The sequence below is a fragment of the Aliivibrio sp. S2TY2 genome (genome assembly GCF_028765525.1).
Taxonomy (GTDB): domain Bacteria; phylum Pseudomonadota; class Gammaproteobacteria; order Enterobacterales; family Vibrionaceae; genus Aliivibrio; species Aliivibrio finisterrensis_A.
This window is the reverse complement of sequence record NZ_JARACS010000014.1, coordinates 1-57,076: the sequence shown is the minus strand read 5'-3', so window position 1 is coordinate 57,076 and position 57,076 is coordinate 1. Positions and strand designations below refer to the sequence as shown.

General features: G+C 39.6%; 62 protein-coding genes (1 of these 62 cut by a window edge). 36 read left to right on the top strand and 26 right to left on the bottom strand.

Going from position 1 to position 57,076, the window contains the following annotated elements; translation table 11 throughout:
* The 11 genes from lpxD to PVK63_RS17010 form a co-directional block, all read left to right on the top strand.
* Positions 1-496: the 3' portion of a UDP-3-O-(3-hydroxymyristoyl)glucosamine N-acyltransferase gene (gene lpxD, locus PVK63_RS17060; protein ID WP_130047702.1), read on the top strand. It extends 524 nt beyond the left edge of the window; only the last 496 of its 1,020 coding nucleotides appear in the window; its start codon lies beyond the left edge, outside the window; its stop codon occupies positions 494-496.
* A gap of 127 nt (positions 497-623) precedes the next feature.
* Entirely contained in the window at positions 624-1,076 is a 453-nt protein-coding gene (gene fabZ, locus PVK63_RS17055) for a 3-hydroxyacyl-ACP dehydratase FabZ (RefSeq protein WP_130085983.1), read from the top strand.
* A 2-nt stretch (positions 1,077-1,078) separates the two neighbouring features.
* A complete protein-coding gene (lpxA, locus tag PVK63_RS17050) occupies positions 1,079-1,867 on the top strand; it encodes an acyl-ACP--UDP-N-acetylglucosamine O-acyltransferase (protein ID WP_130044047.1) in 789 nt (262 codons plus the stop codon).
* 72 nt (positions 1,868-1,939) lie between these two features.
* A complete protein-coding gene (gene lpxB, locus PVK63_RS17045; protein ID WP_130047700.1) occupies positions 1,940-3,091 on the top strand; it encodes a lipid-A-disaccharide synthase in 1,152 nt (383 codons plus the stop codon).
* A 4-nt stretch (positions 3,092-3,095) separates the two neighbouring features.
* Positions 3,096-3,719 carry a ribonuclease HII gene (gene rnhB, locus PVK63_RS17040; RefSeq protein ID WP_130047699.1) on the top strand — a complete coding sequence of 208 codons (624 nt, stop codon included), beginning with the start codon at positions 3,096-3,098 and terminating at the stop codon, positions 3,717-3,719.
* Positions 3,719-7,198 (top strand): DNA polymerase III subunit alpha, encoded by a 3,480-nt coding sequence (gene dnaE, locus PVK63_RS17035; protein ID WP_130085984.1) that lies wholly within the window; start codon positions 3,719-3,721, stop codon positions 7,196-7,198. The genes rnhB and dnaE overlap by 1 nt, the downstream gene beginning before the upstream one ends.
* 51 nt (positions 7,199-7,249) lie before the next feature.
* Positions 7,250-8,209: an acetyl-CoA carboxylase carboxyl transferase subunit alpha gene (accA, locus tag PVK63_RS17030; protein WP_130085985.1), complete on the top strand. Its 960-nt coding sequence runs from the start codon at positions 7,250-7,252 to the stop codon at positions 8,207-8,209.
* 73 nt (positions 8,210-8,282) lie between these two features.
* Positions 8,283-9,632 carry a tRNA lysidine(34) synthetase TilS gene (tilS, locus tag PVK63_RS17025; protein ID WP_130085986.1) on the top strand — a complete coding sequence of 450 codons (1,350 nt, stop codon included), beginning with the start codon at positions 8,283-8,285 and terminating at the stop codon, positions 9,630-9,632.
* A gap of 51 nt (positions 9,633-9,683) precedes the next feature.
* The gene (locus PVK63_RS17020; RefSeq protein ID WP_130085987.1) at positions 9,684-9,995 is read left to right on the top strand and encodes a c-type cytochrome; all 312 of its coding nucleotides are present in this window, start codon (positions 9,684-9,686) and stop codon (positions 9,993-9,995) included.
* 240 nt (positions 9,996-10,235) lie between these two features.
* The gene (gene glnB, locus PVK63_RS17015; protein WP_060991646.1) at positions 10,236-10,574 is read left to right on the top strand and encodes a nitrogen regulatory protein P-II; all 339 of its coding nucleotides are present in this window, start codon (positions 10,236-10,238) and stop codon (positions 10,572-10,574) included.
* Between the two features lie 86 nt (positions 10,575-10,660).
* On the top strand, positions 10,661-11,527 hold the full coding sequence (locus PVK63_RS17010) for an endonuclease/exonuclease/phosphatase family protein (protein ID WP_130085988.1): 867 nt from the start codon (positions 10,661-10,663) through the stop codon (positions 11,525-11,527).
* On the opposite strand, the gene PVK63_RS17005 is transcribed toward PVK63_RS17010, so the two are convergent.
* The 3 genes from PVK63_RS17005 to gloB all read right to left on the bottom strand — a co-directional run bounded on the left by PVK63_RS17005 (position 11,508) and on the right by gloB (position 14,632).
* Complete coding sequence (locus PVK63_RS17005; RefSeq protein ID WP_130047693.1) at positions 11,508-12,200, bottom strand: YIP1 family protein; 693 nt, start codon at positions 12,198-12,200, stop codon at positions 11,508-11,510. The two genes, PVK63_RS17010 and PVK63_RS17005, sit on opposite strands and share 20 nt — an antisense overlap.
* Complete coding sequence (locus PVK63_RS17000) at positions 12,197-13,762, bottom strand: LysM peptidoglycan-binding domain-containing protein (protein ID WP_130085989.1); 1,566 nt, start codon at positions 13,760-13,762, stop codon at positions 12,197-12,199. Before PVK63_RS17000 ends, PVK63_RS17005 begins: the two co-directional genes overlap by 4 nt.
* Positions 13,763-13,873: 111 nt before the next feature.
* Positions 13,874-14,632, bottom strand: a complete 759-nt coding sequence (gene gloB, locus PVK63_RS16995; RefSeq protein ID WP_130044057.1) for a hydroxyacylglutathione hydrolase — start codon at positions 14,630-14,632, stop codon at positions 13,874-13,876.
* 51 nt (positions 14,633-14,683) lie between these two features.
* On the opposite strand from gloB, the gene PVK63_RS16990 reads away from it, so the two are divergent.
* Positions 14,684-15,424, top strand: coding sequence for a methyltransferase domain-containing protein (locus PVK63_RS16990; RefSeq protein WP_207215640.1), 741 nt, complete (start codon positions 14,684-14,686; stop codon positions 15,422-15,424).
* Here PVK63_RS16990 and rnhA read toward each other — a convergent pair.
* On the bottom strand, positions 15,421-15,894 hold the full coding sequence (gene rnhA / locus PVK63_RS16985; protein WP_130085990.1) for a ribonuclease HI: 474 nt from the start codon (positions 15,892-15,894) through the stop codon (positions 15,421-15,423). The two genes, PVK63_RS16990 and rnhA, sit on opposite strands and share 4 nt — an antisense overlap.
* A gap of 37 nt (positions 15,895-15,931) precedes the next feature.
* Between rnhA and dnaQ the strand changes: the two genes are divergently transcribed.
* From dnaQ to PVK63_RS16970, 3 genes are all read left to right on the top strand, one after another.
* Positions 15,932-16,660, top strand: coding sequence for a DNA polymerase III subunit epsilon (gene dnaQ, locus PVK63_RS16980; RefSeq protein ID WP_130044060.1), 729 nt, complete (start codon positions 15,932-15,934; stop codon positions 16,658-16,660).
* Positions 16,661-16,669: 9 nt separating this feature from the next.
* Positions 16,670-17,932 carry a TIGR03503 family protein gene (locus tag PVK63_RS16975; RefSeq protein ID WP_130085991.1) on the top strand — a complete coding sequence of 421 codons (1,263 nt, stop codon included), beginning with the start codon at positions 16,670-16,672 and terminating at the stop codon, positions 17,930-17,932.
* A gap of 174 nt (positions 17,933-18,106) precedes the next feature.
* The gene (locus PVK63_RS16970) at positions 18,107-18,298 is read left to right on the top strand and encodes a hypothetical protein (RefSeq protein WP_242504764.1); all 192 of its coding nucleotides are present in this window, start codon (positions 18,107-18,109) and stop codon (positions 18,296-18,298) included.
* 72 nt (positions 18,299-18,370) lie between these two features.
* Here the strand turns inward: PVK63_RS16970 and fadE are convergent, their stop codons facing one another.
* Complete coding sequence (fadE, locus tag PVK63_RS16965; RefSeq protein ID WP_130047687.1) at positions 18,371-20,818, bottom strand: acyl-CoA dehydrogenase FadE; 2,448 nt, start codon at positions 20,816-20,818, stop codon at positions 18,371-18,373.
* Positions 20,819-21,171: 353 nt separating this feature from the next.
* On the opposite strand from fadE, the gene lpcA reads away from it, so the two are divergent.
* Both lpcA and PVK63_RS16955 read left to right on the top strand, forming a co-directional pair.
* Positions 21,172-21,753: a D-sedoheptulose 7-phosphate isomerase gene (lpcA, locus tag PVK63_RS16960; protein WP_045102705.1), complete on the top strand. Its 582-nt coding sequence runs from the start codon at positions 21,172-21,174 to the stop codon at positions 21,751-21,753.
* A 73-nt stretch (positions 21,754-21,826) separates the two neighbouring features.
* Entirely contained in the window at positions 21,827-22,654 is an 828-nt protein-coding gene (locus PVK63_RS16955) for a class II glutamine amidotransferase (protein WP_130044064.1), read from the top strand.
* A 51-nt stretch (positions 22,655-22,705) separates the two neighbouring features.
* Here PVK63_RS16955 and purN read toward each other — a convergent pair whose 3' ends face one another.
* Positions 22,706-23,344 (bottom strand): phosphoribosylglycinamide formyltransferase, encoded by a 639-nt coding sequence (purN, locus tag PVK63_RS16950; protein WP_207215637.1) that lies wholly within the window; start codon positions 23,342-23,344, stop codon positions 22,706-22,708.
* A gap of 133 nt (positions 23,345-23,477) precedes the next feature.
* A complete protein-coding gene (gene purM, locus PVK63_RS16945; RefSeq protein ID WP_130044065.1) occupies positions 23,478-24,518 on the bottom strand; it encodes a phosphoribosylformylglycinamidine cyclo-ligase in 1,041 nt (346 codons plus the stop codon).
* A gap of 231 nt (positions 24,519-24,749) precedes the next feature.
* Here purM and upp point away from each other — a divergent pair, with 231 nt between their 5' ends.
* Entirely contained in the window at positions 24,750-25,376 is a 627-nt protein-coding gene (upp, locus tag PVK63_RS16940) for a uracil phosphoribosyltransferase (RefSeq protein WP_005420493.1), read from the top strand.
* 118 nt (positions 25,377-25,494) lie between these two features.
* Here the strand turns inward: upp and PVK63_RS16935 are convergent, their stop codons facing one another.
* Positions 25,495-26,745 (bottom strand): uracil-xanthine permease family protein, encoded by a 1,251-nt coding sequence (locus tag PVK63_RS16935; protein ID WP_130047686.1) that lies wholly within the window; start codon positions 26,743-26,745, stop codon positions 25,495-25,497.
* Positions 26,746-26,951: 206 nt separating this feature from the next.
* On the opposite strand from PVK63_RS16935, the gene PVK63_RS16930 reads away from it, so the two are divergent.
* Positions 26,952-28,121 (top strand): DUF2066 domain-containing protein, encoded by a 1,170-nt coding sequence (locus tag PVK63_RS16930; protein WP_130085992.1) that lies wholly within the window; start codon positions 26,952-26,954, stop codon positions 28,119-28,121.
* A 78-nt stretch (positions 28,122-28,199) separates the two neighbouring features.
* Here PVK63_RS16930 and PVK63_RS16925 read toward each other — a convergent pair whose 3' ends face one another.
* The 3 genes from PVK63_RS16925 to PVK63_RS16915 are packed head-to-tail and all read right to left on the bottom strand — an operon-like array spanning position 28,200 to position 30,472.
* Positions 28,200-28,631, bottom strand: a complete 432-nt coding sequence (locus PVK63_RS16925; RefSeq protein WP_130085993.1) for a DUF2069 domain-containing protein — start codon at positions 28,629-28,631, stop codon at positions 28,200-28,202.
* A gap of 19 nt (positions 28,632-28,650) precedes the next feature.
* A complete protein-coding gene (gene arsC / locus PVK63_RS16920) occupies positions 28,651-29,001 on the bottom strand; it encodes an arsenate reductase (glutaredoxin) (RefSeq protein WP_130085994.1) in 351 nt (116 codons plus the stop codon).
* Between the two features lie 16 nt (positions 29,002-29,017).
* Positions 29,018-30,472: a beta-barrel assembly-enhancing protease gene (locus PVK63_RS16915; RefSeq protein ID WP_130047683.1), complete on the bottom strand. Its 1,455-nt coding sequence runs from the start codon at positions 30,470-30,472 to the stop codon at positions 29,018-29,020.
* A gap of 163 nt (positions 30,473-30,635) precedes the next feature.
* Between PVK63_RS16915 and PVK63_RS16910 the strand changes: the two genes are divergently transcribed.
* Both PVK63_RS16910 and PVK63_RS16905 read left to right on the top strand, forming a co-directional pair.
* Positions 30,636-30,857, top strand: coding sequence for a sulfurtransferase TusA family protein (locus tag PVK63_RS16910; protein WP_130085995.1), 222 nt, complete (start codon positions 30,636-30,638; stop codon positions 30,855-30,857).
* A gap of 8 nt (positions 30,858-30,865) precedes the next feature.
* The gene (locus tag PVK63_RS16905) at positions 30,866-31,936 is read left to right on the top strand and encodes an AI-2E family transporter (RefSeq protein ID WP_130047681.1); all 1,071 of its coding nucleotides are present in this window, start codon (positions 30,866-30,868) and stop codon (positions 31,934-31,936) included.
* Between the two features lie 193 nt (positions 31,937-32,129).
* Here the strand turns inward: PVK63_RS16905 and bcp are convergent, their stop codons facing one another.
* Positions 32,130-32,597, bottom strand: coding sequence for a thioredoxin-dependent thiol peroxidase (gene bcp / locus PVK63_RS16900; RefSeq protein ID WP_165371147.1), 468 nt, complete (start codon positions 32,595-32,597; stop codon positions 32,130-32,132).
* Between the two features lie 28 nt (positions 32,598-32,625).
* A complete protein-coding gene (locus tag PVK63_RS16895) occupies positions 32,626-33,156 on the bottom strand; it encodes a glycine cleavage system protein R (RefSeq protein WP_130044074.1) in 531 nt (176 codons plus the stop codon).
* Between the two features lie 275 nt (positions 33,157-33,431).
* On the opposite strand from PVK63_RS16895, the gene dapA reads away from it, so the two are divergent.
* On the top strand, positions 33,432-34,313 hold the full coding sequence (gene dapA / locus PVK63_RS16890; protein WP_130044075.1) for a 4-hydroxy-tetrahydrodipicolinate synthase: 882 nt from the start codon (positions 33,432-33,434) through the stop codon (positions 34,311-34,313).
* A gap of 11 nt (positions 34,314-34,324) precedes the next feature.
* Entirely contained in the window at positions 34,325-35,377 is a 1,053-nt protein-coding gene (gene bamC / locus PVK63_RS16885) for an outer membrane protein assembly factor BamC (RefSeq protein WP_130085997.1), read from the top strand.
* A 36-nt stretch (positions 35,378-35,413) separates the two neighbouring features.
* Here the strand turns inward: bamC and PVK63_RS16880 are convergent, their stop codons facing one another.
* From PVK63_RS16880 to PVK63_RS16865, 4 genes are read right to left on the bottom strand one after another with little or no spacing between them, the layout of a single operon-like run.
* Entirely contained in the window at positions 35,414-35,614 is a 201-nt protein-coding gene (locus PVK63_RS16880) for a DUF2897 family protein (RefSeq protein ID WP_130085998.1), read from the bottom strand.
* Positions 35,615-35,616: 2 nt separating this feature from the next.
* Positions 35,617-36,285 carry a M15 family metallopeptidase gene (locus tag PVK63_RS16875; protein WP_130085999.1) on the bottom strand — a complete coding sequence of 223 codons (669 nt, stop codon included), beginning with the start codon at positions 36,283-36,285 and terminating at the stop codon, positions 35,617-35,619.
* Positions 36,286-36,341: 56 nt separating this feature from the next.
* Positions 36,342-37,475: a succinyl-diaminopimelate desuccinylase gene (gene dapE, locus PVK63_RS16870; protein ID WP_130086000.1), complete on the bottom strand. Its 1,134-nt coding sequence runs from the start codon at positions 37,473-37,475 to the stop codon at positions 36,342-36,344.
* Between the two features lie 50 nt (positions 37,476-37,525).
* A complete protein-coding gene (locus PVK63_RS16865) occupies positions 37,526-37,873 on the bottom strand; it encodes an ArsC family reductase (protein WP_165366830.1) in 348 nt (115 codons plus the stop codon).
* 188 nt (positions 37,874-38,061) lie between these two features.
* Between PVK63_RS16865 and PVK63_RS16860 the strand changes: the two genes are divergently transcribed.
* Positions 38,062-38,346: a type VI secretion system PAAR protein gene (locus tag PVK63_RS16860; protein WP_130086162.1), complete on the top strand. Its 285-nt coding sequence runs from the start codon at positions 38,062-38,064 to the stop codon at positions 38,344-38,346.
* Positions 38,347-38,511: 165 nt separating this feature from the next.
* Complete coding sequence (locus PVK63_RS16855) at positions 38,512-38,793, top strand: winged helix-turn-helix domain-containing protein (protein WP_130044082.1); 282 nt, start codon at positions 38,512-38,514, stop codon at positions 38,791-38,793.
* 113 nt (positions 38,794-38,906) lie between these two features.
* On the opposite strand, the gene PVK63_RS16850 is transcribed toward PVK63_RS16855, so the two are convergent.
* From PVK63_RS16850 to narQ, 3 genes are read right to left on the bottom strand one after another with little or no spacing between them, the layout of a single operon-like run.
* Positions 38,907-39,242: a DUF4156 domain-containing protein gene (locus PVK63_RS16850; protein ID WP_130086001.1), complete on the bottom strand. Its 336-nt coding sequence runs from the start codon at positions 39,240-39,242 to the stop codon at positions 38,907-38,909.
* 1 nt (position 39,243) lies between these two features.
* Positions 39,244-39,855: a response regulator gene (locus PVK63_RS16845; RefSeq protein WP_130086002.1), complete on the bottom strand. Its 612-nt coding sequence runs from the start codon at positions 39,853-39,855 to the stop codon at positions 39,244-39,246.
* Between the two features lie 18 nt (positions 39,856-39,873).
* A complete protein-coding gene (gene narQ, locus PVK63_RS16840; RefSeq protein WP_130086003.1) occupies positions 39,874-41,565 on the bottom strand; it encodes a nitrate/nitrite two-component system sensor histidine kinase NarQ in 1,692 nt (563 codons plus the stop codon).
* 196 nt (positions 41,566-41,761) lie between these two features.
* Between narQ and napF the strand changes: the two genes are divergently transcribed.
* The 6 genes from napF (at position 41,762) to PVK63_RS16810 (ending at position 46,349) form a co-directional block, all read left to right on the top strand.
* Positions 41,762-42,286, top strand: coding sequence for a ferredoxin-type protein NapF (gene napF, locus PVK63_RS16835; protein ID WP_130086004.1), 525 nt, complete (start codon positions 41,762-41,764; stop codon positions 42,284-42,286).
* A complete protein-coding gene (locus tag PVK63_RS16830; RefSeq protein ID WP_130044087.1) occupies positions 42,280-42,564 on the top strand; it encodes a chaperone NapD in 285 nt (94 codons plus the stop codon). Before napF ends, PVK63_RS16830 begins: the two co-directional genes overlap by 7 nt.
* On the top strand, positions 42,561-45,050 hold the full coding sequence (gene napA, locus PVK63_RS16825) for a periplasmic nitrate reductase subunit alpha (protein ID WP_130047669.1): 2,490 nt from the start codon (positions 42,561-42,563) through the stop codon (positions 45,048-45,050). Before PVK63_RS16830 ends, napA begins: the two co-directional genes overlap by 4 nt.
* Before the next feature lie 76 nt (positions 45,051-45,126).
* A complete protein-coding gene (locus PVK63_RS16820) occupies positions 45,127-45,600 on the top strand; it encodes a nitrate reductase cytochrome c-type subunit (RefSeq protein ID WP_130047668.1) in 474 nt (157 codons plus the stop codon).
* Positions 45,601-45,632: 32 nt separating this feature from the next.
* Positions 45,633-46,208 carry a NapC/NirT family cytochrome c gene (locus PVK63_RS16815; protein WP_069593673.1) on the top strand — a complete coding sequence of 192 codons (576 nt, stop codon included), beginning with the start codon at positions 45,633-45,635 and terminating at the stop codon, positions 46,206-46,208.
* Positions 46,209-46,217: 9 nt separating this feature from the next.
* Complete coding sequence (locus tag PVK63_RS16810; RefSeq protein WP_069593672.1) at positions 46,218-46,349, top strand: TIGR02808 family protein; 132 nt, start codon at positions 46,218-46,220, stop codon at positions 46,347-46,349.
* 146 nt (positions 46,350-46,495) lie between these two features.
* Here the strand turns inward: PVK63_RS16810 and PVK63_RS16805 are convergent, their stop codons facing one another.
* Positions 46,496-46,849: a DUF2956 domain-containing protein gene (locus tag PVK63_RS16805; protein WP_069593671.1), complete on the bottom strand. Its 354-nt coding sequence runs from the start codon at positions 46,847-46,849 to the stop codon at positions 46,496-46,498.
* A 224-nt stretch (positions 46,850-47,073) separates the two neighbouring features.
* Between PVK63_RS16805 and PVK63_RS16800 the strand changes: the two genes are divergently transcribed.
* The 3 genes from PVK63_RS16800 to PVK63_RS16790 all read left to right on the top strand — a co-directional run bounded on the left by PVK63_RS16800 (position 47,074) and on the right by PVK63_RS16790 (position 48,920).
* The gene (locus tag PVK63_RS16800; protein WP_130047667.1) at positions 47,074-47,523 is read left to right on the top strand and encodes a DUF2919 domain-containing protein; all 450 of its coding nucleotides are present in this window, start codon (positions 47,074-47,076) and stop codon (positions 47,521-47,523) included.
* 16 nt (positions 47,524-47,539) lie between these two features.
* On the top strand, positions 47,540-47,932 hold the full coding sequence (locus PVK63_RS16795) for a hypothetical protein (protein ID WP_130047666.1): 393 nt from the start codon (positions 47,540-47,542) through the stop codon (positions 47,930-47,932).
* 82 nt (positions 47,933-48,014) lie between these two features.
* Entirely contained in the window at positions 48,015-48,920 is a 906-nt protein-coding gene (locus PVK63_RS16790; RefSeq protein ID WP_130047665.1) for a Dyp-type peroxidase, read from the top strand.
* 78 nt (positions 48,921-48,998) lie between these two features.
* Here the strand turns inward: PVK63_RS16790 and crr are convergent, their stop codons facing one another.
* The 5 genes from crr to cysZ all read right to left on the bottom strand — a co-directional run bounded on the left by crr (position 48,999) and on the right by cysZ (position 53,797).
* Positions 48,999-49,508, bottom strand: a complete 510-nt coding sequence (gene crr, locus PVK63_RS16785; RefSeq protein ID WP_130044093.1) for a PTS glucose transporter subunit IIA — start codon at positions 49,506-49,508, stop codon at positions 48,999-49,001.
* A gap of 74 nt (positions 49,509-49,582) precedes the next feature.
* The gene (gene ptsI / locus PVK63_RS16780; RefSeq protein WP_130044094.1) at positions 49,583-51,307 is read right to left on the bottom strand and encodes a phosphoenolpyruvate-protein phosphotransferase PtsI; all 1,725 of its coding nucleotides are present in this window, start codon (positions 51,305-51,307) and stop codon (positions 49,583-49,585) included.
* Positions 51,308-51,363: 56 nt separating this feature from the next.
* Positions 51,364-51,621, bottom strand: a complete 258-nt coding sequence (gene ptsH / locus PVK63_RS16775; protein WP_005420435.1) for a phosphocarrier protein Hpr — start codon at positions 51,619-51,621, stop codon at positions 51,364-51,366.
* A gap of 319 nt (positions 51,622-51,940) precedes the next feature.
* Positions 51,941-52,909, bottom strand: coding sequence for a cysteine synthase A (cysK, locus tag PVK63_RS16770; RefSeq protein WP_130047663.1), 969 nt, complete (start codon positions 52,907-52,909; stop codon positions 51,941-51,943).
* A 129-nt stretch (positions 52,910-53,038) separates the two neighbouring features.
* The gene (cysZ, locus tag PVK63_RS16765; RefSeq protein WP_130086005.1) at positions 53,039-53,797 is read right to left on the bottom strand and encodes a sulfate transporter CysZ; all 759 of its coding nucleotides are present in this window, start codon (positions 53,795-53,797) and stop codon (positions 53,039-53,041) included.
* A 302-nt stretch (positions 53,798-54,099) separates the two neighbouring features.
* On the opposite strand from cysZ, the gene zipA reads away from it, so the two are divergent.
* Both zipA and PVK63_RS16755 read left to right on the top strand, forming a co-directional pair.
* Complete coding sequence (gene zipA, locus PVK63_RS16760; protein ID WP_130086006.1) at positions 54,100-55,047, top strand: cell division protein ZipA; 948 nt, start codon at positions 54,100-54,102, stop codon at positions 55,045-55,047.
* 288 nt (positions 55,048-55,335) lie between these two features.
* Complete coding sequence (locus tag PVK63_RS16755; protein WP_274440788.1) at positions 55,336-56,901, top strand: DUF4041 domain-containing protein; 1,566 nt, start codon at positions 55,336-55,338, stop codon at positions 56,899-56,901.
* Positions 56,902-57,076 lie beyond the last annotated feature (175 nt).

Here is a 57,076-nt window from a genome sequence, read left to right as displayed (position 1 = left end):
AACCGTGATTGGTTCAGATGGTTTTGGTTATGCGAATGACCGAGGTACTTGGGTTAAAATCCCACAGTTAGGAACCGTGATCATTGGCGACAATGTTGAAATTGGAGCCAACACAGCGATTGACCGTGGTGCGATTGATAACACGGTAATAGAAAGCAATGTAATCATTGATAACCAAATTCAAATTGCGCATAACGTACAAATCGGATCTGGTTCAGCGATGGCTGGTGGTACTATAGTTGCAGGCAGTACTAAAATTGGTAAGCACTGTATTATTGGCGGTGGCTCTGTAATTAATGGTCATATCGAAATTACTGATGGCGTGACTATCACCGGTATGGGTATGGTGATGAGAGGCATTGATGAAAAAGGCATGTATTCATCAGGCATTCCACTGCAAACCAATAAAGAATGGCGTAAAACAGCGACTCGAGTTCATAAAATTGATGAAATGAACAAGCGACTAAAAGCCGTTGAGAAAAAGTTAGTTGATTAATATCAGCTTTACTACATTCTAATTAATAAGTATTGGTCTGCATTTTGCAGACCTTTTTCTATCTATTATTACTCTATTTGAGCTACACTATTGTTCAGATACGATATTGTTTTACAGGAATACTATTTTGACTCGTGAAAATAAAACATTAAATATTACTGAAATCCAAGAGTTACTACCTCATCGTTACCCATTTTTATTGGTTGATCGAGTAACTGATTTCGAAGAAGAGAAGTACTTACACGCGATCAAGAATGTGTCTGTGAATGAACCTCAATTTACAGGTCACTTCCCACAAATGCCTATCTTTCCTGGTGTATTAATTCTTGAAGCGATGGCTCAAGCAACCGGATTATTGGCGTTTAAATCATTCGGTGCTCCTGCTGAGAATGAACTGTATTACTTTGCAAGTATCGATAAAGCAAAATTCCGTAAGCCAGTAGTACCAGGTGACCAATTAGTTCTTGAAGTTGAATTTATTAAAGATCGCCGTGGCATCGCATTATTTAACGGTGTAGCTAAAGTTGACGGTGATATCGTTTGTTCTGCTGAACTTAAGTGTGCAAGACGAGAGTTTTAATTATGATTCATGAAAGCGCTAACATTCATCCATCAGCCGTTATTGAAGGTAATGTAACGATTGAAGCTAATGTATCTATTGGCCCATTTACTTACATTTCAGGCAATGTAACGATTGGTGAAGGCACGGAAGTGATGTCTCATGTTGTTATCAAAGGCGATACAACAATAGGCAAAGAAAACCGAATTTTTGCTTTTGCAATTATTGGTGAAGAAAGCCAAGATAAAAAATACAGTGGCGAACCAACAACGGTTGTCATTGGTGATCGTAACGTTATCCGTGAAAGTGTTCAAATTCATCGTGGTACGGTTCAAGATCGTGGTGTAACAACAATTGGTAGTGATAACCTACTTTGCGTAAATGTCCATATTGCGCATGACTGTATTGTTGGTGACAACATTATCATGGGCAACAATGCGACATTAGCCGGCCATGTAACAATTGAAGATTACGCGATTGTTTCTGCACTATCTCCAGTTCATCAGTTCTGTACTGTTGGTGCTCATAGCTTTATTGGCGGTGCTTCTGTTGTTGTTCAAGACGTACCTCCATTTGTTATGGCACAAGGTAACCACTGTAAGCCGTTTGGTATTAATATCGAAGGCCTAAAGCGTCGTGGTTTTGAGAAGCCAGAAATTCACGCTATTCGCCGAGCTTATAAAGCCCTTTACCGAAATGGTAATACGCTTGAAGAAGCAAAAGTGGAAATAAACAAAGAAATTGAAGCATTTCCAGTACTTCAAGGCTTCTTAGATTTGTTTGAGAAATCAACGCGCGGTATTATTCGTTAATCACGGCGTTTAGAAAAATATAAGCATATTATAAGGCCTATCAATGTAGGCCTTTTTTATTTTGGAGCAAAAATGACCAAACCATTACGAATCGGTATTGTCGCTGGTGAGCTTTCGGGTGATACGCTAGGCGAAGGCTTTATTAAGTCAATTAAAGCACAATACCCAGATGCTGAGTTTGTTGGGATCGGCGGACCAAAAATGATAGCTCAAGGCTGTAATTCTTTATTTGATATGGAAGAGTTAGCCGTAATGGGATTGGTTGAAGTGCTTGGCCGTTTACCTCGTCTATTGAAAGTAAAAGCAGAGTTAGTGCGCTACTTTACTCAAAATCCACCCGATGTATTTATTGGTATTGATGCCCCTGATTTTAACCTTCGTCTTGAAAAAACGCTAAAAGACAACGGAATTAAAACAGTTCATTACGTTAGTCCATCGGTATGGGCGTGGCGTCCAAAGCGTATTTTTAAAATTGATGCGGCAACGGATCTAGTGTTGGCTTTTCTGCCATTTGAAAAAGCATTCTATGATAAATACAATGTGGCTTGTGAATTTATTGGTCATACCCTTGCTGATGCCATTCCAATGCACAGTGACAAAACAGCGGCAAGAGATCTTCTTGGGCTAGAGCAAGATCGCCAATGGCTTGCGGTTTTGCCGGGGAGCCGAGGTGGTGAAGTTGCATTAATTGCCAAACCATTTATTGAAACCTGCCAGCGTATCCATAAACAACACCCTAAAATGGGATTTGTTGTGGCAGCGGTAAATGAAAAACGCCGTGAGCAATTTGAGACAATTTGGAAAGAAACAGCGCCAGAATTAGAATTTACTATTATTCAAGATACGGCTCGTAACGTAATGACTGCAGCAGATGCAGTGTTACTTGCTTCTGGAACGGTTGCTCTTGAATGCATGCTCGTTAAACGCCCAATGGTGGTTGGCTACCAAGTAAATAAACTGACTGGCTGGATCGCGCAAAAGCTGTCGATTACAGAGTTTGTGTCATTACCGAATGTACTCGCAGGTAAAGAGCTAGTTCAGGAATTTATTCAGGAAGAGTGTCATCCTGATTTTCTTTATCCAGCAATGGAAAAAGTATTATGCGGTGATAATCATGAACTGATTGAAAAGTTTACCGAAATGCATCAGTGGATTCAAAAAGATGCCGATAAACAGGCAGCTAATGCTGTTTTACGTTTAATTAATAAAGAAATTACAGAATAACCTCATGACAAAAAAAACAGACTCAAAAGAATTACCACCATTTGAATACCCTGAAGGATACCAGTTATTTGCCGGTGTTGATGAAGTCGGGCGTGGGCCATTAGTTGGTGCTGTTGTTACTGCGGCTGTAATTTTAGACCCGAATAATCCGATAGAAGGGTTAACAGATTCAAAGAAACTGACAGATAAAAAACGAGAACAACTGTTTCCCGAAATTCAAGAAAAAGCCTTAGCATGGTCACTAGGCCGTTGTGAGGCACATGAAATTGATGAGTTGAATATTCTGCAAGCGACAATGGTTGCGATGCAAAGGGCTATTGCTGGGTTAAAGATAACGCCTGATTTTGCCTTAATTGACGGCAATAAAGTCCCTGATTTACCAATGGCAGGTTTAGCGGTTGTTAAAGGCGATTTACGAGTTCAAGAGATCAGTGCTGCATCCATTATTGCAAAAGTAACCCGTGACAGAGAGATGGAGGAGTTAGATAAAGAATTCCCTCAATATGGATTTGCCAAGCACAAAGGTTATCCAACCAAAGCACACTTTGCTGCGATTGAAGAGCATGGTGTGATTGCTGAACATCGCCGCAGCTTTAAACCCGTTAAGCGTGTGTTAGGAATTGAATAATGTCTGAACCTAAATTCGTACACCTCAGAGTACACAGTGATTTCTCACTAGTGGATGGGCTTTCAAAAGTGCCACCATTAGTGAAAAAAGTCGCTGAGTTAGGAATGCCTGCAATGGCATTGACAGATTTCACCAATTTATGTGGCTTAGTTAAGTATTATTTTGCTGCACATGGTGCTGGTGTTAAACCTATTATTGGGGCCGATTTTAAAGTTCAGTCACCAGAGCTTGGTAAGGAACTGTTTAATTTAACCATCTTAGCTAAAAATAATGAAGGGTATAAAAACCTAACATTATTGATCTCCAAAGCGTATTTACGCGGACATGTTCAGCATACACCGGTAATAGATAAAGAGTGGTTAATCGAGCATAAAGAAGGCTTAATACTTCTCTCTGGTGGTAAAAGCGGTGATATTGGAAAAGCCTTATTAAAGGGCAATAAAGATCTCGCTCGTGACTGTGTCGCGTTTTATCAAGAACACTTTTCAGAACATTACTATTTAGAGCTAACGCGAACAGGCCGACCTGACGAAGAGAGTTACTTGCACTTCGCTGTTGAGTTAGCCGAAAATGAAGGCCTACCAGTTGTTGCCACCAATGATGTTCGTTTTATTAAAGCCGATGACTTTGATGCGCATGAAATACGCGTGGCAATTCATGATGGTTTTACTTTAGAAGATCCTCGCCGCCCAAAACTCTACAGTGAACAACAATACCTGCGCTCAGAAGAAGAGATGTGTGAACTCTTTTCTGACATACCAGAAGCACTAGAAAACAGCGTTGAAATAGCAAAGCGCTGTAACGTAACGGTACGTCTGGGTGAATACTTTCTGCCTAACTTCCCAACAGAAGGGATGAAGATTGAAGATTTCCTCGTTAAGAAATCTCAAGAAGGTTTAGAAAGACGTTTAGCCTTTTTGTTTCCTGATGAGAAAGTGCGTTTAGAGCGTCGACCTGAATATGATGAACGTCTACAGATAGAGCTTGATGTTATTAACCAAATGGGATTCCCGGGTTACTTCTTGATCGTAATGGAATTTATCCAGTGGTCAAAAGATAACGATATTCCAGTTGGTCCCGGTCGTGGCTCAGGTGCGGGTTCTTTGGTTGCTTATGCTTTAGACATTACCGATCTTGATCCTCTTGAATACGACTTACTGTTCGAACGTTTCTTAAACCCTGAACGTGTATCCATGCCAGATTTTGATATCGATTTCTGTATGGATAAACGTGATCAAGTTATTGATCACGTAGCGGAAATGTATGGCCGTGATGCGGTATCTCAGATCATCACTTTTGGTACTATGGCTGCTAAAGCGGTAATTCGAGATGTAGGTCGAGTACTTGGTCATCCTTATGGTTTTGTTGACCGTATTTCTAAGTTAGTACCGCCAGATCCAGGAATGACGCTAGCCAAAGCGTTTGATGCTGAGCCACAACTGCCCGAACTCTATGAGGCGGATGAGGAAGTTAAAGCGCTGATCGATATGTGTCGTATCCTTGAAGGGTGTACACGAAATGCAGGTAAGCATGCGGGTGGCGTTGTTATTTCACCAACGACGATTACAGATTTTGCACCATTATATTGTGATGCAGATGGTAATTTCCCTGTAACGCAATTTGATAAAAATGACGTTGAAACAGCTGGATTAGTTAAGTTTGACTTCTTGGGTTTAAGAACGTTGACCATTATTGACTGGGCACTAGGCCTAGTTAACCCAAAGCGAGCAAAAGAAGGTAAAGATCCAATTCGAATCGAATCGATTCCTTTGGATGATCAGGCGTCATTTAATGTATTACAAAACTCGGAAACGACCGCGGTATTCCAACTAGAATCCCGTGGTATGAAAGATCTTATCAAACGTCTACAACCAGACTGTTTTGAAGATATTATCGCATTGGTGGCACTATTCCGTCCGGGGCCATTGCAATCAGGCATGGTAGATAATTTTATTGACCGTAAGCATGGTCGAGAAGAGGTTTCGTATCCGGATGCAACGTGGCAGCACGAGTCGTTAAAAGAAACGTTAGAGCCAACTTACGGCATTATCTTGTATCAAGAGCAAGTAATGCAGATTGCACAGATCTTAGCGGGCTATACGCTAGGTGGCGCGGATATGCTTCGTCGTGCAATGGGTAAGAAAAAGCCAGAAGAGATGGCAAAACAACGTGGTACCTTTAAAGAAGGTGCAATTGCAAATGGCGTTGATGGCGAGTTGTCGATGAAAATCTTCGACTTGGTAGAGAAGTTTGCAGGTTATGGCTTTAACAAATCTCACTCTGCGGCTTATGCACTCGTTTCTTATCAAACCTTATGGTTAAAAACGCATTATCCAGCGGAATTTATGGCTGCAGTAATGACGGCTGATATGGATAATACGGAAAAAGTCATCGGCTTGGTTGATGAATGTTTCCGTATGAAGTTGAAAGTATTGCCACCAGATGTTAATGCGGGTTTATATCGTTTCAATGTCGATGAAGATGGTGCCATCGTTTATGGTATTGGTGCAATCAAAGGCGTTGGTGAGGGCCCAATTGAAAATATCATCGAAGCACGAAATAAAGGCGGGCATTTCCGTGATTTATTCGATTTTTGTGCTCGCATTGATACAAAGAAAACCAATAAGCGTGTTGTAGAAAAATTGATCCGCTCAGGTGCATTAGATCGACTTGGACCGCATCGTGCAGCATTAATGGCTTCATTAGAGGATGCCATGAAAGCGGCAGGCCAGCATCATCAAGCCGAAGCTTTTGGTCAATCGGATATGTTCGGGGTGTTAACTCAAGCGCCAGAAGAAGTAGAGCAAGCGTATATTCATGTACCAAGATGGCCTGAAAAAGTATGGCTTGAGGGAGAGCGTGAAACATTAGGTCTTTATTTAACTGGGCACCCAGTGAATGCCTATATTAAAGAGTTGTCTCGATATACTACTTGGCGATTGAATGATGCTCACGTTACGAGACGTGATCAAACAGTAACAGTTGCAGGTTTAGTGATTGCTGCTAGAGTAATGACCACTAAACGAGGTAATCGTATTGGTTTGATGACATTAGATGACAGATCTGGCCGAATGGAAGTGATGTTGTTCTCAGATGCGCTTGATCGATACGCTGATTTACTAGAAACTGATAAAATAGTGCTCGTTTCGGGACAGGTCAGCTTTGATGATTTCAATGGTGGGCTTAAAATGTCAGCCCGTGAAGTGATGTCATTGGGAGATGCACGAGAAAAATACGCTCGTGGGTTATCCGTTTCTGTTACCGATGCGCAAATTAACAACCAATTTTTTGAACGCTTTAGTCAAATACTAGAGCCGAACCGGGCAGGGACTGTTCCGGTAAATGTATATTATCAGCGAGCTGATGCTCGTGTTAAGTTGGTCTTAGGAACAGAATGGCGAGTGACGCCAACAGACCAACTGATGGATGATTTGAAATCGTTGCTTGGCGAACAGCAAGTCGAGCTTGAATTTAACTAGAATAAATAAGGCTACTAATTTGAGTAGCCTAGAACTAACAAGGATTCTTTAATGAGCCTAAATTTTCTTGAATTTGAAAAACCAATTGCAGAACTAGAAGCTAAGATTGAAGCGCTGCGTGATATTTCTCGTCGTGGTGGAGATAATACGCTTGATCTAGAAAAAGAAATTAAGCAATTAGAAGATAAATGTTTAGAGCTTAAAAAGAAAACATTTAGTGACCTAGGTGCGTGGGAAGTTGCTCAACTTGCTCGTCACCCTGAGCGTCCATATGTATTAGATTATATCGAGCATATGTTTACTGAGTTTGATGAATTAGCAGGCGATCGTGCTTTTGCTGATGATAAAGCGCTTGTCGGTGGTATTGCTCGTTTAGATGGTCGTCCAGTAATGGTTATTGGTCATCAAAAAGGTCGTGGTACAAAAGAAAAAGTAATACGCAATTTCGGTATGCCAAAACCTGAAGGTTACCGTAAAGCAAAGCGTCTAATGCAGATGGCAGAGCGCTTTAAAATGCCTATCATTACTTTCATCGATACCGCTGGTGCTTACCCAGGTGTTGGTGCAGAAGAGCGTGGCCAATCTGAAGCTATCGCAATGAACCTAAAAATCATGTCTGAGCTAAGCGTTCCAGTTATCTGTAATGTTGTTGGTGAAGGTGGTTCTGGTGGTGCTCTAGCTATCGGTGTTGGTGATTACGTGAACATGCTTCAATACTCTACTTACTCTGTAATTTCTCCAGAAGGTTGTGCTTCAATCTTATGGCGTGATTCAGATAAAGCGCCACAAGCTGCTGAAGCGATGGGTCTTGTCGCTCCTCGCTTAAAAGAGTTAGAGTTGATTGATACGATTATCGATGAACCGCTAGGTGGTGCGCACCGAGATCATAAAACGACCGCTGCAAATATTAAGGCACGTTTGATTGAACAATTGAATGAGCTTGAAGGTTTTGATGAAGAGGCATTGCTTGATCGTCGTTACCAACGCTTAATGAGTTACGGTTACTGCTGATAATTTTTGTCAGATAGAGTAAAGTGAAAGCGAGCCTGAGTGCTCGCTTTTTTATTATCTGGATATATTGTTTATGCTTTATTCTCAATTCTCATCTCAATTAGCTTCTTATCCTGTCGCTACACCACATCTTGTTGTTGCCTTAAGTGGTGGTATTGATTCAATGGTGCTTCTTCGGTTGGCATCTATTTATGCTAAAGATAAGCAATTAGAATGCATTGCCGTCCATGTTAATCATGGTTTAAGTCAGCATGCATTTGATTGGGAAGCCGTATGCCAAGTGCATTGTGATTCTTTATCAATCCCATTAAATATTGAGCGGGTTGAGCTTGTTGTGAGCGCTCAAGATAGTTTGGAAGAGGTAGCAAGAAAAGCACGCTATAAAGCATTAGATAAGTATATACAGGCCAATAGCTTATTACTTACGGGTCAACATCAAGATGACCAAGCCGAAACCTTTTTTTTGGCACTAAAAAGAGGCAGTGGACCGGCTGGATTATCCTCTATGCCATCAATTACGCCTTTATCTCAAGGTTATAAATGTCGGCCATTACTTTCTGTTTCTCGAGCTGAGATTGAGCAGTACGCACAAGATAACCAACTTGAATGGGTTGAAGATGAAAGTAATAACGATACACGGTTCGACCGTAATTTTTTACGTCATGATGTTGTGCCTAATTTGGTACAACGTTGGCCAAGTTTTACTTCTGCGGTATCCCGTAGTGCTCAGTTGTGTGCCGAGCAAGAAAGTCTGCTAAATGAATTACTTTCCCCAAAGCTGGTAGAGTTTCAAAATGCGTATCAAGGTATTTCTATTTTACGATTGATCCATGAATCGCCATTAGCTCGTAATATGTTGTTAAGATTATGGTTAAAGCAGTTTGCTATTCCTTTGCCAAGCCAAGCACAACTTGGTGTGCTATGGAATGAAGTGGCGCAAGCAAAAGAAGATGCGAACCCTACATTAGCACTTGGCTCTGTTCAACTTAGACGCTCCCAAGGTTATTTATACTGTTTGCCTCATTATGAAGAACTGTCTAAGTGGAGAAGTGAGCTAAAGGATAAGTTACTACTACCAGACGCCCTTGGGAAACTGACCTTGTTACCAGTAGTGACAGAGGATAAAGCCGCTACCATTACCTCTTCAAATCAAGAGGCTTTGTTATTAAGAGCACCTTCAGAAAACGAGAAAGTTGAAGTACGTTTTAATGTGGTAGGTTTAACGCCTCATCCTGAAGCTCGTCAGCACAGTCGAAAAATGAAAAAGTTATATCAAGAGTATGAAGTACCCAGTTGGCAAAGAACTCGAATGCCAATGGTTTTTTATAATGATGAACTGGCTGCTGTTGCGGGCTTATTTGTTTGTCAAAAATTTTCAGGCGAAGAATGTGAGCTACACTGGCATAAAACTGAATTTGAATAGACATTGATAACTAACTTGGCAAAATAACCAAAAATAATAAGGAGCAATGGAATGAAAAAAATAATTGTATGGGCGTTTTTCGCTTTATTTGCATCAGCACCAACACTAGCTGCAGGGGATGCGGCAGCAGGGAAGGCAAAATCGGCGATATGTGCTTCTTGTCATGGCGCTGATGGTATTGCGGTTATTCCAGGTTATCCAAACCTGAAAGGTCAAAATGCTCAATATATTGAATCTTCATTGAAAGCGTATAAAAATAAGCAACGAAGTGGTGGTAATTCAGCAATAATGCAACCAATGGCAGCAATATTAAGTGATACCGATATGGCAAATTTAGCAGCCTATTATTCGACAATGAAGTAATACCAATCTACATAAGTATTTGATCATTCTTGCTTGTTAAAATCGATTATATCTGCGTTATAAATTTTGTAATTAGATCAACTAGTTACTGTAATTTATGCCTTGCTCTAATCGATTTTTCCTACGCAATTATCTGAACAACTATTTATCCAGAATGGTATGATGTAATTCCTAGGTTGTATGTTCGCTTTGGCTCAAGGATAATAGGTGGATACTATTTATTAATGTTAAGGGACTAATATGAAAAAGATCGAAGCCATTATTAAGCCATTTAAACTTGATGATGTGCGTGAAAGCCTTGCTGATGTCGGAATTACAGGTATGACTGTCTCTGAAGTTAAAGGTTTTGGTCGTCAAAAAGGTCATACAGAGTTGTATCGTGGCGCTGAATATATGGTTGATTTTTTACCTAAAGTGAAATTAGAAATCGTAGTGACTGATGACGTGGTTGATCAGTGTGTTGATGCGATTATTGAAACGGCGCAAACAGGTAAAATTGGTGATGGTAAAATCTTTATCACAGATGTGAGTCGAGTTATTCGTATTCGTACGGGTGAAGAAGACGAAGACGCAATTTAATACCCACATAAACATGAGTATCTGCTAATCTAGTTAGCATTATTACTATTTAAGGAAGGAGTGATGATTCACTCCTTTTTTTGTTTATGAAAATGAAAACCCGCTTATTATCATGTGCTGCGATTGCTGTTGGTTTAACGTTGACGGCAAAGGCATTTATTTTCACTGTACCTACAGATCCTGAATTTATTGAGATCTCCTCAACACCAGAGCAAGTTGTTCCTCAATATAAATCCGGTTGTGCTCAGTTTGATGTTTCTGCACCGATTGACCGTAATGGTCAATTGAATGTATTGGTGTGGAATATTTATAAACAACAGAAAGTGGATTGGGAAAAAGCATTAAAGGCATTATCTGAACCATCAGATTTAGTGTTGTTGCAAGAAGCCAGTCTAACGCCTGAGCTAAAGCAATTTGTGATTGATAGATCCTACTCAGCAGAATTAGTGCGTGCCTTTGATGTGTTTGATACTAGCGCAGGTGTATTAACGTTAGCAAAATCGCCGGCAACCAAAGTGTGTGCGCATACCGCAATAGAGCCTTGGCTTCGCTTGCCTAAATCGGCACTATTGTCTGAATATAAACTCTCGAATGGTGAAAACTTGATGGTTGTTAATCTTCATGCAATTAACTTTACCTTAGGTACTGAAGACTATAAAAAACAAATAGAGTCGCTCTCTAAGGAGGTCGAAGAACAGCAAGGTCCTTTAATTGTTGCAGGTGATTTTAATACTTGGAGTGATGCAAGGTTAAGTGAATTAACCCAGCAAACTGAACGGTTGAATTTAAAAGAAGTGATCTTTACACCAGATGAAAGAATGCGTTTTATTACAGGCTTACCGTTAGACCATATTTTTTATCGTGGATTAAAAGTAAAAGAAGCGCACTCAATAAAGAGCAACGCTTCTGATCATAACCCTTTACAGGTAAGTTTTAGCCTGAAAACGCCGTAACAAAGCCCCACAATGTAAAGCAGCTAACCCAAGGTAGAATGGCAATGATAAGTGCCTTTGAGCGCTCTAAGTCTGTCCATGCGCCTAAAGCAGCATAGCTTAGCGCAATATACCAAGGCATTAGTAGTGGGAAAGAACTCGCATAAGCAGACCAGTGATCTGTCATTGGTAACTTCATTAAGCCATTTAAGCTGTTTAAATCGGCAGCGTAAGGCATGATATTCGCGTGATTAAGCAATAGGCTAGCGTAACTTGCTATATCACCAATTAATGCAGGGAACATCACAATGGTGCTGCCTGCTACCCATTTGAAGTAACCGTGCTGATATTGGCTCTGTTTTGTTGCCAGTTTGAACCACAATGCTAATAGCAGAATAGTCGCAGTTCGGCCCATAACATCGTTAATCACTTCGCCGGCCAGTAATATCTCTTTAGTTAACCATTCAGGTTGAACTTGCCCACCAATACTTTCTATTTGGGCGGTTAAGTTAGTGGTTACCCATTCGAAATTCACTAAATCGAAATAGGTTCCCCAAAACATGAATGGTGCGAAGACCAATAAAATATAAGGTAGCCATGCCCATTTGCCACGCTCGTATAGCGCGGCAAAACAGTCAGCAGGTGAGCGGAATATATCGACCAATAAGATCAATGGATTTGAAGAAGGTGTCATACGTTTACCTTAGTAACATCAACGTAAAGTTTTAATTTTTGACCTGGCTTAATGTAAGAGCCACGTTCGATGTTATTCCATTTCATAATATCTGTCACAGAGACACTGAATTTCTGTGCGATAGAGCTTAGGTTATCCCCTTGTCTGATTTGATAATGTACAGTTCGGATGATTGCGCCATCAGAGCTGTTTTTCCAAATCACTAAGTTCTGACCTACGCGTAATGAATCTTTTGGTGCCATGCCATTCCATTTTGCTAAATCACGGTATGAAATTGAGTTATCACGCGCGATGCTCCATAAGCTTTCACCGTCTTTTACTTTATGACTTAGTTTATATTTACCTTTGGCTTTTGCTTGTGTTTTCTTTAAGCGCTGAGGTGCACTTAATGCATAAGTTTTATTGCCTTGAGAAGCGGTTGGAATAAGTAAGTGTTGCCCAACACGAATACTAGAACCATTTAAATCATTGGTTTGTTCTATGATTTTTGTTGTTGTGTTGTGTTTTACTGCAAGCTGACTAATCGTATCACCAGGTTGTACTTTATAGCGTACAACTTTCATGGTTTTATCACCATTCTTCTTTAGGTTCGCATTAAATTGCGCTACATTTTCAATAGGTAGCAATAGGTGGTATGGACCATCTGGAGAGGTTGCCCATTGGTTATAAGCTGGGTTATAACCTTGCAATTCGGTAATTGAAATACCAGCAAATTCTGCAGCAATGGCAAGATCTAATTGTTGCTTAGGATCAACCATTTCTAAAACAGGTTTGTTTGAAATAGGTGGTAGCTCTACGCCATATTTCTCATGGTTTTTAATGATATCTGCTAATGCTAATAGTTTTGGAACATAGCCACTGGTTTCTTTTGGTAAATCTAATGAGAAGAAATCGGTTGGTTTGCCTAATCTTTTATTTTTCTTAATGGCTCTTGATACGCGGCCTGCACCACTATTGTATGACGCGATAGATTGCTGCCAGTTACCATCAAAGCGACTGTCAAAATATTCCATATAGTCTAAAGCTGCGTTTGTGGCTGCTGGTACATCACGACGACCGTCATACCACCAATTACGTTCTAGCTTAAAGCGATCGGCAGTTCCGGGTACAAACTGCCATAAACCGGCCGCACTGCCGTGAGAATACGCAAATGGGTCAAACGAACTTTCAACTACAGGAAGCAAAACAAGCTCCATAGGTAAGTCACGTTTTTCAATTTCAACGGTGATCATATACAAGAAGGGCTGTGCTCGCTTTGCAACGGTACGCAAATGACTTGGGTGCTTGATGTACCAATTACGGTAATAATCAATCGATTCATGCTTTGGAATAGGCATGTCTAATTGCATAGCAATGCGTTGCCAAACATCTTCTTGTTCTTGTGGTGTTGGTGCTGGCTTCTCAACGGGTGTTGTTTTTACTGGTGTAGTATCTGGTTTTGAAGGCGCAACTATCGATGATGAAGTTCCTGAGGTGTTGTCAGTTTGATTTTCTTCAGGTGAGGGTACAGTTTGACAGCCTGCAAGTAATGCCAATCCAATCCAGTGGAGTTTAAATTTCATTGTGTATTGCCTTCAGTGTGTTGCGCCAACCTCTTTGACGAGATTGGCATTCATATTTTTTATTTGGAGACGGATAATACGTTGCAACCACACTTCAAACAAGTTTCCTACTTAAAACTCATCTTTCCATCTTCTTAATGCGGCAAAGGTCTCAACTTCTGTATTGTCGTTAACCTTGTTTGCTACGGCGTGTTTAACCGCAGGTTCATTGGTTCTTAAGAAGGGGTTGATTAGTTTCTCACGTTGAAGTGTTGATGGAAGTGTCGACTTACCATGAGCTCTAAGTCGCAATACTTTTTCTCTGTATTGCTGTAGGTAATCATTATCTGGCTCAACAGCAAGGGCAAAAGCTAAGTTTGATGCAGTGTATTCATGAGCACAATACACTTCAGTTTCATCGGGTAGGGCAGCTAATTTTTGTAGTGAATTAAACATTTGCTCTGCGGTTCCTTCAAATAATCGTCCGCAGCCAGCAGAGAATAAGGTATCACCACAAAATAGTTTTTCATCACCGATATAAGCTATATGCCCTTTAGTGTGGCCTTCAACGCCAAGTACCATGAATTTTTCATCAAATATCTCAACAAAGTCACCGTCGCTAACTGGGTGTGTTAACGTTGGAATCGGTTCATTTTCAGGGCCAACAACATTAACGCTTGGAAATTGTCGGACAAGTTCAGGTACACCACCAATATGGTCATGGTGGTGGTGAGTAATTAAAATAGCATCTAAAATAAAGCCATCAGCGTTGATTACTTCTAAAACAGGGGCTGCATCACCTGGGTCAACTACAACACAGTGATTATCATTGTTGTGAATTAACCAAATGTAATTATCATTAAATGCAGGTATGCTTTTGATAGTTAGCATTAACCTTTCTCCAAATTCGATGTCATAAAATAGTTATAGGTAACGATATTGATTAAGCCAGCACTGCTTGATAAAAAAATTGAGAAACCACATTCATGGTCAGATATTCCTCACGGTACATGGATAAGTGAGTTGATTCAGTCTCGTCTTGATGAATGGTGTCCGAAACTGTTTGGCTATCATATGCTTAAAATTGGTGGTTTGAGTGCTGAACTCGAGAGTCGCTTTTGTAATATTAAACACCAAGTAAACCTAGATAACAAAAATTCATTACGAAATATTACGTCTGATTTACCTCAACTTCCTTTTTTAGAAAAAAGTATTGATGCTTGCGTGCTTGCTCATCAGCTTGATTATTCATCAGATCCTCATCAATTATTGAGAGAGGTTGATCGGGTATTAATTAATGATGGTTATGTTATTTTAACTGGGTTTAACCCAATGAGTGCGATAGGGCTTGCTAGCTTATTCCCATGGAGAAAAAATAACCTACCGTGGAGTGGGCGAATGTTTACACCACATCGAATCAAAGATTGGCTTAGTGTGTTAAATTTTGAAGTAGTCTACAGTGACTGTTTTGCATTAGCGCCTTTAACTCGCTATCGCACAATATGGACTTGGTTTGAAAATTTAGGTGGGGATTCTGTTAAACCAATCAGTGGTATCTATTTTATCGTAGCCAGAAAGCGTACCTATCCATTGCGACCGATTAAATCTGCTTGGAAAAAGAAGCCGAAATTGGCTCCTATTTCAGTTGCTCAAACACATCAGAGTAAAGTTAAGTCAGATTAGCCAGGATAACCCGCATCATCTTTAGTCGGGTTTTCTGCTGCTGTTCTTGCTAGTTCATCACACATTTCATTTTCACGATGACCAGCGTGACCCTTAACCCAGCGCCAATCTATACTGTGGCGTTCTGCTTCTGCATCTAATTGCTTCCAAAGATCTGCATTAACAACCGGTTTCTTATCCGCTTTTTTCCATCCACGTTTTTTCCAACCGTGAATCCATTGTGTGATCCCTTGGCGCACATATTGGCTATCGGTTGTTAATACCACAGAACAAGGCTCTTTAAGGGTACGTAAAGCAATAACCGCTGCTAACATCTCCATACGGTTATTTGTGGTTAGATTAAACCCTTCAGAAAAGGTTTTTTCGGTCCCTTTATAGCGCATTACAATACCGTATCCACCTGGACCTGGGTTACCTAAACAAGAACCATCTGTGAAAATTTCAACCTGCTTCATTATCTCTGTTATCATTAGAAGAATTTAGAAATAGTCTGACACAAATGAGCCTATGAATACTAGCGACAATTCCCCGAATCGAATTATTGTTCTCGATACAGAAACCACAGGTATGAATTTTTCCGGTGGCCCAGTTTATGAAGGTCACCGTATTGTTGAGATTGGTGCAGTCGAGATCATCAATCGAAAATTAACCGGTAATCACTTTCATGTATATATTAAGCCTGATCGATTAATTGATCTTGAGGCAATTGATGTTCATGGTATTACTGATGAGTTTTTGTATGACAAACCAGAATATAAAGATATTCATGATGAATTTTTAGCCTTCATAAAAGGTGCGGAGCTGGTTGCTCATAACGCGCCCTTTGATGTTGGCTTCATGGATTATGAATTCAGTAAATTAAACAAGCTTATCGGTACTACCGATCAGTATTGTAAGATTACCGATACCTTGGCCATGGCGAAGAAAATCTTCCCAGGTAAGCGTAATAACCTTGATATTCTTTGTGAGCGCTATGGAATTGATAACTCACATCGTACGCTTCACGGCGCTTTACTCGATGCCGAAATTCTAGCTGATGTTTACTTATTAATGACGGGTGGACAAACAAGCTTGAGTTTTAATGCTGGTAATCAATCCGATTCCTCAGAAGAAAGCATTAAAAGATTGAATTCAGGAAGAAAAGGATTAAAGGTTTTGCATGCTACGGCCGATGAAATAGAAGCGCATGAAAAGCGCTTAGATATCGTTGGTGATGCCTGTTTGTGGCGTAGTTAGGAGTGTAATATGTGGCGGTTATTGATCATTGTACTGTTTTTCCCAATGCTTTCTTGGGCAAAGAGTACTGAAATGTCGTGGCTGGATAACCGTTTTCGTGTTGATCCAACCATAAAGCAAGTCTCTTTTTTAGTTTATAGAGAAAAAGCATCACAAGCCGTAACGCTCGTTCGTCCTGATGGCACTAAATACTACGCATGGGAACACCCAGAGCATGTAGCTTGGTATGAAGAAAATGGCATGGATATTATCTCTATCGAAAATCCAATGCCGGGGCCTTGGCAGGCGATAGGTAAGATCACACCTAAAAATAAAGTTAAGATATTATCTAACCTTACTTTGAATGTAGATTCGTTACCTAAAAAGCTATATCAATCAGAAAGTTTGAAGTTTACAGCCAGATTATTACAAGATGGTAAGCCATTAGTATTACGAGATTTTTTAAATCGTATCAAACTCAATGTGACGTTTACTCCTTATCTTGCCAATGAAAAAGAATTGGTGAAAGAAGCACGTCCATTAGCTGAAGTTCTAGGGACTTTTGAAGATGATGGACAAGATCTTGATGAAGTCGCAGCAGATGGCGTATTTACGGTAAATCTGCCTATTAATGTTAAACCTGGAAAATACTGGGTTCGAATTCAATCTCGCAATGGTGTATTTCTACGCACAGTAGAGCAAGACGTATTAGTTTACCCTGCGCCGATTCGGGCGAGTTTTACCCAAGCTCGTAATCAAAGCCTTTCTCACTCTATGAGTGTTGATACCGAAGGTGGCGTTATTAAGAGCGGTTCACTTGCAGCTCATATTGAGCAAATCGACCCAAATAAAGTGGTAACGATTACTCAATCTCAAGCTGAAAAAGAGGAGAGTAAACTGTATTTCGATTTACCTAATAGTTATCTTCCTGGCAAAAATACGTGGTCAGGATGGGTGTATGCCACCGATCTTGCGACTTCTCGTCCGCTTCAGTTTTATCTTGGTAAACACAATTATGGTGTTACTGAACCTATCGATTTAAAAGCAGCGTATGAAGCAAGACTGAAAGAAGAAGCTGCTCAGCGTAAGATTGAAGAACAGAAAAAACTAGAAGAAGATCGTGCAGAGGCGCGTAAGTGGTTTTGGATTTATATTGGGGTTGGTAACTTACTTATCATCGTTCTTATTTTTGGCGGTATTTTTGGTTGGAAAAAAATAAAATCAATTAAAGAGAAAAAAGCGGCAGCGCCTAAGTCAGAAAAATTGTCGATGCCACCACCGCCTAAAGTTTAAGTTGCAGTATTAAATATAAGCAAAATCAATATAAGGCCGCAAAAATGCGGCTTTTTTTTATTGAATCTTTATTTTGTTACATTTTTAAATTAGATAACGTTTGCTTTTTTATAATATTTGTAATTTATATTTCGATTAAATATAATCCGCTCAATTATTGATAGGGGAACTATTTTGGATAAGTATAAGGTAACGTTAGAAGCGGCTTTTAAAGATCAATTAATAAAAAATAATAAAGTTACACTGAGTAATTTAATTGGTTGTGGCCTGCTAGGTGTTGATAATAACAGCGTTGATTATTTATCCATTGAAGAGATTATTTACTTAAAGTTAGTTGTTAACTTGAATAGTTCACTTACAGCTTAAAATTAAAATAGGTTAAAATAAAAAGGCCAGAGTAGTGACTCTGGCCTTTTGCTATCTATTAAGGTCAATCTATTACGCTATTTTACTGTGCTCAAATTCATTCGTTTGAGGTTTTACAATAAGTTCGCTTGGATCAAAGTCTTCAACACTAATTGTTGCTAAACGACTTTTCTCGGCTTTACGTAGTAAAAGCGCCTCTTTATCCGAGATAATGTTTAGTTCTAAACCGACTTTAGCAACACGGTCTAACTGCATAAATGGCAGGCGTTGTTTTGATTCTTTACATACTCGGTCATAAATGGGCTCAGCAGTTAAGATATCAATTAATGCTTCTTCCATTTTTCCTACTGGATTAAATCGGCTTGCTTCCAAGAATAACCCGCGACCAATTCGGCTACGTGCACCTGATGGTTCTTGAAGAATACGAGCCAGTTTATGGTCTAGTTTGTCACTTGGACGCTGACGACGTAACCCAGTCGGTAATAGGATAAAACGCATTGCACCTGCAACAAATCGGTTAGGGAAGTTAGACAGCAGCCCATCAATTGCTTGCTCTGCTTGGTGTAGTGAATCTTGAACACTCCAATGAACTAACGCTAAATCTTCTTTTTGACGGCCTTCATCATCAAAGCGTTTTAATGTTGATGTTGTTAAATAAAGTTGACTTAATACATCACCGAGACGAGCAGACATACGCTCACGACGTTTTAAACTACCACCTAGTACAGCCATTGAAATGTCTGATAATAAGGCAAGGTTAGTACTGTAGCGGTTTACTTGTTGATAATAACGCTTTGTTTCATCACTAAATGGGGCTTTAGAACCACGACCATCAGTTAAACCAAACCACAGTGAGCGAACAAAGTTGCTGATACCAAAACCAATATGGCCAAATACGGCCGCATCAAATTTTTCAAGAGAAGCTTGTTTATCTTCTAAATAAGCCGCACCCATTTCTTCGAGTACGTAAGGGTGACAGCGAATCGCGCCCTGACCATAAATGATCATTGAACGAGTCAGAATATTTGCACCTTCAACCGTAATTGCAATTGGAGAGCCTTGGTAACCTCGAGCCAAGAAGTTTGAGTTACCTAAACAAATCCCTTTACCGCCAGCAATGTCCATTCCATCAATGGCAATACGTTGTGCACGATGAGTACAGTGGTATTTTACAATTGCAGAGATAACCGATGGTTTTTCACCTTGAACGATACCAGCTACCGTTAGGTTACTTGCAGCATCCATCATGTAAGCGTTACCCGCCATACGTGCCAATGGCTCTTCAATCCCTTCCATTTTACCAATCGGTAGTTTGAACTGACGACGAATTCGCGCATAAGCACCTGTTGCAAGGGCTGCTGTTTTTGCACCACCTGTTGCGTTTGATGGTAGCGTAATACCACGGCCAACTGACAAGCATTCCACCAGCATACGCCAACCATGTCCTGCCATTTTTTCACCACCGATAATGTAATCCAATGGAACAAACAGGTCATTACCTTGGGTTGGACCATTTTGGAATGGCACATTAAGAGGGAAATGACGACGACCAATCTTCACGCCTTCTAAATTTGTAGGGATAAGCGCACAGGTAATACCAAGGTTCTTTTTATTCCCTAATAAACCATCAGGATCTTGAAGCTTAAATGCTAGGCCTAATACTGTAGCTACAGGCGCAAGGGTGATGTAACGCTTATTCCAAGTAATGCGCATGCCGACAACTTCTTTGCCTTCCCACATTCCTTTGGTTACGATGCCAAAATCAGGAATAGATCCCGCATCAGAGCCCGCTTCAGGACTTGTTAACGCAAAACATGGGATCTCTTTGCCTTCAGCCAAGCGAGGTAAGTAATGGTTTTTCTGATCTTCTGTACCATAGTGTTGCAGTAGTTCTCCTGGCCCTAATGAGTTAGGCACACCAACGGTAATAGAAAGTACACCAGAGACACTGGTCAATTTTTGTAATACACAAGACTGTGCATACGCAGAAAACTCTAAACCGCCGTATTTTTTCTTAATGATCATGGCGAAGAACTTATGGTCTTTCAGATATTGCCATACTTCAGGAGGCAAGTCGGCAAGCTCATGCGTCACTTCATAGTCGTTTACCATGCGGCACACTTCAGTTACAGGCCCATCCATGAAGGCTTGCTCTTCCGCTGATAAGGTATTTTTGGGAATATTATGTAGAAATTTCCAATCAGGGTTACCTTTAAATAGCTCAGCTTCCCACCAAACAGTTCCTGCTTCAATCGCATCTTTTTCCGTTTGTGACATTTCAGGCATTACGCCTTTAAACATAGCCAATGCTTTATTACTGAAGAGGGATTGCCTTATTGAAGGAATATTTAATGGTACCGAAATAGCTAAGAAAACAGCCCATGTAATAGGGCCGGCGTAACCTAGCCCTGAACTGACGGCAAGGATCCCTGCGGTTACTAAGGTTGCAGTTCGCAAAGATTGTCGATGGTAACTTAATGCAGCAAGTGCGATTACAGTTGCTAATAGTGTCAGGGCCATGTGATTCTCCTTTTCCGGCGCTGCTCTGTTTGTAGGAACAGAGGTGATTACGATACTCGGTCGTAATGTTATTGTTGGAATACTATCTGATAAGAGGTCTAACCAGTTAAGGTAAGTGTAGTGCTAATGTTAATAAAAAGTAAATAACAATAATGGTCAAAAAGTGATCCAGCTTGAGTAATTAATAAACAATCTGTTTTTTTCGCTGCTTGATATCTAATTTTTTTAGAGAAATAGGGAGGAATTTATAGGCGAGTAGAAGAAATATAGGGAGGATCTCTTTTAAAGATTTCGTGGGATAGGTACACTGAGAACAACCCCAAATTAGGGAACATAATAAAAGAGAGTATCCTATGTCTTATCAAGATCTGATCCGTTCTGAATTAACAGAAGCCGCTCAAGTACTGAATGACTTTTTAGCTGATGATAAAAACCTTGCTCAAATTGAGTTAGCTGCCAAAACCATTGCCGATTCATTTAAACAAGGCGGTAAAGTATTGTCTTGTGGTAACGGTGGCTCTCACTGTGATGCAATGCATTTTGCTGAAGAGTTAACAGGGCGTTACCGTGAAAATCGTCCAGGTTACCCAGGGATTGCGATTTCAGATCCAAGCCATTTATCGTGTGTGAGTAATGATTTTGGTTATGACCATGTTTTTTCTCGCTACACTCAAGCTGTAGGCTCTAAAGGCGATGTTTTATTTGGTTTATCGACGTCAGGCAATTCAGGTAATATCTTAAAAGCCATCGAAGCGGCTAAAGAAAAAGGCATGAAAACCATTGCGCTTACTGGCAAAGATGGCGGGAAAATGGCTGGTTTAGCCGATGTGGAAATTCGCGTTCCTCATTTTGGCTATGCGGATCGTATCCAAGAAATCCACATTAAAATTATCCATATCGTGATTCAATTAATTGAAAAAGAAATGGAAAAATAATTCATCGAAAGCCAATGTCGAGCTTATAACTGTTTGATGTTGGCTTGATTGCGAATAAAGGAGTAGCGCAAATATGTGTGAATTACTCGGAATGAGTGCAAACGTACCAACCGATATTTGTTTTAGTTTTAAAGGTTTAGTTCAGCGTGGTGGCAATACCGGCCCGCATCGTGACGGTTGGGGAATTACTTTTTATGAAGGGAAAGGATTTCGCACATTTAAAGACCCAAAACCAAGCTGCCATTCAAAGATAGCGAAACTTGTTCAAGATTACCCTATCAAAAGTAAAGCGGTTATCAGTCATATTCGACAAGCAAATCGCGGTGACGTTAACCTAGAAAATACACACCCTTTTACGCGAGAGTTATGGGGGAAGTATTGGACGTTTGCTCATAATGGTCAGTTGACTGGGTTTGATGAGTTGTCGACAGGACGTTTTCGACCTGTGGGTGAAACAGACAGTGAGCGTGCTTTTTGCTGGTTATTAAATCAGTTAGAGGATAAATACCCAGAGCCGCCGCAAGATATGATGCTAATGTTTGAGTTTGTCTCTGAGTGCTGCGACCACCTTCGAGGATTAGGCGTATTTAATATGCTTTTGAGCGACGGTGAGTATTTAATGACTTATTGCTCGAATAACTTACATTGGATCACAAGACGTGCACCTTTTGGCCAAGCGTCCTTGATTGATGAAGATGTCACAATTGATTTTCATAAAGAAACGACCCCAAATGATGTGGTTTCTGTCGTTGTAACTCGTCCATTAACAGATAATGAAGAGTGGCACAAAATGAAAGTTGGCGAGTACGCGTTGTTTCATTTTGGAGAATTGATTGCAGGCAATCACGATACGGTACCAGAAATGGCGCCACCACCATCGGAATGCCCAATTAATGCGTAAACTTTATATAAAAAATACCATTGATAGATAATATCGATGGACATTTTTATATTATTCTGTCTCTAATCCTGACGGTCCCAATACGTTCCCATCTAAGACAGCTTTACCATCTTGCATTATCAATCGTTCTTCAACTAACCACTTAGCCACCATTGGGTAGATTACATGCTCTTGAGCTTGTACGCGTGATGCCACCTCTTCTGCAGTATCATTTTCAAAGATTGGCACTTTCGCTTGTAGTATGACTGGGCCACCATCTAACTCAGGAGTAACAAAATGAACACTGGTGCCATGTTCTTTATCACCGGCATCAATTGCGCGTTGATGAGTGTGTAGCCCAGTGTATTTTGGTAAAAGAGAAGGGTGAATGTTCAGCATTTTCCCTTGATAGCGAAGCACAAAATCTTCACTTAAAATACGCATAAAACCGGCAAGAATAATCACATCAGGCTGATGAAGATCGATAAGAGTCGCTAAGGCTTGATCGTACTTCTCGCGATTCTCGTACCCTTTTGCACTTAATGAGTGAACATTAATACCAGCATTAATGGCTCTTTGTAATCCAAAAGCATCGCTTTTATTTGAAATGACGGCGCTAATATGAGCGTTTGGAATGTTGCCACCACAAGCATCGATAAATGCTTGTAGGTTGCTGCCACTTCCTGAGACTAATACAACAATATTTTTCATTATAATTATCTTATTCTGTTTAATATTAATATCGACCATTCGAGCACAAATGGCAGATATAAAAAAGGTGATCGAATAATTGATCACCTTTTATTTTTTCTTTATGAACGAGTTCAAAGTTTGTTGAAATCGATTAGCGGATCTCTACTTGCTCTTCGCCTTGTTCAGCTGCGGCAACTTCACCAATTACCCAAGCGTTTTCGCCTTCAGCATTCAGTAGAGCAACAGCTTGTTCTGCTTGATCTTTTGGAAGCGCGATAACCAGTCCAACACCACAGTTAAAGGTACGGTACATTTCGTAAGTATCAACGTTCCCTTTTTCTTGTAGCCAGTTGAAGATTGCAGGCCATTCCCAGCTGTTGCCATTAACAACGGCTTTTGTTCCTTTTGGAAGTACGCGTGGAATATTCTCCCAGAAACCACCACCGGTAATATGAGAGATGGCATGAATATCATGCTCAGCAATCATTTTTAGTGCTGATTTAATGTAGATTTTTGTTGGTTCGATTAGGTGAGCTGCAATAGTTTTACCATTCAGTTCTTCGTTAAGATCGGCATTTGATACTTCAAGGATCTTACGAATTAATGAGTAACCATTTGAGTGTGGACCGCTTGATCCTACTGCGATTAGAGCATCACCAGCCGCTACTTTCGTGCCGTCGATAACGTCTTCTTTTTCAACAACACCAACACAGAATCCAGCAACATCGTAATCTTCGCCTTCATACATGCCTGGCATTTCAGCGGTTTCGCCACCGATTAATGCACAACCTGCTTGAATACAGCCTTCACCAATACCAGTGACTACTTCAGCTGCTACATCAATATCAAGTTTACCTGTTGCGTAATAATCAAGGAAGAACAGTGGTTCTGCACCTTGAACAATCAGGTCATTAACACACATAGCAACTAAGTCGATACCGATAGTATCGTGCTTGTTTAAATCTAATGCTAAACGCAACTTAGTACCAACACCGTCAGTACCAGAAACAAGAAGAGGTTGCTTGTATTTAGTCGGAAGTTCACATAACGCACCAAAACCACCAATGCCGCCCATTACTTCTGGACGACGAGTGCGTTTCACTACGCCTTTAATTCGATCAACAAGTGCATTACCAGCATCAATGTCTACGCCAGCATCTTTGTAGCTAAGAGAAGTTTTGTTGTCGCTCACGGAGGTGTCCTCGCCATAGGTTGGATTTCAAAAATCCGCGCCATTCTAACAGCACAATGTAAAAAGGGAAACGTTTGCGTAAGGAAAATTGCATAAATTTTGTAATAAAAAATAATAAGTTCGGTAAATGCTTTTACGAGGCATAAAATATTTTCTTATAACGTCATTTTTCAATTCAAAATTATGTATAATTAGAAGGTTTGATTAATGTATCAGTATCTGGAGTCAGAAATGAAAGTTGTTGAAGTAAAACATCCGCTAATAAAACACAAAATTGGTTTAATGCGTGAAGGCGAAATCAGCACTAAGCGTTTTCGTGAATTAGCAACAGAAGTAGGTAGCCTACTAACGTATGAAGCAACATCAGATTTTGAAACAGAAAAAGTAACTATCAATGGCTGGAATGGCCCTGTTGAAGTTGACCAAATTAAAGGCAAAAAAGTAACAGTAGTACCAATTCTTCGTGCAGGTCTTGGCATGATGGATGGTGTTTTAGAGCACATTCCAAGCGCACGTATCAGTGTTGTAGGTATCTACCGTGATGAAGAAACATTAGAACCAGTACCGTACTTTAATAAATTGGCTTCTAACATCGATGAGCGTATTGCTCTTGTTGTCGACCCAATGTTAGCAACTGGCGGTTCTATGATTGCTACGCTAGATCTTTTAAAAGAGAAAGGTTGTAAGCACTTTAAAGTTCTTGTACTTGTTGCTGCCCCAGAAGGTATTGAAGCGCTAGAAAAAGCACACCCAGACGTAGAGCTTTACACTGCGGCTATCGATGAAAAGCTAAATGACAAAGGTTACATCGTACCTGGTCTTGGCGATGCTGGTGATAAGATCTTCGGTACTAAATAATTTAGTTTAGAAACTAGAAATGAAGAATTAAAAAAGGCTTGATGAATTAATCATCAAGCCTTTTCTTTACCTAGAACCTAGAACCTAGAACCTAGAACCTAGAACCTAGAACCTAGAACTATTTATCTTCTTCCATTTGTGCGTTATCAACAACATGGCTTTCGCCTAAATCATTAGGAAGAATTAAATTAAGCGCAATCGCAACGATACCACACAGACTTACGCCTTGAAGGTTAAAGTCACCAATACCTACCGCCATACCACCGATACCAAACACAAGCGTTACACCAACAATGGTAAGATTGCGTGCTTTATGCAGGTCGACTTGGTTTTTAATAAGAGTATTTAAACCAACAGTAGCAATCGAGCCAAACAGTAAAATCATAATCCCGCCCATAACGGGTACTGGAATAGTTTGGAGCATTGCGCCTAATTTACCAACCAGAGCAAGAACAATGGCACATACCGCCGCCCACGTCATTATTACTGGATTAAACGCTTTAGTTAGCATAACCGCACCAGTTACTTCACTGTAAGTTGTATTTGGTGGAGCACCAATTAATGATGCGGCCATTGTTGCTACGCCATCACCAGTGATTGTGCGATGTAATCCTGGTTTTTTAAGATAATCTTTTCCGGTTACATTTGAGATAGCTAACATATCACCAACGTGTTCAACGGCTGGTGCAATTGCTACCGGGATCATGAACAGAATGGCATTAATATTAAATTCAGGAAACGTGAAATTAGGCAGTGCAAACCAAGCGGCTTGATGAACTGGAGTGAAATCGACTACGCCAAAAATAAGACTTAAAGAATAACCAACAATAATGCCAGAGAGGATTGGCAGCAGTTTGAAAAAACCTTTAGAGAAAACACTCACTGCAATAGTGGTAAATAATGAAGCCGCCGCAATCCAGAAAGCAAGTTGCCCATCAACTAATTGAAATGCACCATCACCCGTTTTACCTAAAGCCATATTTACAGCTGTTGGCGCAAGCCCTAAACCAATAACCATGATGACCGGACCAACAACCACTGGAGGCAGTAATTTATGAATAAAAGCAACGCCTCTCACTTTAATCACGGCGCCTAAAATGACATACACAAATCCAGCAACCATTAAGCCACCCATAGTCGCAGGAATGCCCCATGTTTGGGTGCCATAAATAATTGGAGCGATAAAGGCAAAGGAGGAGGCAAGGAAGATAGGGACAGATCGACGAGTAACTAATTGGAAGAGAAGGGTACCAACACCAGCACCGAACAGAGCAACATTAGGGTCTAAGCCAGTAAGAAGGGGAACAAGAACGAGTGCACCAAATGCAACGAACAGCATTTGAAAACCTTGGAACAAATTGTATAGCATTTCCATTTCCAGTAATGAATTTGAGGGATTCTATCACTATTCCATCAATAAATATCTTGATTTAGCTCGTGAAAAAATAAAACTTTTCTGCCTTGTATCACTCTAATAGCTTGAAAGTTAGATCTGAGTCAATTCGAATCCTTGCTGAATAAGGGGATAGCCCTTATTATCAGCAGTAAATTATAAAAGTAATTATAGGTTGTTTGATGTTACGTATTTTGTGTTTATTAATTTGTATGATTACAGGGCCTGTTTTTGCTCAACAGCAAAACGATCTCTATCATACAGAAGTGCAATTAACAGGAGCAGAAAAAGCAGAAAGTATTGCTAAACAAGATGGTTTAGTTAATGTTCTGATCAAAGTGTCAGGAAAAACTGATATTGCTCAAAATGAAGTAATAAAGAAAGCGCTAACACAGAGTGATCGCTATGTAACACAAATGAGTTTTGTTGAATACGATGACGCACCTCGTGCAATGAAGTTAGGCTATAACTCAAAGATGGTGTTGAGCTTATTAACTCAAGCAGAGCAAAGTATTTGGGAAACACCGCGTAAATCAGTCTTGGTTTGGGTGGTGAATGAATATAATTACCAAAGAAGCATTATTTGGGAACAGTCAAACAACAGCCTAATTACGCGAATTAAAGATGCTGCGAATGAGAGAGGCTTACCTGTTATGTTCCCTGTTGGGGATTTTGACGATGTAACTTCAATCGAGATCCCTGATTTATGGGGTAACTTTAAAAAACCAATTGCAGATGCGAGTGAGCGTTATAACCCACAAGCCATATTGGTGGTAAAAGTGCGTGGCAATAGTTCAACATGGACTTTATTTGATACAACACCTCAATATTTAGTTACTGCATCAAAAAAACCGATTGAAGGTCGTGTATCTGGCTCTGTTCAATTGGCTGATATGGTTAATGAGGTGAGTGATTACTTTGCTAAAACCTACACTAAAAACTTAGGGGCAGTGGCGAGTGATTCAGAAACGGTTTCTATTCAAGGCATTCACACAACACGTGCTTTTTTCAGTATTGAGAAGCAATTAAAGCAAATGAATTCAGTGGCAAGTGTGCAAGTAAATACCATTCAAGGGGACAAAGTGACCTATACATTAAGCTTGTTGGGGGATTACCAACAGTTTAATGATGAGCTTTTGAGTAAAAACGCTCGTATTTCACTTATTCCAGAAGAGCCTGTTGTAAATGATGAGATTGAAAAGACGGTTGTCATCGAAGGTGCCAGTCAGGACGTCGCGCAGGAGTCTGAGAAATCAGTAGCAAATAATGACGCTTTAGTTGAATTAGAAGAAGTGAAAGAAACAACAGAAGCAAAACCCGTTGTTCGTGAGTATCAACTCAACGCAAGTTAATACATTTGAAGTATCGATAATTATAAATAAAAAAGGTGACTATATAATGTAGTCACCTTTTTTGTATTTGTAAGCCCACTATTTCTCGGTATATTTGGCTTTTTCTATTTTTTCGACTTCAGAGAGACGTTTGAGTTTTAATCCTAATTCCTTGCCTCGTAAGCGAGCATAATAAATATTACCAACAAAAGCACCAGAGGTAATGATAACTTCAATTAAAGCGAGATAACGCTCTCCCTCATCAAGCCAAAGAATTGTTAAACCATGCAAGAAGTAAAACATTAAAATAAAGTTTGCCCATGCATGAGTATAAGGTTTCCCTTGGATAATCCCTTTAAGTGGAAAAAGCATTGGTATTATCCACGCCACCATAATGCCATAAGGGTTTATCCGTGGATGAGGTGAAAGGGTACTGTGCCAAAGTGCAACAAAACCTAACAGTGCTAAATTGCAAAATAGTGCAAGAAAACGATAGCGCTTTGTTTCTGCGCTCATTTCAACTGAATCCATGTTAGCTTCCTGCTTCCTACTATAAAATCTCTAGAACTTGCTCAGGCGGACGACCAATTTTTGCTTGATTACCATGAACGACTATTGGGCGTTCAATCAACTTTGGTGTTTGTACCATTGCTTCAAAAAGTTGCTCGTCGCTTACCGAGCTATCTCCTAGGTTTTGTTCTTTATATTCAGCTTCTTTTGTTCTCATCATGTCACGAACTGAAGTAAACCCTAGCTGAGAAAACAAGGTTTTTAAGGTTGCTACACTTGGTGTTTCTTCTAAATATTTCACAATTTCAGGGGTAACGCCTTGTGCTTCTACGAGTGCTAACGTTTCACGGCTTTTTGAGCAACGAGGGTTATGATAAATAACAACAGACATACTATTTCCTTATTGATTATAAAGCGCTAAAACGCTCTCTTGATAGACGAAGCTGATCGATTCTTGCGTCGTATCTTGCTTGATCTAAACTTCCATACTCAACCAATTGGCTTGCTTGAGTGTAATTACTTAATGCTTTATTCCACATTCCTTTAAGCGCGTAAACTTCAGCTCTTGCTGCTAATTCACCATCAGAGCTGCCATTATCATGATACGCCTTAGCTAATAGTTGCCATCCCGTTGGATCGCTAGGATTATCGTGGGTGTAGCGTTGTAATACTCGAACGGCTTCTGCTGGTTTATTGGATTCAGAGAGGGCGTGAGCATAATTAATAGTTAACACCGCATTATTTGGCAGTTGAACTAACCCATTTTTTAGACGTGTAATGGCTTGTTCATTCTTTTTTGTGTACAGATCTAAGTCTGTTGCTGCATCAATATAAAACGTATTAAGGGGATCGTTCTTTAATAAGTTATCGATCAATGGCTGCGCTTTATCGTATTGCTTTGAATCGATATAAACTAACGCTTTACCATAATTTAGAGCATTTTTTATATCGACATTATGAGTTTTTGATTTACGAGAAAACCAATCAAGTGCGGCATTACTATCAATACCGGCAAAACGAGCCACAATGCGTGAGCGAGCCAGATGGTAACGCAGAGAAGTATTGACTCTACGCATTGGGTATTGTTGTGCTCTTTCTCGACTGTCAGTAATACGAGATGTCGGTAGTGGGTGAGTTAACAGCATAGGTGGTGGTGTACTTGCGTAGCGGTATTGATCTGCTAAGCGAGAGAAAAAACGAGGCATAGCTGAGACATCAAACCCTGATTTTGCGAGCGTATCAATACCAAATCGGTCAGCTTCTTTTTCATTACTGCGGGTGTAGTTAATAGAGCTTTGCATTGTTCCAGCAGTGGTTGCTGTAATCGCTGCAATACCTGCCTCAGGTGCTGCGATGGCTAATAATAATGAGCCAACAAGCGCTGCCATTGTTGCAGGAGAGCGTCTCGCTTGCTCCTCCATACTTCGAGCAAGGTGTCGTTGAGTAATGTGTGCGATTTCATGAGCGACAACCGAGGCTAATTCACTTTCTGATTGTGCGTATAAAAATAAACCAGAGTGCAGAGCAACATAACCACCAAAAAAAGCGAAGGCGTTAATGTCTCTGTTATTAATCAGAAAGAAATGGAATGGGGTTTTTACATCACTGGCGTTAGCGACAAGGCGATGACCAAGATCTTGAACATATTCAGCTAAAACAGGATCATTAATCACAGGTTGGCTAGCTCTAAGCATACGCATGTAGGCATCACCGTAGATTAACTCTTGATCAATCGTCAGGGTTGAAGCGGCTGTTGTCCCTATATCAGGCAAGTCTAAATCGTTCTTTGCCATTGCAGAGAAAGGGCTCGTTAGTAATGAAGTGATCAGTAAACAACTGGCCAGTTTTTTTAGTTTGAACATGTCGTATTTACAAATCCTTTTTATAGCACTCAGTTATGTTTATTAAAGAGATAATAACTCAATATACAGCGAATAAGAGCACCAAAACTTAAATTGGTTTCTTTTTTGTAGAAATTATGTGATTTATACTTATTCAAATCCATCATATCTATAGAGGTGAAGAATGGAAACCCGAACCTTAGATTTATCACAACAACGTTGCCCAATGTCGTTACTGTTAGCCAAGCGAGCAGCGCAAAGCTTAGATAAAAATGGAAAATTAGAGATCAAAGTCGTCGACAAAACATCGTTAGCCGATATCATGAAGTATTTTGAGCTCAATGCATTTGCGATTAACGTAGAGCATGAAGCGTCATGCGTATTTTTAACCGTCACTAGGAAGTAGAATATAATATGTTAGATATGGTAACAAAGTGGTATAAGCGCCGCTTTTCAGATCCACACGCGGTGAGCTTAGTTGCGATTCTTATTGTCGGCTTTATTACTATTTATTTCTTTGGTCACCTTATTGCCCCCCTGTTAGTTGCCATCGTGTTAGCGTATTTACTTGAATGGCCGGTAGTAAAATTGACTCGATTGGGGGTACCAAGAACACTTTCGGTTATTTTAGTGATCATTTTATTTATCAGTTTGATGTTGATGGCTGTTTTTGGTCTTGTACCGACCATTTGGACTCAAGTTGGTAACTTAATTAATGATCTTCCTTCGATGTTTAATGGTTTGCATAACTTCTTGTCTAGCTTACCTGAGCGCTATCCTGAGTTTATTCAACCTCAATCGATTGAAACCTTATTAGATACCATTCGTGACAAGGTCTTAGGGATGGGGGAGAGTTTAGTTAAAGGCTCATTATCTTCGTTAGTTAGTCTTGCTGCATTAGGTGTGTATTTAATTCTTGTGCCTTTGCTTGTGTTCTTTTTGCTAAAAGATAAAGACGAAATGGTAGCAACAATGAGCCATATCCTGCCTCAAAACCGCCGTTTAGCGACGAAAGTATGGGTAGAGATGAATGAGCAGATAAGTAATTACATTCGCGGCAAAGTGGTTGAAATCATTATTGTCGGAGGCGTGAGTTACATTACGTTCTTTATTATGGATCTTCGATATGCATTGTTATTAGCTGTGATGGTTGGTTTTTCTGTATTGATTCCATATATTGGCGCAGCAGCAGTAACGGTGCCAATTGCAATTGTTGCTTTGTTTCAGTGGGGATTAACGCCAGATTTTTATTGGTTGGTATTCTCTTATGCGATTATTCAAGCGCTAGATGGTAACGTATTAGTGCCTGTTCTGTTCTCTGAAGCGGTCAACCTACACCCGGTTGCCATCATAGTGTCAGTATTAGTTTTTGGCGGTTTATGGGGTTTTTGGGGCGTGTTCTTCGCTATTCCACTTGCGACTCTAGTGAAAGCCGTATGGAAAGCATTGCCTGCAACAGATGAGACATTTAATAAGCAGGCGTAATATGATCAATTGCGCTGGTAGTCTTTAAAATTAGAAAGGCGATGCTATGTTATGAGCATCGCCTTTTATAAATGATTTAACGGTTATTTCTTGTTGAGCTTATACCAATCTACATAAGTATTTGATCATTCTTGCTTGTTAAAATCGATTTTTCCTACGCAATTATCTGAACAACTACTTATCCAGAATGGTATTATTTATTGTTTAAATAGTCCAATACCACTTCATGGTGCGTTTTCGTTTTAAATTTATTGAATACGTGTTCAATCACACCTTCTTCATTAATTAGAAAGCTAATACGGTGCAACCCATCGTAAACTTTCCCCATGAATTTTTTCTCGCCCCACACACCGAATGCGTCTGCTGCTGCATGGTCTTCATCTGATAATAAGGTGAAGTTTAAGTTGTCACGCTCAATGAATTTACCTAAGCGTTTCACAGGATCAATACTGACGCCCAGTGTTACGACATTATGCGCATCTAATTCTGCTTTAATATCACGTAGACCTTGAGCTTGAACCGTACAGCCAGGTGTCATCGCTTTAGGGTAAAAATAAAATAAGACTTTTTTGCCTTTTAAATCAGATAGAGAAATTGACTCTCCATCTTGATCAAAAAGTGATACGTCTGGTGCAGGAGAGCCTGCGGCTAATGGCGTGATCATGATATTTCCTTTTGGCTGTGTTTTTCTAATTGGTTTTATAAAAATTTATTTTCCCGCTGACGCCTAATGACTCACACAGTGCTTCAAATTGCTCTTGAATCTCAATGATGTGACATTCTTGAAAGATTTCAGCTGTGATTTGAATTTGAAACGTATTTTGGTTTTCGCCCTTTTTAAGCGTTTGAGCACTAAGCGTTTTTAAATCAATATCACGATTGGCTAAGAAGTCTGTGAATTTTTCGGTTAATCCAGGACGATCTTCTGATTCAACAAAGGCATCAATAGTATAAAAAATATCTTTCTCTTGATGAGGTGATGTTCGCTTCATCATGGTGATTAAATCGTGCTGTTGCCCAAGTAAAGGCAAGGTATTTTCAATACGAGAAATCGCATTTGCAGTACCAGAGAGCAGCATGATAAGCGTAAATTCATTACCAAATGACGCTATACGGCTATCAACAATATTGCAGCTTGATTCGGTGACAAGACGAGTCACCTTATTAGAGATACCCGGTCTGTCTGTACCAACCGCGGTAATTACAAGGTACTGAGGCATAAAAAACTCGATATTGAAAAAGATAACCTAATACTAACACGCAAGTGATTGTGTGATAAGCAAGCAATAGTAGACAATCGTCAAAAAAAAGACTCTACAACAGAGGCTTTTATGTAATATCCTTGAGGTATATTGATTGAATGATTCTGCTCATAACATAGAAGACGAAAACTATAGTGTGTTTACTGTGGTCAAGGACGATGACTCTTTGTTGTGAAATTAATGAATAACAGAATCAATTCGTACATTCAGGCTAAGAAAAAAGGGAGAAGGATATGTTCTCAGGTAGCATTGTCGCATTAGTTACACCATTAGATACCGATGGTGAAGTAGATTACAACAGCTTAAAAAACCTAGTAGATTATCATATTAATGCCGGTACTAATGGTATTGTTGCTGTTGGTACCACCGGTGAATCTGCGACATTAAGTGTAGAAGAGCATGTCAAGCTAGTGATGAAAACACTAGAGTTTGCTGATGGACGAATTCCTGTTATTGCTGGCACTGGTGCTAATGCCACTCATGAAGCGGTAACATTTAGTAAGCTTTTCCACGACTCAGGTGTTGCAGGCTGTCTAAGTGTGACGCCTTACTATAATAAGCCAACCCAAGAAGGTTTATTCCAACATTATAAAGCGATCTCCGAAGCGACGGATATTCCGCAAATTCTTTATAATGTACCTGGCCGTACTGCGGTAGATTTATTACCTGAAACAGTGGCTCGTTTGTCAGAGTTTGACAACATTGTTGCACTAAAAGATGCAACAGGTGATTTAGAGAGGGTCGCACTTACTCGTGAACTTTGTGGCGAAAAGTTTATCCAACTTAGTGGTGATGATGCAACGGCGCTTGATTTTGTTAAGTTAGGCGGTCACGGTGTTATTTCGGTAACGTCAAATGTTGCAGCAAAAGAGATGGCAACCATGTTCGCATTAGCGGCTCAAGGTAAATTTGAAGAAGCGGAAGTGATTAACCAACGCTTAATGCCACTACATAAAGATTTATTCGTTGAAGCAAACCCAATCCCAGTGAAGTGGGCTGCGCATCGTTTAGGTATGATTACTCACTCAGACATTCGTTTACCATTGACGGAACTAAGCTCATCATTACAGCCTGTGGTTGAACAAGCCTTAATTAGTGCTGGTGTGCTGAAGTAATAGGATTAAAAATGAAAGTGAAGACTCGCTTTGTTGTTGGATCATTGATGATTGCTGTGCTATCAGCGTGTTCAAGCAGTCCAACAGAGCGTCGCCAAGCCAAACAAGATTTTAAATACTTGGATACTCCACCGTTAGAAGAGTGGAAGCAGCCTGCAGAGGCAAGACCCGAGTTCTACCCTCAGTATGATATTCCAAAAGGTGAGTACAGTGGTGGAATTGGGAAAGACGTGGATATTCGTCCTCCTCAACAAGTGCTTGAATTGATCCCTGGTGCTCGTATTGAAGAGCAAAAGGGTGAAGTGACCGTATGGCTTGTGAAAGAAGAAGACGTCGATAAACTATGGCAAACGGTATTAACGCTAATTGAAAAACGCGATATTGGTATTGTGTCGCAAAGTGACGATAAGATAGAAACAGATTGGCTTAAATGGAATTCAGAAGATGAAGACCATGAGTTTGGTGCGCGCTACAATATTGAGAAATTGAGTGAAAATAATCGCTCAGGCTTTCAAATTACGTTAATTGATTGGCAAGTTGATGGTAAGCAAACTGAAGTAACGCAAGCGAATAAAGCACGTTACAACATTTTGATGACCAATTTAGTGACGTCAGCTTATGATGAACAGCTGCGTGAAGAAGCGCGCATACGTGCTGAAGAATTAGTTAAGCGTATTCCAATATCTATGGGCCAAGACAGAAGTGGCTTGCCGGTTATTATTGCTCGTGCGCCGTATAATATCTTCTGGGAGCGCCTGGGTGAGCTACTGCCTATGATGGGATTAACCATTGAAGACAGAAATCGCTCTCAAGGTACGATTGAAGTGAAATACAAAGAGCCTGATGATGAGTTCTGGGAAGAAATTGGTACCAAACCACTTTCTTTTGAAGGCCGCACATACAATCTACTGTTAGGTGATTTAGGTAACCGTACTTCAATTAACGTAACAGATGCAGCAGGTAAACCTGTTAATGAAGCGACATTAGATTCTGTGGTTCCTGTTCTTGCCGCTATGATTGAAAAATCAAATAAGATGCCGAAAGAAGAAAAGCCTGAAGAGTAAAATTACAGGTTAATTTATCAGCAAAAGACGTTCATTTTACTGAGCGTCTTTTTTTTCATCTTCTTTGTGCTGAATTGTTGTTTCTTGCTCTGATTTTTCGTCTTTTTCTTGAGGAGTAACTGTTTTTTTTGTGTGCTTAAATTTCATATTTGCCGTTGCTTTTAAAGCAGCAAGATTGCCAATGACCACACTCAAAACAATCACGATGATAACCCAAGGGTTCATTAACCATTCCATATTTAATCCTTACTAATATTAGTAACGTAACGTACAAACAGTGTATCAATATGTTTAATGATAGTGTCTTTTCCGGCTAAGTCGACGCCTTTCCATGCTTGCAACAGAATATCGGGCGTTAACATTGCCATTAATTCAGCCCCTTTTTCTTTATGGCTAATATGCCAAGGTTCGACAGCTACGCCTTTTCTATCTGCGTTATAAGGGAAAAAGAACCCATGTTGTGAGGCGTTCTCTTGTAACCATTCACTAAATTGAGTTTGGTGACCGGTATTGTATTCCCAAGGCTCAAGTTGAAGATTGACACCTTCTGGAAGCGTATTTTCAGCATAGACATCAAGGTCGGTTCCCCAGTGGTGGCGGCTAGAGCCGGGAAGGGCAGACCAACGCATAATCGCGTGAACTTTCTCTATATCACTCATGTGACTTGTATCTAGTGGCAGTCCATCATTACCAGAAATAGGGCGAATACCATTAAATTTATTATTCCAAATCATAAGTTGGCGTTCAAAATCACGAAAGCTACTGGCAATAGTCAGAGCAAACCCTGCGTCCTGTGCTGCTTTTTCTAATGATTTAAATGGAGAGACACAATCATGATGAAGTTGACGATAAGGGGTAACAAAAGAAAGGTGTTGGCTTGATAAGCCTGTCAGTTCTTGATAAGTCATAAAGTACCAATGCAATGATGAGAGGAGCTTCCTCCCATCATAACGCCAATCGATGATTACGTGAGTAGATTATTTAAGACTTCTTGATACATATCAGTTAGTTTTTCTAAATCATCAACCTTTACACACTCATTTACTTTATGGATAGTGGCATTAACAGGACCAAGTTCAATAACTTGCGAACCCATTTGAGCAATAAAACGGCCATCCGATGTTCCACCTGTGGTGAGCAATTGCGGTTTTTGTTGGTTAACCGTATCAACAGCATCGACCACAGCGGTGAGAAGAGCACCTGTATCGGTTAAGAAAGGAAGGCCATTGATAATCCAATCTAAGTCATACTCTAAATCGTGTTTATTCAATGTATCAATAACCCGTTGTTGTAAGCTTTCAACGGTTGATTCTGTGCTGAAGCGGAAGTTAAACATGACTTCAACATCTCCAGGGATCACATTAGATGCTCCCGTACCGCCATTCATATTTGGAATTTGAAAACTGGTTGGAGGGAAGTAATCATTGCCTTTATCCCACTCAGTCATTACCAAGTCAGTTAATGCAGGCATTGCTTGATGAATTGGGTTTCGAGCAATATGAGGATAAGCAACGTGGCCCTGAATACCTTTAACGGTTAAGTTACCAGTAAGAGAGCCACGACGACCATTTTTAACCACATCACCCACATAATCAGTGCTGGATGGTTCACCAACAATACACATATCAATGATTTCATTACGCTCTTGTAGTGTATCTACTACCCGAGTGGTTCCATTAATGAATGGGCCTTCTTCATCGGATGTGATCAGAAAAGAAATCGAACCTTTATGATCTGGATGTTCAGCAACAAAACGCTCAACGGCAACAACCATACAAGCCAGTGAGCCCTTCATGTCTGCTGCTCCACGAGCGTACAACATGCCATCAATAATGGTTGGTTCAAATGGGTTGGTATTCCAATGATCTAGCGAACCGGTTGGTACGACATCGGTATGGCCTGCGAAAGTAAACAGTGGTGCTTCTGTACCACGGCGAGCCCAAAAGTTAGTGGTGTCTTCAAAAACCATGATTTCAATGCTAAAACCAAGTGCTTCTAAGCGTTTAATCATTAGTTCTTGGCAGCCAGCATCTTCAGGGGTAATGGATTGACGGCTCAATAGATCTTTTGCAAGCGCTAGTGTTGGGGTATCTGACATTATGTATTCCTTTACTTCATTCTAAACGGTCACTGTAATAATACAGTAAATTAAACGTTAAACAGGGTTTCGTATTGAGCGGGTTTAAAACCTAAATGGTATTCATTATTATGAATAAGAACAGGGCGTTTGATCATTGCTGGCATTTCTAGCAATAATTCAATTGCGGCTTCTTCATTGAGGGATGCTTTTTGCTCGTCACTCAACTGGCGGTAAGTCGTGCCTCGTTTGTTTACCACGTTTTCCCATCCTAATTGTTGAACAAACGTAGTAACCATTTCTTTATCAATGCCATCAGAACGGTAATCGTGATAAGTAAAGGTGATTTCGTTGGCGTCTAACCATTTTTTGCACTTCTTAATGGTATCGCAGTTTTTAATTCCGTAAATTGTAGTCATGACTTTCTTCATTATGTTATTAATTATGGTCTATTTATAACGAGATTTGAGCAAATACGCCAGAGCTGCGCGTTATTTAGTATTCTATTGATTATAATTTGAAGTGACTCGTCTTTTTCTTTGCCATAATTCTTATCTTTGTTGAGAAAATATACAATTTTTAATCAATATCAAAAATGGAATGAATGATGGGAAATGCAGTAAAAGTAGGTGACATAGGCAGTGATCATGATGGGTTTCATCCAACTCCAGTACTTGCGGGGTCGGGAACAGTAAAAGTTGATGGTGTACCAGCGGCTCGTGAAGGGGATCCATTAGCACCACACTCAAAACCCAAGCATCCACCTCATCCAAGATCAATATCAGCAGGGTCTAGTTCTGTATTTATAGATGGAAAAGCGGCAGCAAGAAGTAGTGATGCAGTCGGCTGTGGCGGGACAGTTGAAGGGGGAGGGACTGTTAACATAGGGTGATTATTGGTATGTATAATGAAATAGTTATGAAAACTAATTACAAAAAATGCATTTTTATGTGTTTTTTAATGGAATTGTACAATTATTTTCGTAATTAGTTGATCAATCTCAACATCATAAATATTGAATGATTAATAATTGATCTTATTAAATCAGGAGGTATCAATGGAGTTGAATCCAGTGTTTGCCAGACGCTTATATTTAGCGTTATTGGTACATAATTTAGAAAGGCCGAATGTGCCTAAGCTTGTTGAGCTAACCGGTTGGCCTCGTCGTACGATTCAAGATGTATTGAAAGCCCTGCCTGGTATTGGTATAGAGTTAATGTTTATTCAAGATGGTCGACGTCACAACGACGGATATTATCGCCTTTCAGATTGGGGGCCGTATGATCCTGACTGGGTGTGTTCGCGCGAAGATGAAATCGCATCAACCTTATACCATTAGTCTGCTATTTTTAGGCTTACTAAAGAGTGAATAAAACGCCAACATTATTGTTGGCGTTTTTGTTTGAGTAAGATTTTGTTTTGGTATTATTATTTACTACGATGGTATAAGCATTATGGACAAATATAAGCAGAACCAAGCATAGTCACTGATGTGTTAAATGCCATTGGATCTTGAAGTACAATAGTATTTGCGTTTAATGCTTGAGCTTCATTTTTAATATCATTAACTGCTGCGATCATAAGATCTTTGTTTGATATAAAAAAGAACGTGTACCAATGGCCTTCGCTTCCTGTCACCGTTCCCACTTCAGTACATTTTTGATCTTGAATAATGCTGTCATTATAATACAGAGTAATGGCTTCAGACTCTGTATCTATTGGTTGTGTTGTGATGGCACAACCACTAAGTAAAGTCAGGCTTAAAAGAGCAGAAAGAAATAATTTCATATTAAGAATCCAAGTAGAGTAGAGTTGCCGCTACTCGTGATTTTACATTCAACTTTTTCAATAAACTTTTCATGTGTACCTTTACGGTAGCCTCAGAAATAAACAGTTTATCGGCCACTTGCTTATTACGCATACCTTTGGCGACATTTTGTAAGATCTCAAGCTCACGAGCGGTTAAACTTTCCAGTTTATCATCACCGTTAGTTTCTTGTTCTAAGCACGCTCTTACTTGCTCTGAATAAGCCTTTCCACCTTTCATTGCTTCTTTTAATAAAGCAATTAATTCATCAGGTTCACTGTCTTTTAATAGGTAACCGTCAGCGCCGGCTTTCACTAAAGTTTTAATGTCTTGTTTATTATCAGATACCGTTAAGATAACAATAGGGCAAGTTACGCCTTCGTTACGTAGAGCATGGAGGGTATCTAAACCAGACATCCCTTTCATGTTGAGATCTAATAACACTAAGTCAGGCTCATCTTTAGAGATTAGTGCAACTGCATCTGTACCGTTACTGGCTTCACCTGTGAGTGTAAATTCTTCATCAAATGAAAGTAATTGCCCAATACCACGACGCATTAACGGATGATCATCAACGATAACAACATTCCACATAGTTTGTACCTCTATTATTTATTGGTTAAGTGGAAACGTTACGTTCACTGTACAACCGTGTTCTAGTTCAGAGTTTATGGATAGGTGGCCGCGAACGCAATGTGCTCGTTCTTGCATTATCCTTAATCCATAATGATTAATTTTTTCTTCTGCAGGATTAAATCCTACGCCATCGTCTTCAATGTTAATATAGCCTTGCTCACCTTCTTGAAAACAAGTAATGATAATATTATCAGCTTTTGAGTGTTTGATGGCATTTAATGTCGCTTCTCTAATTAATTGCAATAAATGAACGTGCTGTTGTGCATTTATGGGCAAAGAAGGAAGCTCATTATTCAAATGAATTCGTATCTTTGTTTGTGACGCTAATGTGGTGGTAATTTCTTGTAATGCCTCACCAAAGTGCGCTTTATTAATGGTTAGTCTAAAGGTATTAAGTAGTTCTCTTAATTGAGTATAGGCACTTTTAAGACCTTCATCTAATTCAGTCAGTGTTGTATTGGTACTTTGGCAATTACACTTGGCCAATTGTCGCTTTAATAACGTAGTTTGTATTTTTAAGTATGAGAGTGATTGAGCAAGTGAATCATGTAACTCTCTAGCAATCGCTGATCGTTCTTCTAAGAGAATTAATTGGTGAGTTTGTTTTTGAGCTTGATTATAAAATACGCCACGCGCAAGAATATTCGCAATGTTTATGATTAATTTTTGATCTGGGCAAGGCAAAGTAAATTGCCACATTAAATAGCCGAGTTGTTCTCCATCAATACTGAGTTCTTGCAAACTCCAAGGTGAGTTATTTGACTCACCACTGGTTATCTCCCAATCCCCACCAGATTCTTCTTCTACAATTAACCTTGCACTTATGATGCCTTCAATATTTACAAAAGTATCTAGAATATTTTTAAACGCTTGTTCATCTAATTGAGACGCAGAAAGCTGTTGAGAGCATTGATAGAGAGTGGTGAGCGAGCGGTTCGCTTGGCTTAACTTCTTTGTTTTATCTTCAACTCGGTTTTCAAGTTCTCTGTAACTGAGATCAATTTGTTTTGCCATATGGTTAAACGAATCGCTTAATTGTCCTAATTCATTATCACTTTTTAGATCTACTTGAACTGAATAGTTTCCTTTCGTCATGGCTTTACTTGCTGCAACAAGGTGATGCAGTGGGCTTACAATTTTGCGTTGAGTAAAAAAGATAATGAAAATACTCAAAGAGACAACTAAAGATAAACCTAAACCGCCAATAAGAGAAAGTAGTTGTAACTTACGTTCTGAGAATTCTTGCAGTCGAAAAACAAAATGGTCAATTTGATCAACAAAAATGGAGACTTTATTTAAGTAGATCTGTTTGTTGTCACTAAGTAGTGAGGGTTGTAAAGATTGCCACTGCAGGAGAATGTCTTGATAAGAAAGCTCAATATCGTCTGGTACAAACCATTGCTCTAACGCTTTAAAAGAGGGCGATTTTATGGATTGAGAGAGCTTACTGAGGTGTTCTACAAGCTCTGGAGAATTGGTTTCAATATCATAGGCCAAACGATAACTTTGCATACGCAATGAGCCTGCAATATTAACGGCTTCGGCATCTTTCAAGCTAGAAGATAAGGTGATTAACGCCAAGCTAGTTGTAACTACTGAGATTAATACAATCAATAACATCACTTGCGCAATAGTTTTTGTTAATATTGAGGTTTTATTATGTTTCATATTTGTTTAATGTGGCCTATGATTGACTTAAGGCAAATAGATTCTATTTTGTTGTTTTTATTTGTTTTAAAAGTTGATCTAGAACAAGAATGCCCCTTGTTTAACCATTATGGGGTATATCAATAAATATGACAAAATTTAAAATTCACCATATAGAAATGTTAATGGAATTCTGGAATTCTGGAGTTATGAATAGATGAGTCAGAATAATATGATTGATCACTCTAAGCGAGGTATTTTTCGTCGCTTCTCCACAAAAAAAACAGAGAGTCCATTAACACAACAGCGCTTACCTTGGGTTAAGAATGAGGTTGATTTCGTATCTCAATGTACTCGTTGTGAAAAATGTATTACGGCTTGTGAAGAGCAAATAATTGTTAAAGGTGATGGTGGTTTTCCTATTGTGGATTTTACCAAGGGAGAATGTACCTTTTGTGAGGCTTGTGCGACTCAATGTCCGGAACATTTATTTGATTTACACATTACCCCTGCTTTCACTCATCAAATATCTATAAATAAAGAGTGTTTAGCAAAGCAGTCGGTAGAGTGCCGTAGCTGTAGTGATATGTGTGAGATACAAGCGATTCGCTTTCAACTGGTATTGGGTAGCGTAGCTCAACCTCAAATTAATTTTGATGCTTGTAATGGATGTGGTGGCTGTGTTGCGGTTTGTCCGACATCGGCGATAAGTATGACTCTGGAAAATAAAACAATATGTTAGAAAATTTACCTGAAAATGAAGTTCATATTTCAAGTTTAGTGGTTCATGTACGCCCTGAACTATTAGAAGTGACAAAAGAAAAAATATTAGCGTTACCGAATACGGAAATCCACGGTGAAAGCGAAGAGGGCAAGTTAATTGTTGTGCTTGAAACTGAAAATCAGGGATATATCACCGATTCAATCGATAAAATAAATGACTTCGAAGGAATACTAAATGTCGCTTTAGTTTTCCACCAAATCGAGCACTTTGATTCGCAATGTGAGGATGAATCATGAAAATGACAAGACGTGCGTTTGTTAAAGCAAACGCCGCAGCATCAGCTGCAGCCGTAGCAGGAATTACTTTACCGGCATCGGCAACTAATTTAATCGTTAGTTCTGACCAAACAAAAATTAAATGGGATAAAGCGCCTTGTCGTTTTTGTGGTACTGGTTGCTCTGTACTTGTGGGTACTCAAAATGGTCGCGTTGTTGCGACTCAAGGCGATCCAGAAGCGCCAGTAAACAAAGGTCTTAACTGTATAAAAGGCTACTTCCTATCTAAAATTATGTACGGCAAAGATCGTCTACAAACGCCAATGTTGCGTATGACAGATGGTCAATACGATAAGAACGGTGATTTTGCCCCTGTTTCTTGGGATGTCGCGTTTGATACGATGGCTGAGAAGTGGAAAGCTGCTCTGAAAAAACACGGTCCAACCGGTGTTGGTATGTTTGGTTCAGGTCAGTGGACTGTAATGGAAGGCTACGCAGCCGTTAAATTGATGAAAGCGGGCTTCCGTTCAAATAACATCGATCCAAATGCTCGTCACTGTATGGCTTCAGCAGTAGGTGCGTTTATGCGTACGTTCGGTATTGATGAACCAATGGGTTGTTATGATGACTTTGAACACGCAGACTCTTTTGTTCTGTGGGGCTCAAACATGGCAGAAATGCACCCAGTACTATGGACTCGTATTTCAGACCGTCGTTTAAGTAATCCACACGTTAAAGTGAACGTATTATCTACTTACTACCACCGTTCATTTGAGTTAGCAGATAAAGGGTATATTTTTGAACCTCAATCTGACCTTGCGATCGCTAACTTCATCGCTAACTACATCATTCAAAACGATGCAGTAAACTGGGACTTCGTAAATAAACATACGAACTTCAAGCAAGCAACAACAGACATTGGTTATGGTCTTCGTGATACTGATCCACTACAAATGAAAGCGGAAAATCCTAACTCTGGAGCGATGAGCTCAATCAGTTTTGAGGAATATAAAGCATCAGTTGCACCATACACAGCGAAAAAAGCCTCTGAAATGTCAGGTGTATCAGAAGACGATCTGATCACTCTCGCTAAGCAGTATGCGGATCCAAAAACAAAAGTAATGTCTTTATGGACAATGGGTATGAACCAACACACTCGTGGTGTTTGGATGAACAGCCTTGTTTATAACATTCACTTGTTAACGGGTAAAATTTCAACGCCGGGTAATAGCCCATTCTCATTGACTGGTCAACCTTCAGCATGTGGTACCGCTCGTGAAGTAGGTACATTCTCACATCGTCTACCTGCAGACATGGTTGTTGCTAATCCTAAGCACCGTGCAATTTCAGAAAAAATCTGGAAACTACCTGAAGGTACATTGAACGGCAAGCCTGGCGCACACGCCGTTGTTCAAGACCGCATGCTTAAAGACGGCAAGATTAACGCTTATTGGGTAATGTGTAATAACAACATGCAAGCGGGCCCAAACATTAACACGGAACGTTTACCTGGTTACCGTAACCCAGAAAACTTCATTGTATGTTCTGACCCATACCCAACTGCAACAGCTCAAGCATCGGATCTTATTCTTCCAACAGCAATGTGGGTAGAAAAAGAAGGTGCTTACGGCAATGCAGAGCGTCGTACTCAAGCTTGGTATCAACAAGTACAAGCGAAAGGCGAAGCTAAATCTGATTTATGGCAAATTATGGAATTCTCAAAACGCTTCACAGTAGAAGAAGTGTGGGGCGAAGAGCTGCTTGCAAAAGCGCCTGAATTCCGTGGTAAAACTATGTATGACGTACTTTACAAAAATGGCAACGTAGATGCTTTCCCATTATCTGAAGCTCAAGAGTTGAATGATGACGCGAAAGCTCAAGGTTTCTATGTTCAAAAAGGCCTGTTTGAAGAGTATGCCGCATTTGGTCGTGGCCACGGCCATGATTTAGCACCATACGATACATACCATAATGTACGTGGTTTGCGTTGGCCTGTTGTTGATGGCAAAGAAACATTATGGCGCTTTAAAGAAGGTTCAGATCCATACGCTAAGAAAGGGTCGGATTGGGACTTCTACGGCAAGCCTGATGGTAAAGCGTTGATTATCTCTGCCCCATATGAAGCGCCACCAGAAGTTCCTGGTGATGAGTTTGATATGTGGTTATGTACGGGTCGTGTTCTTGAGCATTGGCATACAGGTACTATGACGCGTCGTGTTCCTGAGCTGTATAAAGCCGTTCCTGATGCGCTTTGTTACATCCACCCTGCGGATGCGAAGAAACGTAATTTACGTCGTGGTGATGAGGTTCTTATCTCTAACAAACGTGGCGAAGTACGTGTTCGTGTTGAAACTCGTGGTCGTAACCGTCCGCCTGAAGGATTAGTATTTGTTCCATTCTTTGATGCTCGCATCTTAATTAACAAATTGATTTTGGATGCAACCGATCCTCTGTCTAAACAGACAGATTATAAGAAGTGTCCAGTTAAGATCACTAAAATTGCTTAATTAATAATAGATAGGTTACTGGCCAAGATGTGAGTAACCTATTTCAAAGAGTTTGCCTTAAGGCGGAGAAATTAGAATGAAAAAATTCATTATAGCGCTTATGTCAGCAGGACTTTTGTTTGCTGGTGCAGTACAAGCAGAAACCGAACAATCTGCAGAATTGAATAATCCAGGAGGCATTGGTGGTGTTGAATCATTACGTGGTGCATCGGAATTAGAAACAACGCGTCCAGCGGATGATTTTAAACGTTTTCCACGTGATCACGCATTAGACAGTGATTACGTATACCAACCACCATTAGTACCTCATACTATTCGTAACTATGAAGTGTCATTAAACGCAAATAAGTGTTTATCATGTCATAGCTGGAAAAACGCAAAAGAAATGGGTGCGACAAAGATCAGTGTAACTCACTACGTGAACCGTGAAGATGCTGTACTTTCAGATGTATCACCTCGTCGTTACTTCTGTCTACAATGTCACGTCCCTCAAGCTGATGCTAAACCATTAGTTGAGAATGAATTTGAACGTGTGGACTCATTGCGCTAGTTGATAGCCAATACCGTTAAGAGAGGCTATACATGAAATTTTTAAAAGCATTTTGGAAGCGTTTTTCATCACCAAGTAAAGCAGCGGTAGGTGTTGTCCTATTTATGGGCTTTATCGGTGGTTTGCTTTTCTGGGGCGCATTTAACACGGGTATGGAAGCAACCAACACAGAAGAATTCTGTTCTGGTTGTCATGCTCCAATCGTTAAAGAAATCCAAGAAACGATTCACTACTCTAACCGTTCGGGCGTACGTGCTATCTGTTCAGATTGTCACGTTCCTCATAATTGGACAGATAAAATTGTACGTAAAGTTCAAGCATCTAAAGAGTTATATGCGCACTTTATTGCTAAAACTATTGATACAGAAGAGAAATTTAAAGAGCGTCGTGCGCATTTAGCTGAACGTGAATGGCATCGAATGAAAGAGAATAATTCTCAAGAATGTCGTAATTGTCATGAATTCGACTTTATGGATTTCTCTGAGCAAGGTCCGCGTAGTGCGAAACAACATTCAACGGCATTAGCATCAGGTGAAAAAACCTGTGTAGATTGCCATAAAGGTATTGCACATAAGCTGCCTGATATGTCTGGCATTGAAGGTTGGTAAGGAGATAGCATGAGTACATTAGAGTCTGTTATTTGGCATACGTTGGGTTACATCGCAATGCCGAGCATTATTCTTGGTGGTTTTGCTGCGGTTGCAGTGCTATCAATTTGGATACTGTCATTAAAAGCAGATAAAGAATAAATAATTTAGCTTAATCTAAGTAGATAACAAAAAGAGATGGGTATTTATAACTCATCTCTTTTTTTGTATCTGCTTGTTTGTAGTGTTCAAGTTAAAATCGATTTTTCCTACGCAATTATCTGAACAACGACTGATCCAGTTTGGTATTACATACCTAAAAATGTGTAGTAAATAAAGGCAGCCCAGCTTACCGCAAGTAAAATCCATGGTAAATTTTTGCTTGATTCTTTATTAATGTGATCTTGTTGAGCTTGTTTATCTTCTACATCAGAGTGGTTATGTTTACTCTGCTTTTGACGCTGCGTCTTTTTCTTCAGCTTATCTGCTTCTCGTGATTTTTCTTTTTGCTGTTTCTTGTAAAGCGCAATGCCTTTTTCGATACCTTGCGCAATCAATTTAGTTTGTTCTTTTGTTTGTGCTGGTTTTTGTGTAGCTTTAGCAATTGCCATTGCTTCTTGTTGAGATTCTATTGATATCTGTGCTTTATTGTTATTTTTCATACGGTATTCTTAATTCTTCATATTTGATTTTATCTTTATACATCGTTGAAATGTAAACGATACAAAGTGTGACGGCAATATAGATTTTGAATTTAAAGGTGTATCTAGCTCAAAGTTTTTATTTTATTCAATCGTTATTTTTAATCATTTCAGTAATCTGGACAAGTCTACTGAGAAGATTGTTAGTTAATTCTTTCGTCTGTTTAATGTTCAAAGGTAGATAAATGCTGTACTCGTTTGATGCATACGACCAACATGGATGGTTAAAACCACCTATTTGGCTATGGTTTGGTTGGGCTATTTTAATTCGCTCCGTTGTCGTTTTTGTTATGGCCGGTGCTAGCCGTGAGCAAGGTACTGATTTATTGGCCCTGTTTTACCCAAGTCATGCGCATTTATATACTAGTTTGTGTTTGAGCTTACCCATTGTATTTTATATGTGGTTAAGTAGTTTTAAAAAGCCCACACGCCCTTTTATGCTGACTCTTTGGAAGCAAGGACGGTGGCTAACCATTATGATGGTTTTGATCGATCTCATGATGTTAATTCAATCGGTTATTGTTAATCGAGGAGAGTTTCAGCCAGGAAGTGCAATGATTATCTTACTTCTTAGTTGGTTTCTTATATTTTTATGTCGCAGTAAACGAGTGAAAATATGCTTTAGTCTGACTTAATGAGAGGGGGCAGACAATGGATTTATCAACAGGTGCATTACTATTTAGTGCGTTATTAAGCCCGCTAGCAATGGCGGATTGGCAGTTAGATTTAGGATTAGAGATTAATCGTCCTAACTTGCAACACATTACTAATTCATCAGCGTCGTTAGTGCTGGGTGAAGAAACATTAGTGTTTAATTCATTCGATAAGAAATCTCAGGTACAAGCTTGGGCGGAGTTAAAAAACATTGATGCTGAGAATGTTGAAATTGCTTTTCGAGTAACAGAGGAGGAAGGGGAAGGTAAAGTAAGAACATTATGTGCGCCAACCATTATCACCAAGTTGAATAATTTAGAATCTTACATGGTGTCTGATTCATCAGCGAATGAAACCGTAAAGCTTTCAGTGGAAGTTATTTCTTCATAAACTCTTATCTTTTATCAAACAATCTTATGTTTTATTGCATATAATGAGCTCAGTTAATTCAAAATAGAAAGGAACTGAGTTCATGTCTTACACTCCTCAAACGGCATTACTGCCAGAACCAGATCGATTTGCATTATACGTTACCTTAAATATCAAAAGTAACCCTCAGCTTGTTTTAGAGCAGCTACAGACACTTCCTGCATTAATTGTCGAATTAAATGAGAATCAGCCAGACGCTAACTTAAGCAGTGCCGTTTCTTTTGGTGCTGATTTCTGGACTACATTGTCTGCACCTATGCCGCCAGAATTGGCAAACTTTAAGCAATTAGGTAAAGGTGACATCATTGCACCAGCGACGCATGGTGATGTGCTAATTCATATTCATTCAAATCGCCATGACTTACATTTTTATATCTTACGTAAGCTAATGAATGTGATTTCTGAACACGTTGAGATTAAAGAAGAAGTATCAGGTTACCGCTTTTTAGATTCGCGCGATATGACAGATTTCGTTGATGGAACAGAAAATCCTAAAAATGAAGCGCGCGCTGAAGTTGCATTGATTGCTGATGGTGAATTTGCTGGCGGCAGTTACATGATGTGCCAACGCTTTGTTCACAAACTACCTGCGTGGAACCGTTTGTCCGTTTCAGCTCAAGAAAAAGTGATTGGTCGTACTAAACCTGATTCAATAGAGCTAGAAGACGTTCCAGCTGCTTCACACGTAGGCCGTGTTGATATTAAAGAAGATGGTAAAGGGGTTAAGATCCTACGCCACAGCTTGCCGTATGGCTCGGTTTCTGGTGACCATGGTTTATTGTTTATTGCTTATTGTCACTCTGTACATAATTTCCAAGTGATGTTGGATAGCATGTATGGCGAAGTCGATGGAAAAACTGATCAATTATTGCGTTTTACAGATGCAGTAACTGGTGGTTATTTCTTTGCTCCATCACAAGAAATGCTTGCTGAACTGACCGTTAAATAGATACAAAAAGGCCGCTGTTTTCTTTGAGATAACAGCGGCCTTTTTATTGTCTTTAATTAACTAGTTTATCTTTAAAGATTACTTAGTTACTTTAAGAACTGGAGATTCACCAACAGTAACAGCACCAGAAAGCTTAGTAAGCTCTTTGATTTCGTCCATGTTAGAGATTACAACTGGAGTAAGAGTTGATTTAGCGTGCTCTTCTAGGTACGCAAGATCGAATTCGATTACTGTGTCGCCAGCTTTAACTTCTTGGCCTTCTTCAGCGATACGAGTAAAGCCTTGACCTTTAAGTTCAACGGTATCGATACCAAAGTGAACGAAAAGCTCGATGCCGTCGTTAGATTCGATAGAGAAAGCGTGGTTAGTTTCAAAGATTTTGCCGATTGTACCGTTTACTGGAGCAACCATTTTGTTGCCAGCAGGTTTGATAGCAATACCGTCACCAACGATTTTTTCAGCGAACACTACGTCTGGCACATCTTCGATGTTTACAATTTCACCAGAAAGAGGTGCGATGATGTCGATTGCACCAGCTGCAGTGCTTTCAGAAGAAAATGCGCTTTTAATTTTGTCAAACAGACCCATTGTGTAGCTCCCTAAAGTTATATTAAATAGCCACTAAACTTAGTGGCTATATTTAATTCTTTGCAACTATACTATTACTTAGTATTTTCTGCGATAAATTTTTCAACGTGAGCTTCAATTTCTGCTGCTGTAGGCATTTGAAGAGCTTCATCTGCCATTGCTTTTACTGCTGCAAAGTTTGAGTTACGAACAATTTTCTTAACAAGAGGGATAGAGATACCGCTCATGCTGAATTCGTCTAAGCCCATACCTAGAAGAAGTAGACTAGCACGCTCATCACCAGCTAGCTCACCACACATACCAGTCCATTTACCTTCTTTATGAGAAGCGTCGATTACTTGCTTGATTACAAGCAGAACCGCTGGAGATAGTGGGTTATATAGGTGAGAAATCATTTCGTTACCACGGTCAACCGCAAGAGTATATTGCGTTAAATCGTTAGTACCGATAGAGAAGAAGCTCACTTCTTTCGCTAAATGGTGTGCAATTGCAGCGGCTGCTGGCGTTTCAACCATAACACCGATTTCGATGCTTTCATCAAACGCATGGCCTTCAGCACGAAGTTCTACTTTGTATTCTTCGATTGCATTTTTCAGCTCACGGATTTCTTCAACAGAAATGATCATTGGGAACATGATACGCAGTTTACCGTGTGCAGATGCACGTAAAATGCCACGTAATTGGTCACGTAGGATTTCACGACGGTCTAAACTGATACGGATTGCACGCCATCCTAAGAATGGGTTCATTTCTTCTGGAAGATCCATGTATGGTAGATCTTTATCACCACCGATATCCATAGTACGGATGATCACTGGCTCACCATGCATCGCTTCAGCTACTTCTTTATAAGCAACATATTGCTCTTCTTCAGTAGGAAGTGCATCACGATCCATGAATAGGAATTCTGTACGATACAGACCAACACCTTCGCCGCCGTTACGGATGATACCGTCACAGTCTTTAACTGTACCGATGTTACCGCAAACTTCAACTTGGTGGCCATCAAGAGTGATAGCTGGTAGGTCTTTTAGTTTTGCTAGCTCTTCTTTTTCTGCAATTTGTGCATCACGAATTTGCTTAGCTTCTGCTAGTTCTGCTTCTGATGGGTTGATAACAATCTTGTTGTTAACCGCATCAAGAATTAGCATATCACCGTTCTTCACTTGCTTAGTGATATCGTTAGTACCAACGATAGCAGGTAGTTCAAGAGAACGAGCCATGATAGAAGTATGAGAAGTACGACCGCCGATGTCACAAGCAAAACCAAGAACGTAGTCTAGGTTGATTTGTGCTGTTTCAGAAGGTGTTAGGTCGTTAGCAACTAGGATAACTTTTTCATTGATAGCACTTAGTGAAACAATGTTGATACCTAATGCATTTTTAACAAAGCGGCTACCGATATCACGGATATCTGTAGCACGCTCTTTTAGATAATCATCATCTAATGACTCTAGTGCACACGCTTGCTCTTCAATTACAGAGTAAATAGCAAAGTCTGCAGCCATTTTATCATCTTTGATAAGGGCTAAGATTTCTTCTTCTAGCTCTTCATCTTCAAGAAGCATAATGTGCCCCTCAAAAATAGCTTCTTTTTCTTCGCCAAAAGTAGCTAGCGCTTTTGCTTTAATAGCTTCTAATTGCTCAGAAGACTTATTACGAGCATCAAAGAAACGTTGAACTTCTGCTTCTACTTGAGAATCAGAGATTGGAGTTTTGTTTAGGACAATTTCATCTTCCTGAAGTAATAGTGCTTTACCAAAAGCAATACCTGGAGATGCTAGAATGCCAGAAATCATAGCTTTACCTTAAAATTGATCAAATTAGAGAATGAGAATAATAAAGAAAAAGCTGATTAGTGCAGCTCATCCATTAGTTTAACTAGGTGGTCTACTGCTTCTTTCTCTTGAGCGCCTTCAGCAGAGATAGTTACGTTAGTACCTTTAGTTAGACCTAAAGTTTGAAGTTTGAAAAGGCTAGTAGCACTTGCACTTTTACCATTAGAAGTAACAGTGATTTTTGCATCAAAACCTTTAGCTTCTTTAACGAACTGAGCCGCTGGACGAGTGTGAAGGCCGTTTTCTGCAGTGATTACTACGTCTTGTGAATACATTGTGTATACCCCGATTTATATTTTATGTTGAATTAATGTCGTTAACCAATTCGGTTTGCGAATGTACTTTCGCATATCATAGACTCAGAAACAATCTATCTTCAATCAAATAAGTTAACGGCAGTAATTTATACATTCTTTCTTATTTTGTCATATTAAGTTGCCTTAATACTGATACTTTATACTGGATTGTAATTATTTTACACCTAAAAATAAAGTGGTTTGATTATTACTAAGGAGGGAAATGAAATCAACAAAAAAACCCCAGAAGGGGCTTTTTTGGCGTAAAAATTGATTTGAACACATAGATATTACAAAATTATTGCTCATTTTCCTGTTCTGTAAACAATCCTGCAAAGAGTGCTGTACTTAAATAACGTTCACCTGAACTTGGTAAAACAACAACAATTTGCTTATTTTTAAACTCAGGAAGTTCTGCAATACGGTTAGCAGCTACAACAGCAGCACCTGAAGATATGCCAGCTAAAATACCTTCTTCTTCCATTAAACGACGAGCCATGGCAATTGCGTCATCCGAGGTAACCGCTTCAACACGGTCAATCAGCGTAAGATCTAAGTTACCAGGAATAAAGCCAGCACCAATCCCTTGTATTTTGTGAGGCGCAGGTTTGATCTCTTCACCAGCAAGGGCTTGAGCGATAACTGGAGACTCTGCAGGCTCTACAGCAACAGACAGAACGGCTTTATTTTGAGTGTGCTTTAGATAACGACTTGTGCCTGTTAGCGTACCACCAGTACCTACACCAGCAACGAATACGTCTACATTACCTTCTGTTGCTTCCCAGATCTCAGGTCCTGTTGTTTTTTCATGAATCGCAGGGTTGGCTGGGTTATTGAATTGCTGAAGAAGTAGGTACTTACTTGGGTCGCTTGCTACAATTTCTTCTGCTTTGGCTATTGCGCCACCCATACCTTTAGGCGCTTCGGTTAATACAAGGTTAGCACCTAGAGCTTTGAGTAGTTTACGGCGTTCAAGGCTCATTGAAGCAGGCATTGTTAGTGTTAATTTATAACCACGAGCAGCAGCAACAAAAGCCAGAGCAACACCTGTATTACCTGATGTCGGTTCAACTAACTCAATCCCTTCTTTTAGCGTGCCCGCTTTTTCTGCTTCCCAAATCATATTTGCGCCAATACGACACTTCACGCTAAAGCTAGGGTTACGAGCTTCTACTTTTGCTAATACGTTGCCGTTACTAACACGGTTAAGACGTACAAGAGGTGTGTTGCCAATAGTTTGAGAATTATCTTCGTAAATCTTTGTCATGATCTGTTCCTTCATTTCACGTAACGCGTGATTCAATATGGACTAAATTTTTGGTGACTCATTTGAGTAACTCGACCTACTTAGAATACGAAGAGTTTCTTAAATGAGAAAGGATCAAAAGGTTATAAGTTATGGATTAATAGCTTTATGTGTATCACGGTAAACATCAACCCACATAGCGGTTGCGCCACAAACTGCGATAGGCATAACAAATAGGTTTAAGATCGGAGTCATCGTAAAGAGAGTAACGAGTGAACCAAAAGATAAGCATTTACCACGTTTGGTTTTTAGTTCATCACGCATGGTTTCAAAAGGGACTTTATGGTTATCAAACGGATAATCACAATATTGAATTGCCATCATCCAAGCGGTAAATAAAAACCATAAAATAGGCGCTATACTTTGACCAATAGCAGGGATAAAGAAAAGAATAAACAAGCTAAGCGCCTTCGGGATATAGTACTTTAACTTTTGCCATTCGCGTTTAAAGATCCGTGGTAAATCCTTTAATGCGTCGAAAATACCACCACTTGGCGCAGGTTGTCCGGTTAACTTTGCTTCAAGATGTTCGGAAAGTAAACCATTAAAAGGCGCCGCTATCCAGTTAGCGATAGTACTAAAAAAGTACGAGAAAACAGCAAGAATACTAATAACAATTAATGGCCACAATAAATAGGAGAGCCAATCAAGCCAACTTGGAATTTGAGCTAGGATCTGTTCAATCCATCCGCCAATTTGATTAAATAGATAAAAAAATGACCCACCTAATAACGCAATATTGATTAAAAGAGGGATAAAAACAAAGCGTCGAATACCTGGCGTCATCGCCAAAGATATCCCCTTTAAAAAATATTGTACGCCTGATTGAGTTTGCTTATATGTATTCATTATTCGCATTTATACTTATGTATCATGTCTTCACTATACTCAAAAATGGGCATAAATAAATGCTGTTATTGCAGTTTATGCCATTCTAAATAGTTCAAATGTAAGATTTATGTCACCACTTTCATTTTGTTATTCAAAAATAGGGGTATTATTTGGTACATTACCAATAAGTAGTGGTAGATTATCGTTTATGGATAAACTACCTTAATAGTAGTTGAGAGTAGATTTCCCTTTTTATGTTCCTTTTATGGGATAAAAAACACTAGGGAAGTTCAATAAAGCAGAAGAGCAGAGAGTTAGCGATGCAAGAATTGCGATTAGTGTTGATACTTGTTGGGGCATTAGCCATTGCGGCGTTATTGTTTCATGGCTTATGGACAAGTCGAAAGGAAACAAACTCAAAATTTGGGAAAAAAGTAGACATAGATTTTGATATTGATGAAGAGCAACCTACACCAGAACGTAGCTTTGCTAAATCTAAAGATGACATTGCTGCGCCAAAAGAAAGAAAAGAACCTGCATTTGCTCGTGAGGAGCCTGCTTTTTCAAATGATCCTCTTTTCGATTATGAAGAACAAATTATTGAATCCAATAAACCAGAACCAATAAGCGAGTCGTTTATTGATGAACCTGTAGTTCAAACCAGTAATAAAGTTATTGATGAACCTACTGTTACTGTTAAAGAGGAACCAACGATTTCATTCTCTGCGATTGATGATGCGGTTGTTGCACCAAAAGAAGAACCTCAAATTATCTCTCAACCAGAAGAGGTTACGGTTGTAGTACCTGAACCCATTATTGAGCCAATTCAAGAACCAGAGCCGGAACCTGAAGTTAAAGAAGACGCAATTATTATTAATGTGCACGGAATGGGAAGTGAGCGCTTTAATGGTAGTCGATTATTTAATAGTTTAGAGCAAAACGGCTTAGTATTTGGTGATATGGCTATTTACCATCGTCATTCAGATCTCTCAGGAGCGGGTAAAGTATTATTTAGTGTGGCGAATATGGTTTCTCCTGGTCACTTTCAAGTACCAGAAGGCGAAGAGTTTTCTACTCCGGGCATTTCCTTTTTCTTACCTTTGCCTTGTCATGGCGAAGCTGAGCACAATTTTAAACTGATGCTACAAACAGCACAGTTAGTGAGTTCAGAGTTAGGTGGTAATATTCTTGATGAGAAGCGAGATATGTTGACACCAAATAAGATTGATGAATATAAGCAGCGAGTAAAAGTTTTCTGCGCTAAATAGATCGTCTATCATAGTATTATTGTGAATTGAGAAAGGCTCTTTATGGGTTTTTTGATTTAGCTTAACTATTTGTTTTTAAATAGATTAAATTTAAGTGTTGCCACAATTTGACCACATGCCGTTAAAATAATAAAAAGCTGCCGCATTATGCGTACGGCTTTTTATTTTATTGGTACGCAAAATTCATTATTTTATAGTTGCGCACTATCGCATTTACAAGATAATTAAATTTTACGCATTAATGCGTAGGAATAATAAAAATAACAAATATTGACTAGGATATAGATTATGGATACCAGCATTGTAATAGCTCTTACTATATTTTTCTTACCACTACTTCTACTAGTTATCTCGAGCTCGAGGTCAAAAAAAAGACGGCAGGAACTTGAAAAACAACTAGAGCAAACTAAACAAGATGTAATCAGCATTCAGAGCGAAAAGATTATACTGCTCGATAAATATAGTTTAATTATCGATATGGAGTTACACACACAAGAACTGTTAGATAAGGCGACTAAAAAGGCAAGTTCAATTACACTTCACGCGGAATTAGAGCTCTCTGAGGCTAAAAGCATTAAAAATGATGCTCAAAGGGAAGCTGACAATTCAGGTAGAGAGAGTCGCCAAAAGTTAAGCGAAGCAAAAGAAAAAGCAGGTATTATTAAGGAGGATGCTCGCGAGGAGGCTAAGAGGGTGATTGATTTTGCTCAGGCGCAAGCAAAGGAGATTGCCGGAGATGCATATGAAGCAAAAGAAAAAGCTGATTTATATAAAAAAGCTATCCGTGCGATGCGAAATACTATAGATGGCTATAAAGATGACTACATAATCCCAAATCATTCTGTGCTGGATGATTTAGCAGAAGAGTTTGGTCATAAAGAAGCTGGGGAGGAGTTAAAAGCTGCTCGTAAGCGCGTAAAAACCATGGTTCAAGATGGTTATGCTGGTGACTGTGACTATGCTGAAATTAATCGCAAACTCAATGCAATTCATTTTGCTGTTGATGCCTTTAATGGGAAAGTAGATAGCGCCCTAGCTAAAGTTAAGCATGATAACTTTGGAAAAATCCAGCAAGAAATTCTCGATGCATTCTCTTTAGTTAATCATAATGGTACCCCTTTTAAAAATGCACGAATCCATCGAGAATATCTTGATGCTCGCTTAACTGAGCTTAAGTGGGCAGTTGCCGCATTTGAACTCAAGAAAATAGAAAGGGAAGAACAAGCAGCTATTAAAGCTCAAATTCGTGAAGAAGAGCGAGTTATTCGAGAGATGGAGAAGGCTCGTAAAGAAGCTGAAAAAGAAGAAAAAATGCTGCAAAAAGCTCTTGAAAAAGCACGCGCAGAACTTGGGCAAGCATCAGAAGATCAACGCGCTGAATACGAAGCTCTACTTGCTGATCTTGAAGGCAAGCTACAAGAAGCTGAAGAGAAAGGTCAACGAGCTCTATCTATGGCGCAGCAAACTCGCCGCGGTCATGTTTATGTGATTAGTAATATAGGTAGCTTTGGTGAAGAAGTGTTTAAGATAGGTATGACTCGTCGCTTAGAGCCAATGGATCGTGTTAAGGAATTGGGCGATGCTTCAGTACCGTTTTCATTTGATGTTCATGCTATGATTTACAGTGAAGACGCACCAGCATTGGAGAAGGATTTACATCGCCGATTTAATCTTCAATCAGTTAACAAAATTAATCCTCGGAAAGAATTCTTCCGTACAACTATTACTGAAGTTAAACAGGCTGTTGAGCAACAAGGGATTAAAGATGTCCACTGGACTCTTAAAGCTGATGCTGCCGAATACCGTGAGACTCTATCAATGGAAAATGAGTTACATACAGAGGCTGTAGCTTAATCACCAAGTGGTTGTGGGTATATAGGGACTAATGTTTCCAAATCCGCGTGTTGGGAGTTCGAATCTCTCCACCCCTGCCATACAATTGCATAGTTATGCAGAACGAAAAAAGCCCGCTAAATTATTAGCGGGCTTTTTTTGTGGATGTTGTCTTGTCCTGAAATGTGTTTACACG

Coding starts and splice junctions, on each gene's coding strand:
- dapA (WP_130044075.1), top strand. CDS start 33,432: ATGTTCTCAGGTAGCATTGTCGCATTAGTTACACCATTAGATACCGAT.
- ptsH (WP_005420435.1), bottom strand. CDS start 51,621: ATGTATTCACAAGACGTAGTAATCACTGCAGAAAACGGCCTTCACACT.
- purN (WP_207215637.1), bottom strand. CDS start 23,344: ATGAAAAATATTGTTGTATTAGTCTCAGGAAGTGGCAGCAACCTACAA.
- cysZ (WP_130086005.1), bottom strand. CDS start 53,797: ATGAATACATATAAGCAAACTCAATCAGGCGTACAATATTTTTTAAAG.
- dapE (WP_130086000.1), bottom strand. CDS start 37,475: ATGTCAGATACCCCAACACTAGCGCTTGCAAAAGATCTATTGAGCCGT.
- PVK63_RS16975 (WP_130085991.1), top strand. CDS start 16,670: ATGTGGCGGTTATTGATCATTGTACTGTTTTTCCCAATGCTTTCTTGG.
- PVK63_RS17005 (WP_130047693.1), bottom strand. CDS start 12,200: ATGACACCTTCTTCAAATCCATTGATCTTATTGGTCGATATATTCCGC.
- rnhB (WP_130047699.1), top strand. CDS start 3,096: ATGACAAAAAAAACAGACTCAAAAGAATTACCACCATTTGAATACCCT.
- PVK63_RS16815 (WP_069593673.1), top strand. CDS start 45,633: ATGAAATTTTTAAAAGCATTTTGGAAGCGTTTTTCATCACCAAGTAAA.
- zipA (WP_130086006.1), top strand. CDS start 54,100: ATGCAAGAATTGCGATTAGTGTTGATACTTGTTGGGGCATTAGCCATT.
- crr (WP_130044093.1), bottom strand. CDS start 49,508: ATGGGTCTGTTTGACAAAATTAAAAGCGCATTTTCTTCTGAAAGCACT.
- PVK63_RS16925 (WP_130085993.1), bottom strand. CDS start 28,631: ATGGATTCAGTTGAAATGAGCGCAGAAACAAAGCGCTATCGTTTTCTT.
- PVK63_RS16875 (WP_130085999.1), bottom strand. CDS start 36,285: ATGACTTATCAAGAACTGACAGGCTTATCAAGCCAACACCTTTCTTTT.
- upp (WP_005420493.1), top strand. CDS start 24,750: ATGAAAGTTGTTGAAGTAAAACATCCGCTAATAAAACACAAAATTGGT.
- PVK63_RS16800 (WP_130047667.1), top strand. CDS start 47,074: ATGCTGTACTCGTTTGATGCATACGACCAACATGGATGGTTAAAACCA.
- PVK63_RS17010 (WP_130085988.1), top strand. CDS start 10,661: ATGAAAATGAAAACCCGCTTATTATCATGTGCTGCGATTGCTGTTGGT.
- accA (WP_130085985.1), top strand. CDS start 7,250: ATGAGCCTAAATTTTCTTGAATTTGAAAAACCAATTGCAGAACTAGAA.
- PVK63_RS16820 (WP_130047668.1), top strand. CDS start 45,127: ATGAAAAAATTCATTATAGCGCTTATGTCAGCAGGACTTTTGTTTGCT.
- PVK63_RS16865 (WP_165366830.1), bottom strand. CDS start 37,873: ATGACTACAATTTACGGAATTAAAAACTGCGATACCATTAAGAAGTGC.
- narQ (WP_130086003.1), bottom strand. CDS start 41,565: ATGAAACATAATAAAACCTCAATATTAACAAAAACTATTGCGCAAGTG.
- napA (WP_130047669.1), top strand. CDS start 42,561: ATGAAAATGACAAGACGTGCGTTTGTTAAAGCAAACGCCGCAGCATCA.
- PVK63_RS16845 (WP_130086002.1), bottom strand. CDS start 39,855: ATGTGGAATGTTGTTATCGTTGATGATCATCCGTTAATGCGTCGTGGT.
- PVK63_RS16805 (WP_069593671.1), bottom strand. CDS start 46,849: ATGAAAAATAACAATAAAGCACAGATATCAATAGAATCTCAACAAGAA.
- fadE (WP_130047687.1), bottom strand. CDS start 20,818: ATGGCCCTGACACTATTAGCAACTGTAATCGCACTTGCTGCATTAAGT.
- PVK63_RS16795 (WP_130047666.1), top strand. CDS start 47,540: ATGGATTTATCAACAGGTGCATTACTATTTAGTGCGTTATTAAGCCCG.
- PVK63_RS16910 (WP_130085995.1), top strand. CDS start 30,636: ATGGAAACCCGAACCTTAGATTTATCACAACAACGTTGCCCAATGTCG.
- PVK63_RS16790 (WP_130047665.1), top strand. CDS start 48,015: ATGTCTTACACTCCTCAAACGGCATTACTGCCAGAACCAGATCGATTT.
- lpxA (WP_130044047.1), top strand. CDS start 1,079: ATGATTCATGAAAGCGCTAACATTCATCCATCAGCCGTTATTGAAGGT.
- PVK63_RS17000 (WP_130085989.1), bottom strand. CDS start 13,762: ATGAAATTTAAACTCCACTGGATTGGATTGGCATTACTTGCAGGCTGT.
- PVK63_RS16880 (WP_130085998.1), bottom strand. CDS start 35,614: ATGGAATGGTTAATGAACCCTTGGGTTATCATCGTGATTGTTTTGAGT.
- dnaE (WP_130085984.1), top strand. CDS start 3,719: ATGTCTGAACCTAAATTCGTACACCTCAGAGTACACAGTGATTTCTCA.
- gloB (WP_130044057.1), bottom strand. CDS start 14,632: ATGCTAACTATCAAAAGCATACCTGCATTTAATGATAATTACATTTGG.
- glnB (WP_060991646.1), top strand. CDS start 10,236: ATGAAAAAGATCGAAGCCATTATTAAGCCATTTAAACTTGATGATGTG.
- lpxB (WP_130047700.1), top strand. CDS start 1,940: ATGACCAAACCATTACGAATCGGTATTGTCGCTGGTGAGCTTTCGGGT.
- PVK63_RS16850 (WP_130086001.1), bottom strand. CDS start 39,242: ATGAAATTATTTCTTTCTGCTCTTTTAAGCCTGACTTTACTTAGTGGT.
- PVK63_RS16860 (WP_130086162.1), top strand. CDS start 38,062: ATGGGAAATGCAGTAAAAGTAGGTGACATAGGCAGTGATCATGATGGG.
- PVK63_RS16955 (WP_130044064.1), top strand. CDS start 21,827: ATGTGTGAATTACTCGGAATGAGTGCAAACGTACCAACCGATATTTGT.
- PVK63_RS16935 (WP_130047686.1), bottom strand. CDS start 26,745: ATGCTATACAATTTGTTCCAAGGTTTTCAAATGCTGTTCGTTGCATTT.
- PVK63_RS17020 (WP_130085987.1), top strand. CDS start 9,684: ATGAAAAAAATAATTGTATGGGCGTTTTTCGCTTTATTTGCATCAGCA.
- PVK63_RS16930 (WP_130085992.1), top strand. CDS start 26,952: ATGTTACGTATTTTGTGTTTATTAATTTGTATGATTACAGGGCCTGTT.
- rnhA (WP_130085990.1), bottom strand. CDS start 15,894: ATGATAACAGAGATAATGAAGCAGGTTGAAATTTTCACAGATGGTTCT.
- PVK63_RS16855 (WP_130044082.1), top strand. CDS start 38,512: ATGGAGTTGAATCCAGTGTTTGCCAGACGCTTATATTTAGCGTTATTG.
- lpcA (WP_045102705.1), top strand. CDS start 21,172: ATGTCTTATCAAGATCTGATCCGTTCTGAATTAACAGAAGCCGCTCAA.
- arsC (WP_130085994.1), bottom strand. CDS start 29,001: ATGTCTGTTGTTATTTATCATAACCCTCGTTGCTCAAAAAGCCGTGAA.
- PVK63_RS16810 (WP_069593672.1), top strand. CDS start 46,218: ATGAGTACATTAGAGTCTGTTATTTGGCATACGTTGGGTTACATCGCA.
- PVK63_RS16755 (WP_274440788.1), top strand. CDS start 55,336: ATGGATACCAGCATTGTAATAGCTCTTACTATATTTTTCTTACCACTA.
- ptsI (WP_130044094.1), bottom strand. CDS start 51,307: ATGATTTCTGGCATTCTAGCATCTCCAGGTATTGCTTTTGGTAAAGCA.
- PVK63_RS16895 (WP_130044074.1), bottom strand. CDS start 33,156: ATGCCTCAGTACCTTGTAATTACCGCGGTTGGTACAGACAGACCGGGT.
- napF (WP_130086004.1), top strand. CDS start 41,762: ATGAGTCAGAATAATATGATTGATCACTCTAAGCGAGGTATTTTTCGT.
- PVK63_RS16905 (WP_130047681.1), top strand. CDS start 30,866: ATGTTAGATATGGTAACAAAGTGGTATAAGCGCCGCTTTTCAGATCCA.
- tilS (WP_130085986.1), top strand. CDS start 8,283: ATGCTTTATTCTCAATTCTCATCTCAATTAGCTTCTTATCCTGTCGCT.
- PVK63_RS16830 (WP_130044087.1), top strand. CDS start 42,280: ATGTTAGAAAATTTACCTGAAAATGAAGTTCATATTTCAAGTTTAGTG.
- cysK (WP_130047663.1), bottom strand. CDS start 52,909: ATGACAAAGATTTACGAAGATAATTCTCAAACTATTGGCAACACACCT.
- bamC (WP_130085997.1), top strand. CDS start 34,325: ATGAAAGTGAAGACTCGCTTTGTTGTTGGATCATTGATGATTGCTGTG.
- dnaQ (WP_130044060.1), top strand. CDS start 15,932: ATGAATACTAGCGACAATTCCCCGAATCGAATTATTGTTCTCGATACA.
- PVK63_RS16915 (WP_130047683.1), bottom strand. CDS start 30,472: ATGTTCAAACTAAAAAAACTGGCCAGTTGTTTACTGATCACTTCATTA.